General features: G+C 68.8%; 56 protein-coding genes (2 of these 56 only partly in view). 20 read left to right on the forward strand and 36 right to left on the reverse strand.

The window, feature by feature from the left end; genetic code table 11:
* Nucleotides 1-18 carry the start of a hypothetical protein gene (locus tag L3X23_RS00860; protein ID WP_237190084.1) on the reverse strand. Its footprint begins 801 nt before the window's first position, so only the first 18 of its 819 coding nucleotides appear in the window; its start codon is at nt 16-18; its stop codon lies off the left edge, out of view.
* A gap of 443 nt (nt 19-461) precedes the next feature.
* On the reverse strand, nt 462-740 hold the full coding sequence (locus L3X23_RS00865; RefSeq protein WP_237190085.1) for a hypothetical protein: 279 nt from the start codon (nt 738-740) through the stop codon (nt 462-464).
* Nucleotides 741-1017: 277 nt separating this feature from the next.
* On the opposite strand from L3X23_RS00865, the gene L3X23_RS00870 reads away from it, so the two are divergent.
* The gene (locus L3X23_RS00870; protein ID WP_237190086.1) at nt 1018-1578 is read left to right on the forward strand and encodes a translation initiation factor IF-2; all 561 of its coding nucleotides are present in this window, start codon (nt 1018-1020) and stop codon (nt 1576-1578) included.
* 142 nt (nt 1579-1720) lie between these two features.
* On the opposite strand, the gene L3X23_RS00875 is transcribed toward L3X23_RS00870, so the two are convergent.
* The 7 genes from L3X23_RS00875 to L3X23_RS00905 all read right to left on the reverse strand — a co-directional run bounded on the left by L3X23_RS00875 (nt 1721) and on the right by L3X23_RS00905 (nt 6286).
* Nucleotides 1721-1966, reverse strand: a complete 246-nt coding sequence (locus tag L3X23_RS00875) for a hypothetical protein (RefSeq protein WP_237190087.1) — start codon at nt 1964-1966, stop codon at nt 1721-1723.
* Between the two features lie 82 nt (nt 1967-2048).
* Nucleotides 2049-2204 (reverse strand): hypothetical protein, encoded by a 156-nt coding sequence (locus L3X23_RS00880; RefSeq protein ID WP_237190088.1) that lies wholly within the window; start codon nt 2202-2204, stop codon nt 2049-2051.
* A 420-nt stretch (nt 2205-2624) separates the two neighbouring features.
* Nucleotides 2625-3767, reverse strand: a complete 1143-nt coding sequence (locus L3X23_RS00885; RefSeq protein ID WP_237190089.1) for a hypothetical protein — start codon at nt 3765-3767, stop codon at nt 2625-2627.
* Nucleotides 3768-3866: 99 nt separating this feature from the next.
* Entirely contained in the window at nt 3867-4745 is an 879-nt protein-coding gene (locus tag L3X23_RS00890) for a bifunctional DNA primase/polymerase (RefSeq protein WP_237190090.1), read from the reverse strand.
* A 197-nt stretch (nt 4746-4942) separates the two neighbouring features.
* Nucleotides 4943-5707 carry a ParB/RepB/Spo0J family partition protein gene (locus L3X23_RS00895; RefSeq protein WP_237190091.1) on the reverse strand — a complete coding sequence of 255 codons (765 nt, stop codon included), beginning with the start codon at nt 5705-5707 and terminating at the stop codon, nt 4943-4945.
* Nucleotides 5708-5798: 91 nt separating this feature from the next.
* Nucleotides 5799-6056: a WhiB family transcriptional regulator gene (locus L3X23_RS00900; RefSeq protein WP_237190092.1), complete on the reverse strand. Its 258-nt coding sequence runs from the start codon at nt 6054-6056 to the stop codon at nt 5799-5801.
* A 53-nt stretch (nt 6057-6109) separates the two neighbouring features.
* On the reverse strand, nt 6110-6286 hold the full coding sequence (locus tag L3X23_RS00905) for a hypothetical protein (RefSeq protein WP_237190093.1): 177 nt from the start codon (nt 6284-6286) through the stop codon (nt 6110-6112).
* A 423-nt stretch (nt 6287-6709) separates the two neighbouring features.
* Between L3X23_RS00905 and L3X23_RS00910 the strand changes: the two genes are divergently transcribed.
* Nucleotides 6710-7498 carry a hypothetical protein gene (locus L3X23_RS00910; protein WP_237190094.1) on the forward strand — a complete coding sequence of 263 codons (789 nt, stop codon included), beginning with the start codon at nt 6710-6712 and terminating at the stop codon, nt 7496-7498.
* 95 nt (nt 7499-7593) lie between these two features.
* Here L3X23_RS00910 and L3X23_RS00915 read toward each other — a convergent pair whose 3' ends face one another.
* The 12 genes from L3X23_RS00915 to L3X23_RS00965 form a co-directional block, all read right to left on the reverse strand.
* Nucleotides 7594-8034 carry a single-stranded DNA-binding protein gene (locus tag L3X23_RS00915; protein WP_237190095.1) on the reverse strand — a complete coding sequence of 147 codons (441 nt, stop codon included), beginning with the start codon at nt 8032-8034 and terminating at the stop codon, nt 7594-7596.
* Nucleotides 8035-8444: 410 nt separating this feature from the next.
* Entirely contained in the window at nt 8445-8567 is a 123-nt protein-coding gene (locus L3X23_RS35025; protein ID WP_255733851.1) for a hypothetical protein, read from the reverse strand.
* Nucleotides 8568-8695: 128 nt separating this feature from the next.
* A complete protein-coding gene (locus L3X23_RS00920) occupies nt 8696-9019 on the reverse strand; it encodes an IS3 family transposase (RefSeq protein ID WP_237190096.1) in 324 nt (107 codons plus the stop codon).
* A complete protein-coding gene (locus tag L3X23_RS00925; protein ID WP_237190097.1) occupies nt 9003-10406 on the reverse strand; it encodes an IS30 family transposase in 1404 nt (467 codons plus the stop codon). Before L3X23_RS00925 ends, L3X23_RS00920 begins: the two co-directional genes overlap by 17 nt.
* Nucleotides 10292-11092, reverse strand: coding sequence for an IS3 family transposase (locus L3X23_RS00930; RefSeq protein ID WP_237190098.1), 801 nt, complete (start codon nt 11090-11092; stop codon nt 10292-10294). The genes L3X23_RS00925 and L3X23_RS00930 overlap by 115 nt, the downstream gene beginning before the upstream one ends.
* Nucleotides 11089-11400: a transposase gene (locus tag L3X23_RS00935; protein ID WP_237190099.1), complete on the reverse strand. Its 312-nt coding sequence runs from the start codon at nt 11398-11400 to the stop codon at nt 11089-11091. Before L3X23_RS00935 ends, L3X23_RS00930 begins: the two co-directional genes overlap by 4 nt.
* Before the next feature lie 440 nt (nt 11401-11840).
* Nucleotides 11841-12818: a DUF4192 domain-containing protein gene (locus L3X23_RS00940; RefSeq protein WP_237190100.1), complete on the reverse strand. Its 978-nt coding sequence runs from the start codon at nt 12816-12818 to the stop codon at nt 11841-11843.
* Between the two features lie 2 nt (nt 12819-12820).
* Nucleotides 12821-13003, reverse strand: a complete 183-nt coding sequence (locus L3X23_RS00945; protein ID WP_237190101.1) for a hypothetical protein — start codon at nt 13001-13003, stop codon at nt 12821-12823.
* Nucleotides 13004-13113: 110 nt separating this feature from the next.
* Nucleotides 13114-13620 carry a hypothetical protein gene (locus L3X23_RS00950; RefSeq protein ID WP_237190102.1) on the reverse strand — a complete coding sequence of 169 codons (507 nt, stop codon included), beginning with the start codon at nt 13618-13620 and terminating at the stop codon, nt 13114-13116.
* A gap of 60 nt (nt 13621-13680) precedes the next feature.
* On the reverse strand, nt 13681-13830 hold the full coding sequence (locus L3X23_RS00955) for a hypothetical protein (RefSeq protein WP_237190103.1): 150 nt from the start codon (nt 13828-13830) through the stop codon (nt 13681-13683).
* Nucleotides 13831-14256: 426 nt separating this feature from the next.
* Complete coding sequence (locus L3X23_RS00960; protein ID WP_237190104.1) at nt 14257-15966, reverse strand: ParB/RepB/Spo0J family partition protein; 1710 nt, start codon at nt 15964-15966, stop codon at nt 14257-14259.
* A gap of 337 nt (nt 15967-16303) precedes the next feature.
* A complete protein-coding gene (locus L3X23_RS00965) occupies nt 16304-17758 on the reverse strand; it encodes a DUF3560 domain-containing protein (protein ID WP_237190105.1) in 1455 nt (484 codons plus the stop codon).
* 124 nt (nt 17759-17882) lie between these two features.
* Between L3X23_RS00965 and L3X23_RS00970 the strand changes: the two genes are divergently transcribed.
* Nucleotides 17883-18224 carry a hypothetical protein gene (locus tag L3X23_RS00970; RefSeq protein ID WP_237190106.1) on the forward strand — a complete coding sequence of 114 codons (342 nt, stop codon included), beginning with the start codon at nt 17883-17885 and terminating at the stop codon, nt 18222-18224.
* Nucleotides 18225-18245: 21 nt separating this feature from the next.
* On the opposite strand, the gene L3X23_RS00975 is transcribed toward L3X23_RS00970, so the two are convergent.
* Nucleotides 18246-18962, reverse strand: coding sequence for a hypothetical protein (locus L3X23_RS00975; protein WP_237190107.1), 717 nt, complete (start codon nt 18960-18962; stop codon nt 18246-18248).
* A 77-nt stretch (nt 18963-19039) separates the two neighbouring features.
* Nucleotides 19040-19555 carry a hypothetical protein gene (locus L3X23_RS00980; RefSeq protein ID WP_237190108.1) on the reverse strand — a complete coding sequence of 172 codons (516 nt, stop codon included), beginning with the start codon at nt 19553-19555 and terminating at the stop codon, nt 19040-19042.
* Between the two features lie 117 nt (nt 19556-19672).
* Between L3X23_RS00980 and L3X23_RS00985 the strand changes: the two genes are divergently transcribed.
* From L3X23_RS00985 to L3X23_RS35035, 3 genes are read left to right on the forward strand one after another with little or no spacing between them, the layout of a single operon-like run.
* Nucleotides 19673-20782, forward strand: a complete 1110-nt coding sequence (locus L3X23_RS00985; protein ID WP_237190109.1) for a tyrosine-type recombinase/integrase — start codon at nt 19673-19675, stop codon at nt 20780-20782.
* Complete coding sequence (locus L3X23_RS35930) at nt 20779-23067, forward strand: site-specific integrase (RefSeq protein WP_237190110.1); 2289 nt, start codon at nt 20779-20781, stop codon at nt 23065-23067. Before L3X23_RS00985 ends, L3X23_RS35930 begins: the two co-directional genes overlap by 4 nt.
* On the forward strand, nt 23054-23497 hold the full coding sequence (locus L3X23_RS35035) for a DUF6262 family protein (RefSeq protein WP_255733852.1): 444 nt from the start codon (nt 23054-23056) through the stop codon (nt 23495-23497). Before L3X23_RS35930 ends, L3X23_RS35035 begins: the two co-directional genes overlap by 14 nt.
* Before the next feature lie 1775 nt (nt 23498-25272).
* On the opposite strand, the gene L3X23_RS01000 is transcribed toward L3X23_RS35035, so the two are convergent.
* Both L3X23_RS01000 and L3X23_RS01005 read right to left on the reverse strand, forming a co-directional pair.
* Entirely contained in the window at nt 25273-25479 is a 207-nt protein-coding gene (locus tag L3X23_RS01000; protein WP_237190112.1) for a hypothetical protein, read from the reverse strand.
* A 135-nt stretch (nt 25480-25614) separates the two neighbouring features.
* A complete protein-coding gene (locus tag L3X23_RS01005) occupies nt 25615-25845 on the reverse strand; it encodes a hypothetical protein (protein WP_237190113.1) in 231 nt (76 codons plus the stop codon).
* 401 nt (nt 25846-26246) lie between these two features.
* Here L3X23_RS01005 and L3X23_RS01010 point away from each other — a divergent pair, with 401 nt between their 5' ends.
* Nucleotides 26247-26507, forward strand: a complete 261-nt coding sequence (locus L3X23_RS01010) for a hypothetical protein (protein WP_237190114.1) — start codon at nt 26247-26249, stop codon at nt 26505-26507.
* 13 nt (nt 26508-26520) lie between these two features.
* Here the strand turns inward: L3X23_RS01010 and L3X23_RS01015 are convergent, their stop codons facing one another.
* On the reverse strand, nt 26521-27108 hold the full coding sequence (locus tag L3X23_RS01015) for an Rv3235 family protein (RefSeq protein WP_237190115.1): 588 nt from the start codon (nt 27106-27108) through the stop codon (nt 26521-26523).
* Between the two features lie 292 nt (nt 27109-27400).
* Here L3X23_RS01015 and L3X23_RS01020 point away from each other — a divergent pair, with 292 nt between their 5' ends.
* Both L3X23_RS01020 and L3X23_RS01025 read left to right on the forward strand, forming a co-directional pair.
* Nucleotides 27401-28009 (forward strand): hypothetical protein, encoded by a 609-nt coding sequence (locus L3X23_RS01020; protein ID WP_237190116.1) that lies wholly within the window; start codon nt 27401-27403, stop codon nt 28007-28009.
* 134 nt (nt 28010-28143) lie between these two features.
* Nucleotides 28144-28821, forward strand: coding sequence for a DUF4352 domain-containing protein (locus L3X23_RS01025; protein WP_237190117.1), 678 nt, complete (start codon nt 28144-28146; stop codon nt 28819-28821).
* 11 nt (nt 28822-28832) lie between these two features.
* On the opposite strand, the gene L3X23_RS01030 is transcribed toward L3X23_RS01025, so the two are convergent.
* The gene (locus L3X23_RS01030; protein WP_237190118.1) at nt 28833-29180 is read right to left on the reverse strand and encodes a hypothetical protein; all 348 of its coding nucleotides are present in this window, start codon (nt 29178-29180) and stop codon (nt 28833-28835) included.
* A gap of 48 nt (nt 29181-29228) precedes the next feature.
* On the reverse strand, nt 29229-30587 hold the full coding sequence (locus L3X23_RS01035) for a hypothetical protein (protein WP_237190119.1): 1359 nt from the start codon (nt 30585-30587) through the stop codon (nt 29229-29231).
* A gap of 418 nt (nt 30588-31005) precedes the next feature.
* On the opposite strand from L3X23_RS01035, the gene L3X23_RS01040 reads away from it, so the two are divergent.
* Nucleotides 31006-31344: a DUF6247 family protein gene (locus tag L3X23_RS01040; RefSeq protein ID WP_237190120.1), complete on the forward strand. Its 339-nt coding sequence runs from the start codon at nt 31006-31008 to the stop codon at nt 31342-31344.
* 11 nt (nt 31345-31355) lie between these two features.
* Nucleotides 31356-31610: a hypothetical protein gene (locus tag L3X23_RS01045; protein ID WP_237190121.1), complete on the forward strand. Its 255-nt coding sequence runs from the start codon at nt 31356-31358 to the stop codon at nt 31608-31610.
* Between the two features lie 304 nt (nt 31611-31914).
* Here the strand turns inward: L3X23_RS01045 and L3X23_RS01050 are convergent, their stop codons facing one another.
* A complete protein-coding gene (locus L3X23_RS01050; protein ID WP_237190122.1) occupies nt 31915-32442 on the reverse strand; it encodes a hypothetical protein in 528 nt (175 codons plus the stop codon).
* A 279-nt stretch (nt 32443-32721) separates the two neighbouring features.
* On the opposite strand from L3X23_RS01050, the gene L3X23_RS01055 reads away from it, so the two are divergent.
* Both L3X23_RS01055 and L3X23_RS01060 read left to right on the forward strand, forming a co-directional pair.
* Nucleotides 32722-36759 carry an Eco57I restriction-modification methylase domain-containing protein gene (locus L3X23_RS01055; protein WP_237190123.1) on the forward strand — a complete coding sequence of 1346 codons (4038 nt, stop codon included), beginning with the start codon at nt 32722-32724 and terminating at the stop codon, nt 36757-36759.
* A complete protein-coding gene (locus L3X23_RS01060) occupies nt 36756-40145 on the forward strand; it encodes an SNF2-related protein (RefSeq protein WP_237190124.1) in 3390 nt (1129 codons plus the stop codon). Before L3X23_RS01055 ends, L3X23_RS01060 begins: the two co-directional genes overlap by 4 nt.
* 201 nt (nt 40146-40346) lie before the next feature.
* On the opposite strand, the gene L3X23_RS01065 is transcribed toward L3X23_RS01060, so the two are convergent.
* Nucleotides 40347-41360: a tyrosine-type recombinase/integrase gene (locus L3X23_RS01065; protein ID WP_237190125.1), complete on the reverse strand. Its 1014-nt coding sequence runs from the start codon at nt 41358-41360 to the stop codon at nt 40347-40349.
* A gap of 11 nt (nt 41361-41371) precedes the next feature.
* Nucleotides 41372-42550, reverse strand: coding sequence for a hypothetical protein (locus tag L3X23_RS01070; protein WP_237190126.1), 1179 nt, complete (start codon nt 42548-42550; stop codon nt 41372-41374).
* A 610-nt stretch (nt 42551-43160) separates the two neighbouring features.
* Between L3X23_RS01070 and L3X23_RS01075 the strand changes: the two genes are divergently transcribed.
* From L3X23_RS01075 to L3X23_RS01085, 3 genes are all read left to right on the forward strand, one after another.
* Entirely contained in the window at nt 43161-44345 is a 1185-nt protein-coding gene (locus tag L3X23_RS01075) for a hypothetical protein (protein WP_237190127.1), read from the forward strand.
* A gap of 66 nt (nt 44346-44411) precedes the next feature.
* Nucleotides 44412-45725: an ISL3 family transposase gene (locus L3X23_RS01080; protein WP_237190128.1), complete on the forward strand. Its 1314-nt coding sequence runs from the start codon at nt 44412-44414 to the stop codon at nt 45723-45725.
* A gap of 329 nt (nt 45726-46054) precedes the next feature.
* Nucleotides 46055-46531, forward strand: a complete 477-nt coding sequence (locus L3X23_RS01085; RefSeq protein WP_237190129.1) for a hypothetical protein — start codon at nt 46055-46057, stop codon at nt 46529-46531.
* Nucleotides 46532-46762: 231 nt separating this feature from the next.
* Here L3X23_RS01085 and L3X23_RS01090 read toward each other — a convergent pair whose 3' ends face one another.
* The 4 genes from L3X23_RS01090 to L3X23_RS01105 form a co-directional block, all read right to left on the reverse strand.
* Nucleotides 46763-47752: an LLM class flavin-dependent oxidoreductase gene (locus tag L3X23_RS01090; RefSeq protein ID WP_237190130.1), complete on the reverse strand. Its 990-nt coding sequence runs from the start codon at nt 47750-47752 to the stop codon at nt 46763-46765.
* Complete coding sequence (locus tag L3X23_RS01095; RefSeq protein WP_237190131.1) at nt 47730-48956, reverse strand: MAB_1171c family putative transporter; 1227 nt, start codon at nt 48954-48956, stop codon at nt 47730-47732. The genes L3X23_RS01090 and L3X23_RS01095 overlap by 23 nt, the downstream gene beginning before the upstream one ends.
* The gene (locus L3X23_RS01100) at nt 48953-49471 is read right to left on the reverse strand and encodes a hypothetical protein (RefSeq protein ID WP_237190132.1); all 519 of its coding nucleotides are present in this window, start codon (nt 49469-49471) and stop codon (nt 48953-48955) included. Before L3X23_RS01100 ends, L3X23_RS01095 begins: the two co-directional genes overlap by 4 nt.
* 141 nt (nt 49472-49612) lie before the next feature.
* A complete protein-coding gene (locus L3X23_RS01105) occupies nt 49613-50197 on the reverse strand; it encodes a hypothetical protein (protein ID WP_237190133.1) in 585 nt (194 codons plus the stop codon).
* Nucleotides 50198-51068: 871 nt separating this feature from the next.
* Here L3X23_RS01105 and L3X23_RS01110 point away from each other — a divergent pair.
* From L3X23_RS01110 to L3X23_RS35825, 4 genes are all read left to right on the forward strand, one after another.
* Nucleotides 51069-51584 (forward strand): hypothetical protein, encoded by a 516-nt coding sequence (locus L3X23_RS01110; RefSeq protein ID WP_237190134.1) that lies wholly within the window; start codon nt 51069-51071, stop codon nt 51582-51584.
* A 467-nt stretch (nt 51585-52051) separates the two neighbouring features.
* The gene (locus tag L3X23_RS01115; protein ID WP_237190135.1) at nt 52052-52867 is read left to right on the forward strand and encodes a MinD/ParA family protein; all 816 of its coding nucleotides are present in this window, start codon (nt 52052-52054) and stop codon (nt 52865-52867) included.
* Between the two features lie 8 nt (nt 52868-52875).
* Complete coding sequence (locus L3X23_RS01120) at nt 52876-54114, forward strand: glycoside hydrolase family 16 protein (protein ID WP_237190141.1); 1239 nt, start codon at nt 52876-52878, stop codon at nt 54112-54114.
* 43 nt (nt 54115-54157) lie between these two features.
* Complete coding sequence (locus L3X23_RS35825) at nt 54158-56020, forward strand: transglycosylase family protein (protein WP_305080921.1); 1863 nt, start codon at nt 54158-54160, stop codon at nt 56018-56020.
* Between the two features lie 20 nt (nt 56021-56040).
* Here the strand turns inward: L3X23_RS35825 and L3X23_RS01130 are convergent, their stop codons facing one another.
* On the reverse strand, nt 56041-56653 hold the 3' portion of the coding sequence (locus tag L3X23_RS01130) for a site-specific integrase (RefSeq protein WP_237189972.1). It continues 1466 nt past the right edge of the window; only the last 613 of its 2079 coding nucleotides appear in the window; its start codon lies beyond the right edge, outside the window — the gene reads right to left on this strand; its stop codon occupies nt 56041-56043.

Genomic DNA, 56653 nt, shown 5'->3' on the forward strand with positions numbered 1-56653 from the left:
GGCGTTGAAGGCGCTCATCGGTGGTGACCTTTCGTCGCTGGTCGCGGGGGACGAGGCGGTGGGTCTGTCGGCCCGTCCTGGGTGGCGGGCGTCTGCCCCGCCACCGCGAAGCGGCGGTCGCTCGGCCTCGGAGGCTCGACGTCAAGGGCAGCCCGAAGGGCTGTCGCCGCAGGCGACGCGCAGCGAAGCGGAGCGCCCTTTACGTTGAGGGAGGCCGTGCTCAAGCTCTAGGGCCGGCAGGCCCACCGCCCCGCCGAAGGCGGGTCCATCTGCTCTTCTCGGCCTGCCGCGGCCTTGAGCGGCACCCGGTGACCGCCGCCCGGGCGGAACCGCCGACCCCGCGCGGTCGGCCCGGCCGTGCCCTTGATGGATCTGGTCTCTCCGCTGGTCGGAGGCCTCGGCGTCCCGCCTCGGGGCCGCTTGAATCGGCGACGGCCCGGCGGATCGGTCATCCGGCGCGTTCAGCACGGCTTGCTGGCGGCGTACACAGCGGTGAGAAAGGCGATCAGCTCGGGAAACTCCTCGCGGCGAAAGAACCCGTTGACCCGCGCGGTGTACCGGTCGTAGGGGTCGGGACTGCCGATACCGAGAACGTCGTGTCCGGGCGCCGGCGACCGGCGCACGTAACCCCACTCGCCGGGGTATTCGTTGAGGCGGTAGCGCTCCAACGCCCGGCTCGCGACCTCTGCAGAGGTCTCCGCGGCGGCCGAAGGGCTGGTCGTGATCGGGTGGTCGCTCATGAGCGCTCCTGGTTGACGTCGTCGGGGTGGACGCAGCTCCCGGCGACCCCGCCAGGGCACGCCTCACCCGTGTCGTGGGTACTGCCGGGTCCTTCGCGGGCGTGGCCCGCGCGGTCAGGCTGACCGTTCACGCGAGCACTCGACGGCGCCCACGCGCGAGCGTGTCCGTCCGATGTCGCTTGCGCTGCCGCGGTGTCGTTCGTGGTGGTGTCTGCGCTGGTCGCTGCCTACGCTCGGGCTGTCAGAGTCGATCAACACCAGCCTTGAAGGAGGACTGATGTCGACAACCACCAGCAGCCGGGGGCGGCCACGCCGAACCCGGCCACCCGCGGGCGCGGCCGCAGCGGCGGCCCGCCTCGAGGAGCTGACTGCCGCTCGCGAGCAGCTCGACGCCCGCCTGGCCGAGCGCCGCAGGCGCGAGGACGACGCCCTCGCCGCGTACGCGGCCACCGCCGGGGAGGCCGAGCAGATCGCGGTGAACCGCGACGCCGCGGTCGCCGAGGCGGAACGGGCTCGGCAGGCCGCAGTCGCCGACGCCGACGCACAGCTGGGCGACCTTGAAAGGCGGCAGACCGCCGTACTGGTCGAGCTCAACGAGCTCGGGCGCAGCGCGGACGAGCTGCACGCGTTGTTCGGGATCCCGGTCAAGAAGGTCCGGGCACTGCTTCGCGCCGGACGGGAACACCCCATCGGCCAGCAGACCGACACGACGGCCACTGCCGAACAGGCCGCGACCAGCGAGAACCCGTCGGCTCGGGACGGTCACGGGAACGACGCGGCGGTGGCGTCGGAGCCCACGACCTCCGATGAGGGCCAGGCCCCGGAAACGGCGGCCTGAACAGCCCGAACCGGGTGCGAGTGATGCGGTTCCGGTCGCGGCGGTGGTGCCCGGGCCGACCCACTCGACACCGGACATGACGAAGGGGCGGCGACCAGTTTGTGCTGGTCGCCGCCCCTTTCGTGGATACTCGGTCGCGGGGTCAGTGGATGGTGACGAATCGGCGCCCGTCCTCGTCCACGCGGAGCACGACGGTGCTCGGCGAGAGTGCCTTGAGCTCGTCGAAGCCGGCGTAGACGTCGATCCAGTGCCAGCGCTGCCGCACCAGATCGGCGGCCGCGCCCAGCTGCAGCGGCGTCCCGAGCGTGGTCATCTCCAGGTAGAGGTCGCGAGCCTCTCGCGGGCCGAAGGGCTCGCGCTCGTTGCTCTCGTCGCGGTGTGGACCCATTGCGGTCAGCCTCCCGTCTGGGATGTGGCAGGGGAAGTGCCTGGTCGGGCGGCCCACCCCCGGGGCGGGCCGCCGCCCGGGACTAGAACGGGGCCTCGAAGTCGTCGGGGAAGGTGACCTCGACCGGCTCGCGGCGGTAGACATCGCGCGACAGCCACCCGAGGTAGGCGTCGAACTCGCTGCTGCTCAGCTGCGTGATGTCGCGGTCGGTAGCGGTGGTGTTCTGGGTGACGCCCATCGTGTCCTCCGGTGGTCGGTGCGACTGGAACGCGGCATGCCTCAGCAGGGCGGGTCGGGGTCCCCGCAGGGGACGGGAGGGGGTTCTGGCTGGCCCATCCCGGTGTGACCGCTCGCCCCGACCGCAGGCCGAACTCGCCGACCGCCGGGGCGGTCTCAGCGGGATGGGTCGGCCAGGTTCATCTCCCGCTCGCCCCGGCCCGCCCTGCTGACCTCCGGGCGATCCAGCCGTGCCGACCACCGGAGGACACACCGCAGCGGACAGGACTCGGGCCCCTCCGCCGCCCGCACCCGGGCACAGCCGCAGCGGGACCGGCTCACCTCGCCCACCCGAGCTGCCTGGCCGCCCTGACGACCAACGCCGACCGGCACTGACGTGCCCCAACACGAACTCGCCGCTGTCGTGTCCGGCGACGTTCGGTCAGAGCACGATGGCGCTGAGGGGCACCGTTGCGCCGTCGCGGGTGGCCGTGGCGGCAGCCAGCGCGAGGAACTCCTCGCGCACCGCGGCGACCCCGGTGCCTCCGGTCTTCGGGTCGGCGAGCAGCTGCGCGGCGAGTTCGTCGACCGGCCAGCGCAGCAGCAACCCGTGCCGGGACAGATACAGCGCGACGGCCCGGATCCGGTAGTGATCGGCCCGGCTGTCGAGCCAGGCGTAGGCCAGGACCTGCCACAGCCACGGCCCGATCTTCGAGGCGTGCTCGACGCGCAGCACGGTCTTGACGTCGACGAGGGTGTCTCCGACCAGCAGGTCCCCGTCGGCCCAGTGCGGGACGAACACCGGCCCCGCGTACCCCATCCGGCCGTCCCTCGCGGGGCGGCCGGCGAACTCGTGGAGCGCGCCGAGGCTGCCGGAGGTCCGCAGCCGTTCGGAGAGTCGGGCGGTCTCCTCGACCACCGCGGGCGGGGCGAGCCCGCGTAGCAAGTCCGCGGTGGGCGGGTCCTGGCCGAGGAGGTCGTCGAGGTCGTCGAGGTCGACGCTGATGATCCCGGAGCGGTAGATGTCCTCAGCGGTCGACCACCAGCCGTATGAGCGGGCCAGGCCGCGTTCGGCGCCGATGCCAGCGATGGTGCCGGTCGGGGCGTGCTGGTCGTGGTAGCGGTGGGTGCGCTCGGCCAGTTCGGCGGCGGGCCGGTCGGCCCATCCCTCGCCGTCGGGTTCGGGCCATGCCTGGGCCTGCTCCAGCCAACCGCTCGGGGTCGGGCGTAGGTCCAGCGCGCGGGCCGCCCACCGTGGGGGAAGTCCGTGGTGCGACGGGTAGGCCGCGGCGATCCGGTGCGCGGCCTGCGGGGTGAGCAAACCAGCCGCGACGAGCCCGTAGAGCCCGTAGTAGGGCGGTGACTGTTCTACGGCCGCGGCCATCCGCATCCCGAAGACTCCGCCCACCTCGGCCCAGTGCCGTGCCCCGAGGCTCTGCCCCCGAGGCGGGCGCACGACCGGCGCCTGGGCGGCCGCGGCCGCCGCGGCGGCGCTGACCTCGCCGGCCACCTGGGCAGTGCCACGCATCCGCGCGGCGAACCACCGCCCCAGTTCGCCCCTGGTCAGCTCATGGACCAGCGCCACGGCACCTTCACCACCTTGTCGGGGGGCGCGGAAGCGCCCGCTGGGGGCGGCCGGGTGGTAGCGCTGCACCGGCCACGAGCAGCAGCCTCAGTCCGGTCCTCATCGCTGGTCTCCGTCGTGGCCGCCGCGGCGGCGCAGGTTCCTGGGCAGTCTCTTGCCGTACTCGAGACCGTCCTCCAGGTCCCTGGCCACTTCGGCCTCGCGAGTGTCGGCGCCGATGTGCCCGGCGGCGGCGTCCATGAGCAGGGCACGGGCGCTGTTCTCATCAAGCTCACCCCCTGCGACCAGGCGCCCGAGAGTGCGGGCGGCCTTGAGCCGGGTGTCGTGGCGGGTCCCGGGCTGAGCGCCGGTGAGCTCCTCGAGCTCGTCGTCGAGGATCTTCTGCAGGTAGGCGTCCGCGCGTCGCCGGCTCAGCGCGAGCGGCTCCGCCGGTGGCGGCGGAGGGGGCGGTGTCAGCGCCGCGGCCAGCCAACTCGGAAGCGGCGCGACGGCGCCGGGCCGCGACACCCGGTAGAGCCCGTCCTCGCGGACCGACCCGGCGCCGACGACAAACCCGCCATGCCCCCTCGTGTCGATCTTCCACCCAAGTCGCGATTGCGTGTTTCTGAGCTCCAGCCCTTCGGGCATGAGGAAGTACCTGTGCTCGCCGGAAGAAGGTGTGGTCACGGTGTAGGTGTCGACCGGGTCCGGCTCGCCGGCCTGTGCGGCCAGGCGGGCCAGCACGTCGGCCCCACCGCGGGCATCGGGGAACTCGGCGGGCGGCTGGCTGCCGCGGTGCGGGTCCAGGTCGACGACCAGCACCCTGGCCTTTCCCACTGCCAGCCCCAGATTCCAGGGCCTGGCCGTCCACCACTCCTCGATCACCTGAGGGTCGCGGGTGGCCGCGGTCTCCCAGTCCTTCACCGCGGGCAGCTTGCCCCTGGGCCAGACCGGGAACACGTGAAGCCCGGCGGCCGCGGCGTCGAGCGCGGCCTGCATCAACCTCGTCGGGCGCGGGGCGCGCACCGGGCGGGCCCGGCGCGGCGCTCGCGCGGGCTCATACGGTGGTCCCGGCTCCGTCATGACGCCTCCCGGACGGTGATCGTCGCCAGACTGCCAGGTCGCCCCGACAGAACCGAGCAGCGCACGGCCCTGCCCGGGCCGTCTTGCGGCCGCGGTGCTGGTCGTCGGGGTGGTCATGACGGCACCTCCGTGCTGGTCGCGGTAGGGATCGGGGTGGCGGTCTGGGTGGGCTTCTCGTTGTGCACCGTGGTGCCCAGGGCGGGGTGCCAGCCACCGAGCAGGTCGCGTAGCTGGGCGATGACCTCGTCCGCGGTGAGCTCGTGGCGGTCGAACCGCGCGCACATCTCGTGCACCGCCGAGGGCTTGATCCGTGGTGCGCGTGCCCCGGCGTTGCTGCGCCCCGGACCGGTCTTCGCGGCGCGCGGTCGGGCGCGGCCCTGCCTCCAGCCCTGAACGGTGGTCAGCGGCAGCTTCAGGCGGGTGGCGATCTCGGTCCAGGTGTAGTCGAACTCCTCATTCAGCGAGGTCACCGCCTTGGCCTTGTCCCGGTCGGTGACGTCGGCCTTCAGCGCTGCGGCGAGCATCGCGAACAGGGCGTCGTCATCGGTGAGCTGCGGGCGCACGATGACCGGAACCCGGAGCAGTCCGGCGATCTCCGCCGCGGCGAGGCGCCGGTGGCCGTCGATGACCTCGAGGTCGGCCACGCCGTCGGCACGTTCGAACCGCGAGTGTGCCAGCAGCGGCTGCAGCACACCTTCCGCGCGGATCGACGCGGCGAGCTCGTCGAGATCGGTCAGCGTCGTGCGGATGTTGCGCGGGTGCATCGCCAGGCGCCCGCAGGAGACCAGCGCGGTCTTGCGGGGAAAGTCCCGCGGCTCAGCGACCGGTGCGGCCGGCCTGGTGTCGGCGGCGGTCGTGTTCGTGCGTGTCGTACTCACGGGCGTTCTCCCTGGTCAAGGTACGGTGCCGGTGAGACGGGCCAGTACAGACCGCCTGGCTCGTCTCACCAGCCTCGTGGGTGGATGCGGGTCATGCGGCCGGTCGGAACGATCGGCGGCTGCGGCGGTCCTGCCCGCGGGCGGTGCGGCGCTCGTACTCGTCCTCACCGCCCCACACGCCGCTGTCCTCGTGTGCGCGGCCCCAGTCCCGGCACTGCCGCACGACCGGGCATCGGGCGCACACCGCCTTGGCCTGCTCGGTCTGCTCCAGCGCGGGCCCGGCGTTGCCGACGGGAAAGAACAGCTCGGGTGACTCACCGCGGCACGCGGCCTTGTGTCGCCAGTCCATCTCGGTCTCCTCACAGGTCGTTCGGGCGGATACGGCTGGGCGCGCCGGCCCGGTCAGGCGAGGCGCTTCTCCATGCGGGCCAGGACGATCCCGTGGCACTCAGGCTTGGAGCAGACCTCCTGGTAGCCCCACCTGGTCCCGGAGAGGTGCTTGCCGCAGCCGCGGCACGAGCGCGGCTGCTCCCCGCCGGCGTTGTTGTTCTGGCGCCTGCTGTACCTGCTGAGCTTCATCCGGGTCTCCTTCTCTTCGCTGGTCGCCGCAGGTGTGCGGCTCATCCCGTGCTCTCCGAGCGAGGCCGGGTCCGGGCAGCGCCCGCCCCCCGAAGGGACCTGCTCTTGCTGGTCGCCCCGTCCGTCGGACGGGCTGGCCAGCCGCTCCGCTGGCTGCGTGTCGGCAGCCCTCGGGGCGGGGTGTGGTCTCTCCTCGCTTCGGCGCGAACCGGATGGCCCGGGTCCCGCCGACTAGGGCCGGGCTCGCCGCAGGCGACCGCGCGCGGCCGGAGCGCAGCGCAGGGCCTGGACCGGGGCGAGCGGGTCTCGGGCAGGATCGCGACGTCGACCAGCGAGGACGGCACCCCACCGCCAGCCGCTCCGCAGCTCACCGACATCTAAAGCACTGGCACACACCGGCGAGAGTCGGTGATCATGGCCGGTATGGGACGTCCGCAATGGCTCCCGGACGTCGTGGCCGGGCTCTGGATCGCCGAACAGCTGACGCGGCTCGACGGCACCGTCGGCCAGCACGTCCCCGCGGTCTTCGAGGCCTATGCGCGGGTCCTGCACCCGCCACACACCATGACCGGAGAGCCCGGCACCTGGGCGCAGGTCTGCGCCCGCACCGACACGATCGCTCACCCGCTGATGCAGTGGCCGACGATCTCCCGCACCCACGACGTGCCCGCCGTCGGTGGAGGGGTCACCCGCCGGTCCGCCTGGTTCGGGTCACCTCCGGAGCCGGGGAACCTCCCCGCGGCCGCTCTGGCCGCGCTGCTCGACGTGCTCTCCGAGTCGACCGGTGACCAGCAATGTGTGTTCGCGCTCTGGGAGGGTCTGGGGTGGGTCGACGGCCGCGGTGCCTGGTACCAGCGGCGCGACGCCGACGGGACCGTGATCGAGGAGGGCGAGCCGCCCTCGGCGTTCCCGCTCGAGGTCCTCGACGGGCCGCGTCTTCGGCTTCCCGGCCGCGACTACTTGCTGTTCGCTGGCCCGCTGGCCGACGCGACCGGCCTGGGTGACCCGCGAGGTGTCTGGCCGCAGTCCCCGAACCTGTTCTGGCCACAGGACCGGGCATGGTGTGTCGCCACCGAGATCGACTTCGATTCGACCCTGATCGGCGGGTCCCAAGCGCTGATCGACTCGGTACTGACCCATCCCGGGCTGGAGGCGTGGCCGGTCTCACCCGAGGACTCGCTGGCCTGGGACGCAGACCTGATCAACGGCTGAACGGTCTCGAGCGGCACCAGCGAAGGCTGGCGCGTGGTACGGAGCATGCAGACCCTCGGGCGGCCCGCGCGTGCGGGCCGCCCGAGGCGTGGAGGTCAGCCGACCGGCTGCGGCGCGGTGCTCGACGTGCTGCGCTGCTCGGTGCTCTGCTCGCGGTTGCGCTGCACCTTCTCGACCGTCGCCGTCTGGAACCGCAGGCTCACCGCGACCTCGCGGGCCTCGATCTTGGTGCGGCGGATGACCGTGTCCTCGCCGCCGGGCTCGCGGGACTCCTTGGTGAAGGAGTCGTCGACCTCCTCGCCGGTGACCACGACGTGCATGCCGGTGGCGAGGGTGTCGTAGACGTTGGCGGCGAGCAGCCCGAACACCACCACGTCCTTCCAGACCGTGGGGCGGTCCACCCACTGGCCGCTCGCCTGGTCGCGGCGCCGGGAGTTGATGGCGATGGAGAAGTTGACCACCGCGTTCCCGGTGCGCTGGCTGTGGTTGATCCGGATCTCGCGGCCGACGGTGCCGTGGAAGGTGTTCTCGTTCATGGTGGTGCTCCTGTCCGGTGGTCGGTGTGTTGGGGTGACGCGGCTTGCCTCAGCGCGCAGCTCGGGTCTGGGGCGGGGGTTCCGGCTCGTCCATCCCGGTCGTGACCGCCTCCACTCCTCCCGGCGGCCGAGCTCATCGACGGGTTGCGGCGGTCTCACCGGGATGGATGGGTGCGGGTTCATCGCCTCATGGCCCGGGGGGTGTGCTGACCTCCGGGCGTCTCCATCAACCACATCGACCCGTCCGGCCAGGAGCTGGCCGCGGGCGCGCACCGATCCGCTGCCCCGTAGTTGCGCCCGGATCAGCCACGGTCGCCCGTTGGGGCACCGGCCCGTGGGGGCTGTTCCTGACAGACGCCGGATGATGCGGCCAGGCAGTCTCAGGTCCTGGCCTGAGTTCCCGAGGGTCTCTAGAAGAGCTGGTGCTGGATCGGTCCTTCTGCAGGGGTGGACTCCCACCGACCGCCGCGGCCGTGCGCGCGGTCCCGGTCGGTGACGACCAGTTCCACCTGCTCGACCCGCGGACCAGGCACGTCACCTCCAGCTCGTGCGTGGGCGTGGTCGTCTTCGGCCTCGCTGAGCAGGGTCGGGAAATGCTCATGGCAGCCTTGCCAGGTCATCGTGCGGGAACTGAGCTTCCCCCGGTTTCCCGGAGTGCGAGTTACCTGTCGGCGTCGCGCTGGGCGCGACGATAGTTGTCCTCGTACTCGTCCGGGGAGAGGCCGCCGAGGCGGGCCTGGATCCGGCGCGGGTTGTACCAGCCGTCCAGGTAGCGGATCAGCGCGTGCTCGGCCTCGCGGCGGGTCGCGAACGTCGTACCCGGCCAGTACAGCAGCTCGATCTTGATCGTGGCCCACAGGTTCTCGGCGAGGGCGTTGTCGTAGCTGTCGCCTGTGGACCCGGTCGACGGGGCGACACCGGCGTCGACCAGGCGCTGGGTGAACCGCAACGCCGTGTACTGGGCGGGTTCAACCGGTCGATGCAACACCGGGCTGCGGGAGCGAGCGTAGTTGCTCTTCGAAGACCTCGGCAGGGGTCTTCCATCCGAGGACCTTGCGGGGTCGGTTGTTCAGTGCGTGAGCGACGGCCTCGAGTTCCTCGGCGGACCAGCGCGATAGGTCGGTTCCTTTGGGGAAGTATTGGCGCAGTAGGCCGTTGGTGTTCTCGTTCGTCGGGCGTTGCCATGGTGAGTGGGGGTCGGCGAAGAAGACCCGCGTCCCGGTCTCGACTGCGAACAGCGCGTGCCCCGAGAGCTCCTTGCCGCGATCCCAGGTCAGCGTCTTGCGTAGCTGTTCGGGCAGCTTCGTCATCGACGCGGTCAGCGCGGCGTTCATCGCGACGGCCCCGTAGCCGCCCAGCGACGGCCCGTTCTTGACATACGGCTTCTCGCCCCAGCCTTGCTCCCGCGGCAGGTGCACCAACAGCGTCGAGCGGCTACTGCGCTCGACGAGCGTGCCGATCGCCGACCTCCCGGTGCCGATGATCAGGTCGCCCTCCCAGTGCCCGGGAACGGCGCGATCCTCGGCTTCAGCGGGACGCTCGCGCAGGACGACATCGGCGGTCACGTGACCCTGCGCCTTGTTCCGGGATCGCGCCCGCGGCTCCCGCAGCGCACGCCCTGTCCGCAGGCACGCGACCAGCTCACGCTTGAGCGCACCGCGGCCCTCGATGAACAGCGATTGGTAGATCGCCTCGTGGCTGATGCGCATGGACTCATCATCGGGGAAGTCCACCTTCAGGCGCTGCGCGATCTGTTCGGGGCTCCACGCCAGCGACCATCTACGGTCTGCCCGGTGCGGCTTGTTGAGCCCCTTCCAGACCGGCGGTGTCGGACCCGCGACGATCGTGCCGTCAGGTCTACGGACGTTGCCCGCGAGCCGGTCTTGGACGTACTCGCGCAGCCGCGGGTTCTCGACCAGCTTCGCGGTCTTCGGGCGTTTCGCAGCCTGCTGGGCCTTCCACTGCGCCACCCCGGCGCGGTACTCCACCTTCCCGCTACGGGTGGCGGCGTTGCGGCGTAGTTCGCGTGAGACCGTCCCGGGGTCCCGCCCGATCGCCCTGCCGATCTCACGGACTCCCTTGCCCTTGGCGCGCAAGATCGCGATCTCCTCGCGTTCGTCGAAACTCAGGCAGCGACCCGACGGCTCGGTCAGCAAGATCGGCGGCATGCCGCCAGCGTGGCGAAACCAGCGGGCACCGACCGGCCACGACACGCCGACAGCCAACGACGCCTCCACCGTCGTGACACCCGTGGCGATCAGCCGCCAGAACTGTCGCTGCACCACCCGCGACGGCTCTGGCCGCCCAGGGGAACGCATCGGCGGCCGCAGCGCCCGATCAGCACGCCACTGCCGGCGAAGCCCCTCGGGCATATCGCCGGTCCTCCTGCTCCAGTCCTTCGTCGCCATCCCTGGACTCCTCCGTGATCAGGGTGTTGCGACGACCGTTTGAATCCGCCCTGGGATCCCTTATCGCTGTGAAAGATCAACTGCCCGGGTCGCAGGTCCCGGGAGCGCAGGGCGTGGTTGAGCGCGGTCAGCACCAGCGCCGTGGTCGCGCGCGGGTCGGTGGCCCATCCGACGACCCGGTTGGAGAAGGTGTCGCGCACCGAGGCGAGCCAGAGCACGCCCTCGCCGGTGACGATCCGGGTCAGGTCAGCCACCCACACCCGATTCGGCGCTGTCGCGGTGAAGTCGCGTTCGAGGAGGTCCGGCGCCGGCCGGTGGGCCGGGTTCTGCCGGGTGGAGCCGTGCTTCCAGCCGCGGCGCAGGTGCGCGCCCTGCAGTCCGTGCTCGCGCATGATCCGCTCGACCCGCTTGCGGCCCACGTGCACGCCCTGGCGGCGCAGCTCCAGCCACACCCGCGGCGAGCCGTAGGCGGCGGCGAACTCGCTCACCGACCGGATCTTCACGATCTGCTCGAGCAACACGGCATCGTCGAGCTGCCGCTGCGACGGAGCGGCTCGCCGGGCGCGCCAGTCGTAGTAGGTCGAGGACGCGATACCGAGGACCCGTAGTACGAGACCGGCGGGGAAGTCATGGGCATCGACGAAGCTCATGACCACCTCCGGGTCGGGCCGATCTCGCTGGCGAAATAGGCGCTCGCCGCGCGCAGGACCTCGTTGACCCGCCGCAGCTCGGTGTTCTCCTTCGCGAGCCTGCGGTTCTCGGCCGCCATGTCGGTCGTCGGCCGATCATCACGTTCGCCCTTGTCGGCCTCGGCCTGGCGCACCCAGTTGCGCAGGGCCTCGTGATGCACGCCGAGCTGCCCGGCGAGCCCACGGAACGTCGGACGAGGGTCGGACTCCCGATACAGCCGAACCGCTCGTTCACGCAGCTCATCGGGGTACTTCTTCGGTGCAGCCACCAGTGCCTTCCTTTCTGGCCCTCAAGATCGAACCAGCCTTCAGACACTCCGGCAAAGCGGGGGAACCTCAGAACGACGGCCGAGCGGATGCCAGGTCACTCGACGCACCGGCCTTCGCGGACACTGGATCGGGGGCCGGTCCGGCCCATCGACCGACATCTGGCCGTCGCAGCGCGGGCCCGTGAACCGGCGCGCCCATTGCAGATCGAGCCGATGCTCGGCCCCTGCCCGACCTCCTGTTGCCCGGACCGTGGTGGGTGCTGCCGGGCAGTGGAGCTGGTCGGGTGCGTCCCTGGGCACCCAGGCGCCCTTCAAGCGAGGGTTGGCCGGGGCGAGGGCGGTGTTGATGTAGAGCTGCGCGTGGCACCACTCGCACCGATCCCACGTCGGCCACAGCACCCGCTCCGCCCCGAGGAGCGGAGCCGGGTGCCGAGACTCTGTCATCGCGAGCCATCGCGGATCAGGGCACGCAGCATGCCCGGTTCGATCCCGGCCGCGGTGAGCTGGGTGGCCAGCCTGGTCAGGGGTAGGCCGGGGTGGGTCCGCTCGGCCACTTCGAGGGCGACGTTTGCGGTGGCGCCGTCGCCGTCGAGCAGCGCGGCGAGCGCGCACACCGTGGCGGCCTGCGCGCGGGAGCGGCCGGGCAGCTGCTGCACCATCCGCAGCCACGCGGCCCGCATCACCCCGTGCTCGGTGACCTCAGCGGTCCACCCGACCAGCGCGTCACGGCGAGCCGGGGTGCCGAGGGCGGCACCGATCCCGACGATGACGTCCTCATCGATCTCGTCGAGCCGTCCGTCCAGTACCTGCGACCCGAACTCCAGGACCGCGGCCGCCACCTCGGGGCCCTCGCCGTCGAGCATCCTGATCTGTTCGGCGCGCCGGCGGGCGGTGGCTGCGTCGATGCGGCTGTCGAGCTCGGCGGCGAGCTCGGCGCGGGAGCGGTAGTTGACCCGGCCGGTGGTCGCGACCGCGGTCACGGCAAGCACCGAGGAACCCGGGTCGTCGAGGATTCCCGCGTTCCCGCAGTCACACAGGCACTTCCACGGCATGCCCGCCGCGATCTGCGGAGTGTGCAGGGCCTGCTGGACCCGGACCCCGACACCGGCGAGCTGCTCGGTGACGGCGTCGACCAGGTCGGCCCGGTCGTCGTCACCCACGAGCACCAACAACGCGGTGAGTGGCTCGTCCGGCTGGTGCTGGTCGATCACCGCGGCGGCGTGCGCGGCCACCGCGGCGGTCTGGTCGCCGGCGGGTGGGAGGTCGACGCGCAGGGTGAGCCCGACGCGGCGCCCGGCGAGGGTGAGGATCACCAGCGAGTCTGCGGGGGTGAACCCGACCAGCGTCGGGACCGAGGCGATGATGCCGTCGCCGCTGTTCAGACGGACCGGGCGGGCAGGCTGAGGTGTCGTGGTCATGGTCAGGCTCCGTTCCGGGCCGGGGTGTTCTCGCCGGTGCAGCGCCGCGTCCGCAACGCCGTGTTCTGCGCGCTGTAGTGGTTGTGCGGGTGCGGGTGCCCGCGGTGGTCGAGAGACTTGAGCTGGTCGCAGCCGGTGCAGCGGCCGTAACGGCCGCTCGCGGGCGTGCGGGTGGTCTCGGACATGACGGAACTCCTCAGGACGAGGTCGGCAGGACAAGAGCGGGCGAGGGTGCGGGCCCCGGGGAAGCGGGGCCCGCACCACGACGTGCGCGGTCGACCCGGTGCGCTCAAGGTCAGCGGCTGGGTGTGCGCATCCGGGCTTCGAGGGCGGCGTGGTGGTGCCAGGCCACCAGCGCGCCGGTGTAGCGCGGGCTGGGGGAGTAAGTGCGGTTCTCCTCGCCGATCGGCTCGCCGTCGATGGCCAGCCTCCAGCCCATGTGGTGGTCGTGGGCGGTGCGGAACCAGCTGACCGCGACGCGGACCGTGGTGAACGGGATCGCGAGGTCCAGCGTCACCGAGCAAAGGCTGATCGGCCCGGCATCGCAGCTGCGCGGCTGCGGGCAGATGTCCCAACGCTCGGTGCACGACCACTCGTGGTCGGAGTAGCGCAACCGCTCCGGGCGCGCCTGCAACCGGATGGCGGTCTCGACGAGCAGCCCACGGGCGTACTCGTGGGCGCCGTAGCCGCCCGGGCGACTGCGGTCACGCGGGATGTTGGTCTCGACAGTGTCGGGCAGCACGTAGCTGCGCATGTAGTCGAAACGGTCGAAGCTGTTGATCTTTCCGGTGGGGTCGAGCACGTCCGGTGGCCTCCTTCTGAGGAGAGGGGCGGGCCCTGTCTGGGCCCGCCCGCGGGCGGGTCAGAAGCCGGGCTCGTTGAGCGCGCCGCCCAGGTCGGCGCCGATGCGGTCCTGGTTCGCCTCGCGGTCACCGAACTCGCGCCACGCGCCCTCGGAGTCGAAGCCGACGGTCGTAGCGGTGGTGGGGGTGGTGGTCGCGGTGCGGAACATCAGGGCCTCCTGCGGGTCGGTGCGGCTGGAACGCGGCTCTGCCTCAGCGCGGGCGGTCGGGGTCCCCGCAGGGGACGGGCAGGGGGTTCCGGCTGGCCCATCCCGGGTGTGACCGCCTCACCCCGACCGGCGGCCGCGCGCGCTAACCGGCACGCGGTCTCACCGGAATGGGTCGGCCGGGTTCATCTGCACGCTCGCCCCGCCCGTCTGTGCTGACCTCCGGGCGATCCAGTCGTGCCGACCCACAGGTGGCCGCGACCCGCGTCGCAGCCACCGCCCCCACACTGACCCACCTGCACCGAGCAGCCCGGCAGCCGACCCTTTCCGTCCCGAACGGGAGGACCCTGCGGGCTCGACGGATCTCGTCCTGCCAGGGCGAGCGGGAGCTGGAGCGCGGGGGCCGAGATCGGCCCGCCGCGCTCCAGCTCAAGCGGGCGGCTCTGTGACCGCCCCGGCGTTGGTCCCCTCCGGACCGATGCCCGTGTCCGAGGCGCCCTCGGCATCCGAGGGGTTCTCGACTTCGCCGGGGGCCGGGGTCTCGGGGTCGATGACGAGTTCCTCGACGTGGGTGGGGGTGTAGCCCCAGCCCTTGAGCGCCCTCATGTAGGCCGCGGCGCGGGTGTTGGGCAGGGCGTGGCCCGTGCGCCAGCTGGAGCGGTGCAGGCTGTCCTCTTCGGCCGCGAGCGCGACCGCGAGCATGACCTGGGTGGACTTGCCGGCCCTCGCCCCATCGAGCAACGCCAGCAGCGGGTTGGGCTTGCCCGAGTACCAGCCCTGCGGCACCTCGACGCCGAGCAGTGCGCAGGCGAGCTGGTTGCCGCTCTCGAAGGCCTTGCGCAGCTCGTGTCCGCCGGTGGCCATCGCCGTGGCGACGAACAGCGCGGCGTTGTTCGGCGCGGACTTCCGCGCGAGCAGGGCCTTGACGAACTCACGGCGTACCGCGACCGCGGCGTCCCAGGCCTTGTTGCCCTCCACGACCCGCTTGCGTTCGACCCGGGCGACCTCCTTCTCCGCAGCGAGCTCGTCCTCCGACTTCGACTCGTCGGCTTCAGCGGTGCTCACGCGGCGCTCGTAGTAGGGGGCGTGGCCGTGACGGTCGGGGTCCAGACAGTAGGCGATGGGTTCGACGGACGGCTCGTTCGACGACCAGTGCCGCGTGACCTCGAACGCGATCGCGTGGCCCGGGCAGTCCTGGTGGTCCTCGGCGCTCAGCCGGGTGTACTGCGGGTCCTCGACGCGCGGGCGCAGCTCGGTCAGCGCCCGCGCGGCCGGGTGCGCCTGGGTGTCCGCATCACCTGCCTCGTCGGTGCGCAGCACCGTCGAGCCCTGCTCGACGGCCTGCTCGACGGCCTCGGCCAGCAGCCGACGGTCCTCACGGTCGTTGCGGGCGCGCTGCGCGGTGTGGGCGAAGCGCCCCGGCTCGCTGGCCGCGCACACCGTGAGCGCCTTGACCGCCTCGATCCCCTCGGAGGTGCCGTCGTCGAACTCGGAGATCACCGCGGCCTGGTCGAGGGTCAGCTCGTACCGGGCCATCGCCTTGGCCGCGATCTCGCTGGCCGCGACCCGCGTGGTCTGGCGGATCCGCGCCGCCGGGGTGCGGGTCTGACGGGCGATCTGCGCCGCGCTCAGCCCGAGATCGAGCAACTCCTGATGAGCGGCGACCTCTTCGCAGTCGCTGATCCCAGAGCGATGATGATTCTCACCGAGCTGGTCGACGATGCGGGCGATCTGTCCCTGCGGGTCGGCTTCCGTCGGGTCGTCGTCAGGCTCGAGGAACACCCGCACCCGCGGCAGACCTACCTTGAGCGCGGCCAGGGTGCGGCGCTGGCCCTTGCGCACCACCAGGGCCCCGTCCTCGCGGCGGCGCACCGTGATGGGCTCGCGCACTCCGCGGTCGCGGACGTCGGCGACGAAGTGCGCGTCCAGCCGCACCTCGGTGCGGGTATTGATCCCGACGACCAACTCGCCCGGGTCCATCCACATCAGGACGCCGAGATCTTCCGCTTCGGCATCCGGAGTCGTGAGTGGGTCGTTGTCGCTGCTCGCGGCTGGGGCGACGGTCTCCGCCGCGGTCTCGGCGGCGGAGCCGCCATCGTTGCTGCCGTCGACGGTGCCGGTGAGTTCGGTTGTGCTCACGCGAACCTCCACGAGGTGAGTCGGGCCCCGCGACCCGGAAGGGTCGTGGGGTGCGTCCCGGGGTGGGACGCACTCGCCCGGGGCGCCCCTGCGTCCCGGGGTGGCGGGGGTTCGCGCTGGCCCGGGCGGTGTGGACCCGCTGCCTCTCGCGCGGGTGGCTTCTTGCCCCGATGGGTTGGGCGTCGAGGCGGGTTCATCCGTGCCGGAGCCGGCGGGGTTCATCGCCGGGCCCGGCCGCAGGGATGCCAGAGTGCGAGTCCCACAACGCGGGCCGCCGCCCTCGCGGCCCGCCGCTCGATCCCTTCCGCAGTCCGGCGCGGGACCACCCACCCAGCTGTCACGCGTCTCCGGTGTCTCTGGTCTCCGCGGGTTCGGCGAGCTCCGTGAGCTGGTTGTGGACGCTGGCCTCGACCCTCTTCCATTCCGGGCTGGTGAGCTCTCCGCGGTTGGCCATGAGCCGAGCGCTGAGCACGGCCTCCACCGCGATCGCCGCCCAGCGGGGCGAGTCCGGCGTGATGTGGTCACGCAGGTGCTCGTAGCGAACGGTGTGCGTGGCGCCGCCACCCATGATCGGGGAGGGCACCGACACGCTCTTGGCGTTCGCGCGGACCACGACATACCAGCCCGACTGGTAGCGGATCAGGTCTCCACGGCTGATGTCGTCGCGGCGGTAGTCGGTGGCCTGCCCATTGGTGATCTGCTCAGCGCGCACCTGCTGCCAGTGGGCCAGTTGAGAGCGGGTGTGCTCCTCGCGTTCGGCGAGTTCGGCGTCGCGCCGGGCCCGGACCTCGTCGGTGATCCGGGTGTCGGTGGGCAGCTCGGCGCGTTCGCGCATGTACCGGTTCAGCTCTGCGGTCAGAGTGCGGATTCGATTGGCGACGGTCTCCGGGTTGTGCCGGTGCCGCATGTGCGCGGCCGCGGTGGCCGCTGCCTCGGCGGTCTGCCCGGCCTCGCGGTCGAGCTCCACCGACCGTGCCATATTCGCGCGCGCCCGCTCCCGCCGCCGCGAGTCGCGCCCGTAAGAGTGGTGGTCGGTCAGGAGCGGCTGGCCGAGCGGTATGTGGTCGAACACCCGGTTCGCTGCCTCTTCCCGGCCGGCGGCCTCGGTGGCGAGGCGGTCGGAGCGGGCGGTGAGCCGATCCGCACGCTGCTCGGCGCGCACGGACCGTTCCGTTTCGGCCTTGGCCATCGAGCGAGCGGTGGTGTCGATGCGGACCTCGACGGAGAACCCGGCCGATTCCAAGGCCTGCACGGTGCGGTCGATCGCGCCGAGCTTGGCGGGGCGGTCCTGGCTGTGCTGCAGCCGGTAGTCCCCGACGGAGCGGCGAGCCAGCCAGCCCAGTGACCGCAACGTCCGGTAGAGGTCATCGGCTCGCTCCACACCCTCGAGGCAGGTGCCCTCGGCGTAGGTGTGCTCGATGAGCAGCTGCCGCCGCGGCTGCGCCGGCCCGAACGTGGGTTCGGGCTCGTGATCGGGGTCCCCGACGATCCGGAACGCGGTCTGGGTAGCGGTGACGCCGGGATGAAACTCCGGGCGCACCGCACGGACGACGATCTGGGCGGGGTCGTGCGAGCCCGCGCGCAGAACTCCCGCGCGAGTCTGGGCGTCGGGCAGGTCCCGGTAGACCCAGTTGCGGTGCGCCGATCCGATCACGGTCAGGAACTCACCACCGGAGAGGGTGCCCGCGGCGTAGCCCTGGGCCGGCGCCACCGGCGGCGGTGTCGGCGAGGCCTTCGGCGGCGCCCCGCGAAGAGCCGAGTTGGGCTGCTGGGCGTGGGGGTCTGGGGTCATGATCGAAGTAGTCCTTCTGTGAGGTCGTGTCCCGCTCGGATGATCGGGACCGGATCTGTTGGGGCCTCGTGGGTGGTGGCGGCCGCGGCGCACACCAGGTCGTTTCTGGGGCAGGATGCGGGGCATGAGTGATCGCGGTAGGTCTGATGGCCCGTCGGAGAGCGCCGGTGCGGCCGCGGAGGGCCTGCTCGACCAGGTCCTCACTCAGGCCGGGATCGATGCCGTGCGCGCGGCCCTGCGCCCGGCGGAGACTCCGGAGCAGATCGCCGAGAGCACCGAGGCCGTACGGGCGGTGATCGGCTGGGTCGAGGCCGAGCACGGCCTCGATGCCGTCCGGGACCTGCTGCTGCTCGCCTACTTCGACCAGGCCGAGCTGCTGTCGATGCTGGCTCAGCTCGATCAGCGGGACGCCGAGACGCTCCTCGACGACCTGACCCACGACATCCCCCGCCCCCGCGGGCTCTGAACCGAGTCCGGGGGAGCGGCGTCAGCGTGGCTTCGAGGTAGGTCGATCTGAGGTCTGGTCGTTGAGCAGCCCCAGCGCGCGCTCCACCAGGTCGCCGGGTTCGAGTCCGCCCTGCCGGGCCAGGTCGAAGACGTCGCCGAGTAGGTCAGCGGCGACCTCGGTGAGCACGTCTGGGTCGCTGGTCTCAGCGGGTTCACCTCCGCATCGGTCCGCGTAGAGGGTCAAGGCGACGGGCACTCCCTCCGTGTCGTCCCGCTCCTCTCCCTGGCCGTCGAGCGTGCCGGACGCCGAGGCTGTCGAGCCGGGGTGGCGGTAGGCGTCCGGGAGTTCAGGGCCTTGGTCGCAGCAGTTCTCGCCGTAGCATTCCTGCCCGTAGCAGCTCTGCGCTTCGGCCAGGCGCAGCCCGGGGTCACGTCGACCACGGACCAGCCCGAGTACCAGCGAGGTTGCGGACTCGTCGAGCCCGAGGCCGATCCGGGTGAACCACGCCTCGACGACGTCCTGCAGGTCGAGCCGGCGGTCGCCGGAGTCGTGACCGGTGGTCCACGGGGCCTCGGCGGTCTTGATGTCCAGGAAGAGCCGGATGATCGCCCGCACCGCGGGGATGCTGACGTCCAGCGCCACCGGAGCGGGTCCGGGCGGAGGCGAGAAGATCGCGTCGAGGTGACGCTGTCGGGCGTCGTCTCCGGTGGTCTGTCGCGGGATCGCGGTCGTGCGGGTGTCGTCGGTGCTGGTCAAGGTGTGTCAGGTCCTCTCGAGCGCAGGGGGACGGGCGGCCCCGCGTACTGCGGGACCGCCCGTCGGGGGCGTAGGGGTCAGCGGGTGGTGGCGTGGGCTGCGGCGAGGCTCATCGCTCGCAGACCGAGGCGCTCCATCTCGTAGGCGACGTCGGCGTTGTCGACCCGCTGCGCTGCGGAGGTGACCGCGTGCAGGACACCGCCGGAGGTGCAGTCGCCACCGGCGATGAAGTCGCGCAGGATCGCCTCCTGCTGCTCGCCGGTGAAGTTGAGCTTTTTCGAGACGTGCTCGATGGCCTCGGTCGGCTGCCCGATCGGGACCCCGGCCTCCGCGGTGATCGCGTGCAACTGGACACGGACGAAGTCGGGGTCCAGGAACGCCGAGACGGCGTCGCGGGCCTTCTTCCCGATCAGCTCCAGCGCGGTGGCCTGGGTGTCGGCGCTCCACCGGATCTGGCCCTCGTCGAGCTTGCCGCCCAGGTGCACCTCGGACAAGGCGTGCTTGTTGATGGTCATACCGTTGTTGCAGACCTGCACCACCAGCTGCGGCGTGATCTTGAACCGGCCGTGGCCGGTCTCGGAGTTCGACACCATTATCTTGAGCCGGCAGCCGGGCATCCTTGTCGTGCACGACGGGATCTCCGCATCCCCCAGCTCGCGTCGTGGATGCGGTTACCTTCTGCCGTCCATCACGGACGAGCGGGAGGTTCGATGCGCGTGCAGCGTGTGCTCATGCAGGACTCGGGCGCGGAGTCGTGGACGGTGCTCGGGGAGGATCTGAACCCGGTCGGGCCGGTGGAGCAGTTCCTCGCTTACCTGGCGGCCATCGAGCGGTCGCCGAACACGATCAAGGCCTACGCCCATGACTTGAAGGACTGGCTGCTCTATCTGACTGGCGGTGGATGGGACTGGCGGACGGTGACGGTCGAGCAGCTCGCGGGGTTCATCTCGTGGCTGCGGCTTCCGCCAGCGGCCCGCGCCGGAGAGGTTGCGGTCCTCCCCTCGGCTGAGGCCTACTGCGCGCCGTCGAGCGTGCAGCGCAAGCTCTCCGCGGTGACAGCGTTCTACGAGTTCCATGCCCGTCACGGGGTCGAGGTCGCGGGCCTGCTGGTGCAGCTACGCCCTGCCGGTCGCCCGCAGGGTTCCTATCGTCCGTTTCTGCAGCACGTGGCCAAGCAGCGTCCGCAGCGCCGACGGACGATCACGGTGAAGAACATGCGCCGGAAACCGAGGGTGCTCACCGCCGAGCAGGCTCAAGCGATCTTGGACGGATGCGAGCACCTGCGCGACAGGCTGCTGTTCGCCGTGATGCTCGATACCGGGGTCCGCATCGGTGAGGCTCTGGGCCTGCGCCACTCAGATCTAGAAGTCGCCGAGCGGACCGTGACGGTGCGTCCCCGCGCCAACGACAACCGGGCCCGCGCCAAGGGCGAGAGGTCGCGGACCATCCCGACGAGCCCTGGGCTGATGCGTCTCTACGCCGACTACCTCAACCGCGAGTACGGGTCGCTGGACTCCGACTACGTGTTCGTCAACCTCTGGGCCGAGCCGTTCGGGCGTCCCTGGACCTACCGAGCTGTCTACGACCTGGTGCAGCGGCTACGGGTGCGGACCGGGAGCGACTTCGAACCGCACCAGTTCCGTCACACGTACGCGACATGGCTGCTGCGCCGGGGTGCGGGCATCGAGGCGGTCAAGGAGCTCCTCGGACACCGATCGATCAGCACCACGATCGACACCTACTCCCATCTGACCGTGGAGGACGCACGCAGAACCCTGCAGGACGCGGGATGGTTCACCGGCCGGGAGGTGCGTCTGTGAACCGCGCACCGACGCCGTCGGAGACCACCAGGGCGGAGAAGACGTCGTCGGGGCTGCTGGAGAAGCTGCTCGCCGAGCTGCGGCCGGAGTTCCGGGTCGAGGTGTTGCTCCCCGACCCTCAGGACCCCGTTCTCGGCTACGCCTGGTGCGAGGTTCCCGGCTGCGACCGCCCGGCGCACGGCCAAGGTCTGTGCAGCGGCCACCGCACGCGATGGCGCCAGCGGCGCCGGCCGCCACGACAGGAGTTCCTCGACAATCCCGGCCCGCCACTGGTCGGGCGCAGAGAGCTGGAGCCATGCGGTGTCGAGAGCTGCGGATACGCCCGCGCCTCCCACGGTCTGTGTCGCCGCCACGCTCTGCAGTGGCAACGCGCTGAACGGCCACCAGTGGACGAGTGGGCGGCCACCGCGGCGGCCGTCCCCGACTGCGGGCGCCGAGCCTGCCGGCTGTCGTTCTGCAACCTGTGGGTCGACACCGCCACCGGGACCTTCTGCCATCCCCACACTGCGCGCTGGCGCGGTTACCGGGATTCGACGACGGTCGAGGAGTTCGTTCGACTCTGCGACGAGCACGGCGCCGCCCGAATCGACTTCAGTCGCCTGGCAAGACAAATCCGTCTGGAAATCCAGTACGCCACCCAGTATCGCCACGACGAAGCCCGCCGCCCGACTCCCCACCACGTCATCAACACCGCGATCACGATCGTCGTCGACAGCCGCGCCGACTCGCTCTTGGATCTCTCCATCCCGCAATGGCGCCGATTGTTCCTCGACCGCCGGACCAGCACTTCTCGAGGTCGAATGACCGCGCCGGAGTCGTTCATCCTCGGCGCCCGCGAAGCCGTCGAGAAATTGCGCGACGGCAGCGGCTGGGACAGCGAGTTCCACCGCGACGTCTGGCGGCTGTCGGCACTACCCGGCATCACCCACAACGCGACCCGGTCACGAGCCGGCAGCCGTCTTCGGTTCGACCGGATCACCCAGCCCTGGCTCCGCGAGCTCACCAAGCGGTGGATCCGGTGGCGCCTGGCCTCCGGACGGGCCGCGACCACGGTGATCGTGGAGATGTACTCTCTCACCGCCTTCAGCGAGTTCCTCGCCGAGACACAACCGTCGAGCACCGGACTCGGTGACATCGACCGCGCCACGCTCGAACGCTACCTGGTCTGGCTGACCGGACAGCCCGGAGCGGTGCGCACCCACGCCGGCCACGTGCTCGCGGTTCAGCGGTTCTTCCTCGACATCCGCCGCCACAACTGGGACGACCGACTCCCGGCCTCGGCAGCCTTCTACAGCGAGGACATCCCCCGGACAGAACAACGCATCACACGTTTCCTCGTCGAGCACGTCATGGCCCAGATCGAGCAGCCGGCCAACCTGAAACGGTGGAGTTCACCAGAAGGAAGACTCATCACCATCATCTTGATCCGGTGCGGTCTACGCATAGCCGACGCATGCACCCTTCCTTTCGACTGCGTGAAACGCGACGGCCAGCAAGCACCCTATCTCCTTTATCGCAACAACAAGATGAGGCGAGAAGCCGCGGTTCCCATCGACGAGGAACTGGAGGCCGAGATCCGGGACCAGCAGCAACGAGTACTGCAACGATGGCCCGGCGGCGGCCCGCACCTGCTACCGCGACTCACCGCGAACGCCGACGGGGCACGCCCCTACTCGCCGGGAACCTACGTCAGCCAACTGAACCGCTGGGTTGCCGAGAGCTCCATCCGCGACGAGCACGGCCGAGCCGTCCACCTGACCCCACACCAGTGGCGACACACCTTCGCCACCCGGCTGATCAACCGGGACGTCCCCCAGGAGGTCGTCCGCGTCCTGCTCGACCACGAGTCGACACAGATGACCTCCCACTACGCGAAGATCACCGACCAGACCGTCCGTCGCCACTGGCAGGCAGCCACGAAGGTCGACATCAACGGCCGCCGAGTAGCCCTGGAACCGGACGGGCCGCTGGCCCAGGCACAGTGGGCGAAAACCCGCTACGGGCTCGCCACCCAGACCCTCCCCAACGGCTACTGCGGGCTCCCGCTGCAGCGCACCTGCCCGCACGCCAACGCCTGCCTCACCTGCCCGGTGTTCCTGACCGGACCCGAGTTCCTGCCCGAGCTCCGCGAACAACGCGAGCGCACGCTCACCCTCATCGACATCTCCCAGCGCAGCGGCCACAGCCGCGTCATCGAGATGAATCGCCAGGTCCTGCACAACCTCGACCGCATGATCGACGGAGTCCAGAACGACCCGCAGGACGCCGACGATGCGAGCCGATAACAGCGGCCACATCACCGCCCATGCCCGCCGCCGCGCGGCCGCAACCCGCAAACGCGCCGTCGCCGCACTGCGCCGCATGGACAACACCGGCGCGAGCATCAGCATGAACGCCGTCGCCCGCGAAGCAGGGGTCTCCCGCTCCTGGCTCTACCAACAACCCGACCTCCGAGCCGAGATCGAACGTCTCCGCAGGAGGCGAGGCGCTCCACCCCCGCGGCGATCGGTCCCCGACAGGCAACGAGCCACCGAGGCCTCCCTGCTCCAGCGCCTCGAGTGCGCGACAGACAGGCTCAAGCAGCTCGAGAAGGAGAACCGCGAGCTTCGTCAAGCACTCGCCCTGGCCCTCGGAGAACGCCGCACCCGGGCCTACGTCGGCAGCCGACACGACACGCCGACCAAGAAGTCTGCACCGATCATCGGGCCCTGCTGACCACGCGTCAACCACACCGTCCAAAAGACGTCGTCGCAGCTCAGAGGCATGGTCAACACTGCAGCTCAAGATAAACAGCACGAACCCGGCGAAGACCAGCGGGTTGTCCGCTCCGCGGGCCCCGGTGAACGGGCTGCGGTAGCCGGCCAGCAGCTCCGGGGCCATCTCGGCGACCTCGGCCGAGCGGACCTTCACATACATGTGGGTCTCGGTGAGGTCGGCCTGGGTGATCTCGACCTGTGCTCCTGCTCGGCGGATGCCCTCGAGCACCGACATCAGGATGTCGAGGTTGTCGACGATCTTGTAGGAGTCCGAGAGCATCGCCCGCAGCACACCCGGCTCCGCCGACGCGGTGTCGCGCAGGCCGCGGACCAGGAATCGGCGGTCGGGCTTGTCTGCCAGCCAGGCGTTGACGTTGGTGCCGTACAGGTCGGTCTTCGCCGCGCGCATCCGCCGCAGGTAGGGCAGCGGGATATCGAGCTTGGCGGCCAGGTCCGCGTCCGCCGACGCGGTCGGGTTCAGTACCGCATCGCAGGTCGTGACCCCGTCCACGGTCAGCTGGTGGTCCGCGCCCGCGACTCGCAGGGCGCCGTCGACCACCCGCAGGTTCCGGGCCGAGGAGACGACGTCGAGCTTGGCGTCCTGCTGGGCGCGCAGGACATCGACGATCTCGGGCAGGGCTGCGTTGCGGCGGGTCAGCAGCTCGGTGGCGTTCATGGCGACTCCCGATGGAGCGAAGGACGCCCCGGGAACCCGGCGAGGGGGGCCGTCGGGCCCGGGGCGGCCTCACCGCGGTGGTGAGGCGTGACTCGCCCGCGCCCCGGACGTGGCGCGGGCGGGGGCCCCGCGCTCGCCCGACCGGCGTGAGATCACCACCTCGACCCGGTAGCCGAGCTCCACGACTGCAGCGGTGATCTCACCCGCGTCGGGCCGGGCAGGCGGGGCATCGGCCGGGCAAGCCACGGCCGGGGCGCAGAGTCACCACGTCCTCACCCCCGCGGCGAGACTGCTGCGGCAGCGGCTCGACCTGCGGAGACAGTCCACGTCGCACCACCACCGGGATTCCCGGACTTACCGAGGACTATCGATTCGCCCGAACTTCCAGACGGGAAGAGATATCTCTCTAGGTATCCAGACAAGAGCTTTGACTTCCATACAGCCCAGCAGAGACGGAATCGAAGTCCGCACGCAAATTCCAGATGGTTCACCGCTGACACAGATACTCTCTAGATTGCCGCACAGTCGGAAACTGTTCGACTCAGCCGACTTCGACGCACGTACCGAATTCCCTGCGTACTACTCCAGGTGGGCATTAGGTCGATGAAACCAGAATACTCAGAGTTCCCTGACCCATCCGATCATGCCGTTGACCAGCGGTTTTGCACATCGACAGAGCAGCAAGCGAGGACGTCCGGGAGACGTCGAACCACCCCGGAAACAGACTATTGACAGCCTCGCATAATTGGGCGCCGATTCCTCATGTCAGACGGAGCGACGCTCCCGCCCGGCCGCGACAGTCGGCACGGACACCATTTCTCACGGAAGGCGGGCTCGATCCCGCCCTACAACAGCTGCAACTCAAAAGGCCCCGGGCGTGGACGTGGGGTGCGCCCGGTGTGCCGGTTGGTGCGCCGGGTCGGGTCGGGAGGGCTGGTCCACCGCGACGCCCGGGCGGGATGGAGCGGTCTGCACGGGTAGCTACCAAGCTGCTGCACGTTCCCCGGACGCGACGAACGGACCCGGTCGGACCCGCCGTCGCGCTCGGCGGGTTGACCTCAGGTGTTCTCGGTGATGGGCGGCGGCTTGATCACGTACTTGGGGAGGACGGCGTCAGGATCGGTGATGATCTCGTCGCCGTGGCGAACCCACTGGTTCCGTAGGTATTCGCGGGCGCGTTCCTCGCTGATCTTTGCCGCGAGCATCCTCTCCAGCACCGTCGCCGGCGGGGCGGTCTCGGTGCCGGGGGAGTCGGTGTCTGCCACGTCCCGCACGCTACGTCGCAGGGCCGACAGCTCCGGGTCGCCACGCGGCCTCGCTCGGGTGCCGACGCTCACGGGCGCGCGGGCATACGTCGAGGGGCCCCCGGTTCGGGGGCCCCTCGACGCGGTGGAGGTGGATCAGGCCTTGATGATGCGGACGTTGTGGGCGATGTCGATCGGCGTCGCCGCGACGATCTGGTGCTCCTGCCCGCAGTCCGGGCAGGCGATCAACTCGCCCACGTCCCAGCGCCCCCGCCGCATGTCGGCGGTGAAGCCCTGGTCGCACGCGTCGCCGAGGTCGATGATCGTGCCCGGGCTCAGGTCGAGACCGGACTCGTCGAGGCTCGCTGCGGTGGTCTTCTCGGCCATCGGATGCTCCTTCGCTGTGGAGTTGTGCTGGAACCGCGGCTCGTCCCAGCACGGCTCGTTCGGGGTCCCGCAGGGACCGGCGGGGGTTCCGGCTCGCCGGACCGGGTGTGATCGCGTCAGCGACCCCGCCAGGGGCTTGTCTCACCCGCGTCGGGGTCGGGTCGGGTCCATCGACGGCTCGCCTCGGGCGGGGTGTGCTGCCTTCGGGCGGTTCTTCCTGCCGCGACTCCGCTGTGAAGGCGCGTCCGGTCGAGTGACATCGCACCGAGAATCGAACATACGTTCGCGTCGGGCGGTAATGTGCTCGTCGGTCGTGGGCCGGGATGGGGAAGATCCCGGCCTCACGACCAGCGGTGTTTTGGACGTGGGACGGTCGAGCTGGTCGGGGAGGGTGGTGGCGTATGGGTGGGTCGAGCCGGTACGACCGCAGGATCGATGTGGACGCCGAGCACCTCGCCGAGGCCCGGGACTTCCGGGAGCTCGCCGCGGCGTTGCGCGATCAGCACGACGGAACGATCCCGGACCGACAGCTGGCCTGGCAGGTGGCCGGGGTGCTCTCCGCGGCCGCGGGCGAACTCGCCAACGGTCGAGCGTTGCCGCTGGAGCTGCGCCGCAGCGTCCGCGGCGTCGCCGGAGCCCTGCGCGACGCCCTGGGCGCCTGACGCGGGCGGCCGGTCAGGCCTCGGGGGAGCGGGCGCCGCCGCGGAGGATCCGGAACACGGTGCAGACCCAGTTCCCGAGAGGGTCGGGCTCGAACCGTGCGACGACCGCTTGCGGGTGGTGGCCCAGGATGATCAGTGCGTTGGCCTCGATCACCCACCGCTGCGGCTGTGCGGCGTGCCAGCTGCGCAGCCGCAGCGCGGGCAGGTCCTTCAGACTCGGCTGCAGCAGCTTGAGGTAGTGCACCACCTCTGGTGTCGCATGCCGCGACGCTGCCGCGAGCGGTCGACGGCCGCTCGCAACCTCGAGCAGGACCCGCACGGCCGTCTGCGCGACTCCCAGGGCCGCGGCGTCGGGCTCGACGTCGGGCACGAGCGGCCCGTCGTAGACCGAGTTGGCGATAGCAGGGTCCAGGTCTGGGACGTGCCCGCAGGTCGGGCACTGGTGGAGCTTGCCGGGTTCCAGAGCGGAGAGTCGCTGCCAGGGCCTGTCGACGGGGATGAAGCTGTAGCCGGTGGAGCTGTCGTGGGAGACGCGATAGGTCATCAACATGGGCCGGGCTTCCTCGTAGGACGCCTGCACCGACACGGAGATCGGGTGCACCGGCGGAGGGGCGTCGATCGGTGGCCGCCGGCGGGGACGTGCAGGCCCGCCGACCGTGGGCTGGGGGCAGGGCTCGCCGAAGGTGACCGCGCAGCGGCCGGAGCGCAGCGGAGGGCCTTGACCACGCTGGCCCGCGGGCGCGGGAACGTCCCACTGCCGGTGGCGGCGATCCCGTACTCCACCTTCATCTCCCCCCGGGGACCTCCCTGCTTAGCCCATCGACGGTGGCGAAGTTGTCCACAGATCGGCCATTGACGGCCGCGGCACACCGGGGTGCGTCATGGTCGGGCTCATGCAGTTCACCGCGCCTGTTATGGCGCCTCTCACTGACCGCTCCACGGCGGGTGTGGCGTTCGCCGAGTCCGCGAGGCTGGTGTCGGACTTCGCCCGCTATCTGGTCCCCGGCGCTGCGGCCGCGCCCCCGGGTGTTCTGGTCGGCGACGCACTCAGGCTGCTGGAGCTCGCGCAGCGGACGCTTCAGCGTGCGGTCGAGGTCGAGCTCGCCGCGGGTCGCTCGTGGGAGCTTGTCGCTGCAGAGCTCTGCGACCGGCCGGCCGCCTCACCGCGCTCTGGGCCGGCCGCCGGGTCTTCGGTGGGGAGCAGCGAGGCCGGAGTGCGGGCGCTCGTCGTCGCGGCGGATCCAGCCGCGGAGGTTCTTGCCCAGGCCGAGCAGCTCGATGAGTGGAGCTGCCGCCACCGAGAGGAGGACGAGCTCGACGACGGTGCATGCCCGGTGTCATCGGCGCTGGAACGGATGGATCCGCCGGCCGAGCTGGCCCACTTGGAACGGCTCGAGGGCTGGTTACTCCACAGCGAAGAGTTCTCAGCGCAGCAGCGACGACAGGCGCTGCATCGGCTCCGGGCTCGCCGGCAGCACCTGGAACTGCTCAGCGGGGCCTGAGCGGGCCCGGATCCCCGAACCCCGGGGGTTGTGCCGCGATCCGATGCGGGCTGGCGCGCGCCGATCTACGCTTCTCGTTGTCGTTGCGCGCCCCCGCCACGTCAGCACTGCTTGCTCGTCGATCGGGGGGGATCATGAGTACACGTTCCGACCAGCGCGACCCGCGCGAGCAGAAGCGGATCTGGCCGTGGGTGACCGCGCTCCTGGGCGTCGCCGGGGCATTGGTCATCACGGTCGTCGTCCTGACCCTCAGCTGGGGGCCCGGCAGCCCGGATCGAGATTCCGCGGCAGGTGGCCCCGAGGGGGAGACGGTGGAGTCCGACGTCGGGCCCAGTGCCGGGGTCGGTGCGGAGCTGTCCGAGCGCGGAGCCTGGAGGATGAGCGTCGGCCAGCCGATCCAGCAGTCCGGCCAGGTAGTCACCGTGACGGCGATCCGTGACGTCCCGCTGTCCACGACGTGCCGGGACCGCTACACCGGTACCACCGAGCAGCCGCAGTCCGCCAACGGCCGCATCCTGGCCCTCGACATGACCATCGTGAACGGCGTCGACTACGACGACACCACACGCAACACCCTCAACACCGCACCGAGGCGAGAGTGGGTCGGCACCGACGGGCGTGCGGTGTCGAGCGTCGACGCCGACATCGCCGCGTCCAGCTGCCTGGACACCGAGTCGGTCGGCCCGTATGGCAAGGGTCGTACCTACGACGCGACGATCTACGTCGACGTCCCCACTACCAGCGGCTATCTGCTCCTCGGGTCGGCCTGGGACACCAGCAACCAGTACGAGTTCGAGGTGCCCGCCGCCTGAGCCGGGGTCCGCTATCCGGCCTGTGGGTGCTCGGCGAGGTCACCGACCTCGCGGCGCAGCAGGGCGTAGGAGGCCAGGGCTTCGTCGAGCTCCTCACGACCGGAGACGGGGGAGTCCTGCTGGGGGCTGGTCAGCACCGCGACCAGTGCGGCTCCGGCTTCGGCCTCTCGAACGAGCTGGGCGGCCAGCTCGGTGCTTCCGCGTTCGCGCAGCCGGGCCTCGATCGCGGCCAGGTGCATCCGCGCCTGCGTCAGCTCACGATCGTTCTCCGCGGCGATCGCGGAGCACTGGTCCGCTTGAACGTTGCGGTGCGCTCGCACGAGCGCGCGGTACTCGGGCTGCCCCGGCTGCATGACCATCACCGATCACCTTCCGTCCGTCACCTGAACCCCGAGGACCCGGCTGAGCTAGTCGCTCGCCTCAGCCTGATCGGTGCTCGATTCGCCGGTCTGACGGGATGAGCTGCGCGGGCGGCGTGCCTTGCCACCGCCTCGACGGCGGGTCCCGCCCTCCGCAGGCTCGTCGCCCGCCCCCGTGTTCTCGTCGCGTCCCTCTAGCTGCCTGCGCAGTTCGGCGATGTCGGCGTCGGCTCGGGCGCGCTGATCAACGAGCTGCTCCTGCACCCCGGCAAGGTCTGCCTCGTAGCGAGCACGCAGGTCCGTGAGCTGCTCAGCGGAGCGGGCGACGGCGTCGTCGAGACGCTGTTGGCCATGGGTGCGTTCGCTTTCGACCTGCGTCTGCAGTCCCTCCACTCGTGCGGTCGCGCTGGCCAGCTCGGCGCGCAGCTCGGCGACGGCGTCGCGCTGGGCGCGGGCCTCGTCGCGGGCGGCGTCGAGCTGGGTGTTCAGCGACCGGTTGGTGGCGTCGGCGCGGTCGGCGCGCTGCTCGGCCAGATCGGTGCGCCGCGCGAGTTCCTCCTGGCGGCGGCGCTCCTCGGTGAGCATCTGCTTGTCGTGCGCAGCCTCGGCCTGGGCGGTCTCCAGCGAATACTGCAGCGACCCGAGCTCCCGGCGTGCCTCGGCCAGGTCGGTGCGCTCGCGCTCGAGATCGGTCTCCTGCGCGGCGAGCCGGCTGCGGGCGGCCTCCAGCTCTTCGGTGACCGCGGCGAGGTCGGTGCGCGCCTGGTCGCGTTCAGTCTCGACGTCCTCGACCGAGGCGAGCGCCTCCTCGGCGACCTCTTCGGCCTGCTGCCGCGCGGCGCGGGCGGCCGCGGTCTCCGACGCGGCGGTCCGGGCCGCGGTGGTCGCCTTGTCCCGGGCCGCTTCGGCCTCGTCGACCTGGGCGCGGGCCTCGCGGTGAGCAGCGGTGACCTCCGCGTGCGCGGCGTCGGGGTCGGTGGCCGCGGCGAGGGTCTCCTCGAACCGAGTGAGCAGCCCGGTCATGCGCTCCTCATGCTCGGCGACGGTGCTGGCGACCTCGTCGCGCAGCGCCTCCATCGTCATCCGCGCCAGCGACACCGGCCGCGCGGTCGCCGCGGCGGGGTCGATACCTCCACGAGAGCCGGGCGCGGGCAGCGTCAGCTGCCCGGTGGCGAGCCGGTGCGCGGTCAGGCGGTTGTGGGGGATCCCGTCGACGACCTGGCCGCAGTACTTGGGCTTACGCCCGACCCCGGCGTACTCGATGACGTTCGGACAACCGGGCAGCTCGCACGTCAGCTGCTGCGTCACCACGCCAGACCCCGGGCTCTCGCTCATGCCGACCACCTTACCGTTTACGTTTCGTTTCGTCAATTCGTTGTGTTTTGTTTCGTTTCGTATCAGTTCCAAGAACTGTCGGTGGGGCGTGGCATCGTCCGCGCCATGAGCGACGGAGAGACGCGCATACCTGAGGTGGAGTGTGTTCCCCGCGGCGGAGTGCCGGTCGGAACGCAGAGCCGTTCCCGCAGCGGCCATCACTCGGTGCTGCAGGCGTTGGGCGTGCATCTGTACCTCGGCCTCGAGCAACGTGGGTGTCGGTTCGCCGACGCGGAAATCGACGGGAGCTTCACTCGCAGAGCCCAGAGATGAGTGCTCGCCGGTACCACGCGATCACCTGCACCGATGAGGCCTGCGACCCGAGCTGCCAAGTTGAGCCGAGCTCGACATCCGGTGCTCGCCACGAGGCGGACATCCCCCCCTGCCGCGGCGGTCTACCGTCCGCCGCGGCGAACCGGCGTCGTGCGCGGGCAGCGATAGGATGCGGGTCATGAGTGCTGAGGTGGCAGACGGTGCGGGGGCCAGTGGGCCGCCGTTCGCGCACGCCTCGCCCGCCCAGGTCCGAGCCGCGCTGACCAGCGAAGACGCGGCGGCGTTCGACGAGCACTGGCGCGCAGTCATGCAGCGGGCCACCGAGAGCCTCGACCTCACCGAACTCTTCGAGGCCCTCGAGGCCTGGCGGCGGACCGCCTGGCGGACGTCTGCATACGGCCATGACGGCTACCGCCGGATGCTGGGCCGGACCGAGGAGACCCTGCGCACCCGGCGAGGGCCTGCGGGGACCGTCCCGTGGAGCCAGTTCAAGGCCGAACTCGGGCTCGCGGAGTAACGCCCCACTCAGTGACCTACACGATCGACGTTCACCCTGAGGCGCAAGCCGAGATCGAGGCGCTCCCACCGCACGCCCTGCGCACCCTCACCGAGGTGTTCGCACTGCTTGAGCTCGCCCCGTGGAGTGGCCCGTCGGTCAACGCCGCCAACCCCGACGCCCCGCTGCGCAACCTGGCATTCGGGGCCGGCGCCGGGATCCTCACTTACCTCATCATGGAGCGCGAGCAGGAGGTCCACCTCGTCTCGCTGCTCTGGGCGGGTTGAGCACGCCGCCCGCCCAAACCTGTACTTCTCGGCCTCCCGGTCGAGACTCGCTACTCTCTCGGGCGCCCGATGTTGGCTTGCCCGGATATGTGAGTGTGGGGAGATGAATGACAGCGTGCGAGCATCGGGACGCCGTCGGGCTCTACACGCGGTTTCAGGCCGGAGGCGGTCAGTCGCGCGGAGATGCTCGCCGAGCTTCCTTCACTGTGGCGGCTGCGTCCGGACTCGGATCCCGCTAGTGCGTTGACGACGAACGTTCACCAGGGTGGCGACACGCCGGGGGCCGGATCCGGCGACACCCGCTTCAGACAGGGACCGCTCCGTTGGCCTTGTACAGGGCTCGATCGACCGCTCTTAGGGACTTCCCGGTCTTGTTCGCGAGCTCGAGGCAGGTCTGCAGGTAGAGCGGCCAACGGATGGCCGTCGCTTGATCGCCATGCTGCCTTGAGTCCCATAGCCCGAGGGCTTCGAGGCTGGCGAGGGCCCGGACGTCCATAACGGTGTAGCGGTCCGGGGCCTGGGCGGCTAGGACGGCACTCGCCCCGGCCGCCTGCAACCCGGGGATGAGACACAGGATCAGGAGAGCTCCCAACGGGTCGTCACAGATAAAGGAGCGCCTGGTCAGGTCCCAGATGTCGCGTTCAGGGAACGCACGCATGGCCCGGATCTTCTTGGCTGGCCAGAGCCGGGTGAACTTCCAGTTGTAGAGGACCTCGAGGTCGTCCGGGCCGTAGGCTTCGCGGCCGGCGTAGGTCGCGAACTTCGCGTCGTAGTCCGCCGGGTACCTACTGCTCCAGCTGTCCAACCATGCGGCCAGCTGCAAGGAGTCCATCCCACACCTCCACCTTGTCAAGCGGAACGGTCAGTGCCGCAACAACCCCTCCGCCCTGGGCATCTACGAGTCTTCCCAGACAGCTTCATGGCCTACGCAGCCGCAGTTCGGGGCACATGAGCCTTGGGCACGCGACTGCTCCTACCGTCACTACGACGCACATGGGTGTAGAAACCATAGGTCATTAGCAGTAAGCCGCGCGGCTTAATGACGAGCCCAGATGCGCTGCACTAGCGTGATCGAGCAGTAAGCGTTGTCCGGACAGTGGGGGCTTTGCAGGTGACCGTCGGCGAACGCACCATCGAGGACTTCCTCGACGACGCCCCACTCGCGAGCGAGATCGACTGGTCACGGCCTAGTGGTGCCCCTCTCGCGATCGATCCGCTCCGGGTCGCCTTCGGACACGGCCCGAACCCCCTTGAGGTTGCTATCGCTGCAGCCGACGTCGCTCCGAGGATGGACGATGTCAGACGGCTGTGGTCCTTGCGCTGGGGACGACGGGCCAGCCCGGTCCTGCTTGTCGTCGGTTACCCGACGCCCGCGGGCTGGCGCGCCACGGTCTGTGGCCCTGACGAGGACAGTGCGGCGGTTACGGGACTTGACCTTTACCAGTGCGAGCGGGCGACGGCGGCCGCGCTAGCCGAGTCGAATCCGACTGCGGCGAAGCGGACGCTCGGCGAACTCCTAGCGTCCACGCAAGACCAGCTCGTGGCCGGGCTCACCAACCAAGGTCTCTTCGCGTCTCATGAGCTCCGGTACGGCGTACCGACCCGGCAGGACTGGCAACGCGCTGGGCTCGACGGACAGAAGCTTCTCGGCAAAGCCGGGTCTGAGCTCATCTCGGCCCTGGGCTACACCACTACAGCGTTGGGGTCGGTCGCGCAGCTGCTCTCGGTTGAGGGTCGTCAACGCGCGATCGCGGTACTTCTGACCGAGACAGAGCTCTTCGATCGCCCTGGACAGCGGTTCGGGGCTGCGTCGCCGGCGGGGGTCGGCCTCGCCCTCGCCCAGGAGCACAACCTCCCCTGGCTGATCCTTGTGAAGGGCAAGAAGATCCGCCTTTATCCAGCCCGGCCCGACGTCGGAGTCGGCCGCAAAGGGCAGTCGGAAACCTATGTTGAGATCAATCTTACCCACCTCGCCAGTGATGACGCCGCTTATCTGAGTCTCCTTTTCGGAGCGACAGCCCTTTGCGAGGGCGGGACCGTCGCGGAGATTCTCAACGCGTCCATCGACCACGCCACCGGTCTCGGCGAGCGCCTTCGCGAACGTGTTTACGTCGATGTGGTGCCTTCTCTCGCCGTCGCAGTGGCCAACTCGATGCGGGAGGCGAAGGGCGCAGAACTCGATGACGCGGACCTTCATGAGGCATATCATCGTACCCTGATCATTCTGTTCCGCCTTCTCTTCGTGGCTTACGCCGAGGATCGCGGCCTTCTTCCGTACAATCGGAACCCTCGGTACACAAAGAAGGCACTCAAGACCGTCGCGCGCGAATTTGCTAATGATGCGGCACTGAAATTCGACTCTTCTTCGTCCGACCGCTGGGTGGATCTTCAGGCGATCTGGAGAGCGGTCGACGACGGCAATCGCGAGTGGGGTGTGCCCGCCTACAACGGTGGCCTGTTCAACAGTGACGCCCATACACATCCGTCCGGTCACGCTATTAGTCAGATGCGTCTGACCAACGATCAGATCGGCCCTGCGCTTCGGTCCCTGCTGATCGACACCTCTGCTGACGGCGGTGAAGGGCCGGTCGACTTCCGCGCCCTCTCCGTTCGGGAGTTCGGCACGATCTACGAAGGCCTCCTGGAGTCGTCGCTCTCTATAGCGCCGCAGGACCTCGCCGTCGACCCCAATAGCTTGGCGTTCGTGCCCGCCTCACCGCATGACGAGGTTGCTGTCGCAGCTGGCAGTGTCTACTTTCACAATTCGTCCGGCGAGCGGAAATCCACAGGCTCTTACTTCACCAAGGCCTTCGCCGTCGAGCATCTCCTCGACTCCAGTCTCGAACCCGCGCTGTACAGGCACCTTCAGAGGGTAGAACGACTCATCCACGCAGGCGACGAAGCCACTGCTAGCGAAGCATTCTTCGACTTTCGTGCAATTGACTTGGCGATGGGGTCGGGGCACTTCTTGGTCGCAGCAATCGACCGCATCGAGGTAGCGCTATCTAAGTTCCTCGCGGACCATCCGATTCCGGCCGTAGTCGACGAGCTTTCCCGTCTGGCCGCCACGGCCGAAGCCGCTCTCGGCGAGAATGCTGCACATGTCGAGATCGAGCCTTCAATGCTCCTGCGCCGACAGGTAGCTCGCCGTTGCATCTACGGCTTGGACTTGAATCGAATGGCAGTCGAACTTGCTCGCCTAGCCATCTGGATTCACACATTCGTCCCCGGTCTACCTATGTCCTCACTTGACCACGGACTGCGGATCGGCAACAGTCTCACCGGCATCGGAACTGTAGACGAAGCTCTCGCCGTCTTCGAACCGCGATCAACTGAAGGCCAGTACAGCCTTTTTGGAGAGCAGATTGAAACTGCTCTAAGTAATGCCCGAGGCCGTCTGCTGCGAGTGGCACGCACCGCCGAAGCCACTAAGGCCGAGGTCCGCGAGGCTGCGCGGGAGCACACGAAGGCGATGAGCGAAGCCGCTGAAGCCAAGCTCCTGTTGGACGCCGCGGTCGCTATCCGATTGGGCCAGACAGGGCCTCCGCCTGGCGTCGGGGAGGCTCTGGCGCTGGGCCGCTCGCCATCAACTATTGATGCAGTGGACCGGCTGCAGGCCGTTCACCTGCCCTACCTGTTCCCGGAAGTCTTTGCGCGCGATGATCCCGGGTTTGACGTCATCCTCGGGAACCCCCCATGGGAGAAGGTTCGTTGGGAGCCCACCCCGTACTGGGTCGGCGTCAGCCCGGGCCTAAACGCCCTACGGGACCGGGACCGCGCGGCGGCGATCGAGGAGCTCCGGCGAAGCCGTCCGACGGAGCACGCCCATGAGCTGGTCGAGCAGAGTCGACGCCTGGAGCTTCAGGACTACTTCAAGACCGTCTACACGCTACGAGGAGGCACGCATCTGGAGCTTGCTCAGCTCATGCTGGAGCGAGCCCTCCGGGTCCTACGTCGAAACGGCAGCCTTGGTCTCGTTCTACCCCGTCAGAGCATGGTCCTCGCGGGCTGGAAGAACCTACGCAAGGCAATTGTCGGAAACTATGACCTCGACATCGTGCAGGGACGTAATCAGGGTGAGTGGATATTTGAAGATGTGCACGCCTCCTACGCGGTGGTGCTCCTCTCCGCTGGCCCCTCCTCCGGGGCTCCGATCAATGTGTGGGTGGCGACCTCCCCCGCAGAGATCAGCGCCATAAGCCAGGAAACCGCCATCCGTCTCTCCGTCGAGGACCTCGACTCGTACTCCGAGAACAAAGTCATTCCCTGGTTCGCCTCAGCCGACGATCGAACGATTTTCGACACGATGCGCAGCTATCCCCGTGTCGCCCAGGCCAGCGGCTGGTTCAGCGGCCGCCACGACGCTCGCTGGGACTTCCGCGGTACGGGCCCTGATCGAGACCTAGCTGAGCGAGTGGACAGCGACGGTGCCTGGCGAGTCCTCATGACCGCACACGTCGACGCATACGCTTTCGACGACTCCGTCGCCTACAAGCAGTACGTCGGTGACCTCCACGCCCTCACCGCTCGTGGACGAGGCATCCTCAGAAGCGATGCCGGACAGGTGCTCGCTGACTCGACGCATCCGGTCCTCCTGGTGCGCCATCCCAGCCGGAGCGACGACACTCGCACTCTGATCGCGACGGCGCTTCCTGAGACAGGAATCCTTCACAACAAGGGGTACGTCCACGCCATCGCCCACGCGGACGGCACCGGAGTCGCGGAGCGGCTAGCCATGCTGGGCCTGCTCAACTCGCATGTGCTGGACTGGTGGGCTCGGCGTTTCGTCGATCGTCACGTCACCGCGCCAGTGATCAACCAGCTCGTCCTGCCGAACTGGTCACCGGCTGACATCGAGCGTGTAGCAGGGGCGGTGTGTCTCATCCTCGCCACCCATGGCTCCCGCCGTCTCGCTGGCGGCATCGACGTCATTGAGCGTTCCCGGGCCGCACCGGCTGACCTGAAGACCATGTCCACCTTCCAACTCGAGGTCGAGATCGAGGCGCTCGCCCTCAGCGGCTTCGGCCTGGGCGCGGAGCAAATGATAACGATCTCCAACGACTTCAGTCCCCGAGGCCTTTCACCCGACTTCCTCGAAGCTGTCAGCAAGCGCCTGAGCGAGCGCACGATCTCGGGGCCAGTCGTATGAACGGCGAGGCGGTGAATCACAAGCCGGAGTTCGCCACCAACGACCCGGAGAACGGGGCCACAGTTGCTTCCTCGCTCAACGGCCTCCTCTCCGGGGCGCGGACTCATTACGTTGACGCCCCCCGTATCGCGATCGCGACCGCGTACTTCAACCCTGGAGGGTTTCTCCTTCTCGCACCGGAACTCGAGCAAGCCGGTGGTGTCCGCTTGCTGCTCGGGGCAGATCCCACCGACGTCGTCGACGGCGCGCCTCGACGACGGCTCTCCGACGGACGGCCTCGCCGACGCGGCCCGCGCCCGGAGGTGCGTCGCGCTCTTGACCGCCACGAACGCTCCCTCGAGGACGACCGCAACCTCCTCGGCTTCACCAGGGAGGCGGACTCGTCGGCGCGCCGACTTGTCGCCTGGCTTGAGAACCACCCCGATGTCGAAGTCCGACGTTATGAGGAGGGTTTCCTACACGGCAAAGCCTTCATCGTGGAGACGGCGAAACACGGCGTGTTGGCCGGCTCCTCGAACTTCACTTATGCGGGCCTCGCTAAGAATAATGAGCTGAACCTCGCCCGTTACGACCCGACACCAGTCACGAACGTCATGGATTGGTTCGACGCTCAATGGGACAAGGCGAGACCGTACGATTTGGCCGCGCTCTATAAAGAACGATGGCAAGCCCATCAGCCTTGGGATATCTTTTTGCGGATGCTCCATGAGAACTACGGTGACGATTTAGCCGAGGCTACGAGAGGATCCAACCTCGGCCTCACCGGGTTTCAGGCTGATGGGGTCTGGCGAGCTAAGCGGATTCTGGACCGCAGACGGGGAGTTCTTATTGCGGACGAGGTCGGACTCGGGAAGACCTTCATCGCTGGCGAGCTGATTTATGAAGCCTCCGTCGAGCGCCGCCAGAAGGTGCTCGTCGTGTGCCCGGCCACTCTTCGCGACTCGACCTGGATCCCTTTTTTGCGGGCCGTCAATCTTAGAGCCGACGTGGTGTCTTTCGAGCAGTTGGTAGCCGACATATCGGATGCTGGGAAACAGAACTCCACCTTACAGCGTCTAGATGAGTACGCGATGGTGGTTATCGACGAAGCGCACGGATTCCGTAATAACGCGACGCTCCGCGCTGAAGCCCTTCATCGGCTAGTGGACGCCAAACACCCTAAAGACCTGGTGCTGCTTACCGCCACCCCGGTCAACAACAGCCTTGAAGACCTCTACACGCTGATTATGTATTTTGCACGTAACGATCACGCCTTTGCTGACGTTAACATCCCCTCCCTCCGCGCATACTTCAATGACGCGCTAGCGACTGACCCCGACGACCTGACAGCCCTCCAACTCTTCGACGTTCTTGACGCTACCACCGTCCGACGCACTCGACGGTTCGTCAAGAATCACTACCAGGGCGATAAGGTCCACATCAATGATGTCGAGCAAACCATTAGGTTCCCACAATGCGATGTTCGACGGATTGATTACCACTTCACCGGTGTTCTTCCAAGCATCTTTGACGATCTCGCAACGGCGCTGGGCGCGAATCTTCAAGACGATTCAGTCGACGGCGTTGTCCTAGCCGAACCGGGCGAGATTCTGAGTATGGCACGGTACGTACCATCGCGCTTCCTCCTCGATGGCGGGACCGAGCAGTATCAGACACAAAACGCTGGCTTACTCCGATCGGCGCTACTCAAGCGATTTGAGTCATCCGCCCACGCATTCCGGCTGACCGTCGAACGGATGATCAGGTCTCACGAAGCGTTCCTTGACGGTGTGGCTAATGGCTACGTTCTCAAAGGCGACGAGCTCAAGGACTTCCAAGCCGCGGGCGTCGACGGAGCCGAAGAATTCTTCGACAACCTGGACGACCCCGACGGCGACATGCTCGCATCGGCGTACGACATCGGGGGCCTCACGAACGCCGTCTCTGCAGATTTGGAGATCCTGCAGCGCCTTCGCGAGGAGGTCGTCGAGGTCACTGCCGCGAAGGACCCCAAGATCGCAGCACTGGTGGATGAGCTGGCCGCGATCGCTGCGCACGCGACGTCCGACGGCATCGGTGCCCAAGACGTACGCAACAAGCTTAAGGTTCTTGTCTTCACGTACTACGCCGATACCGCGAACTATCTCGCCCAAGCATTGGCTGCGCGAATCACGACAGACCCGCGGCTCGCCGCATACCGCGAGCGCTGGGCAAACGTGAGCGGCACCGATGAGCGATTTCGGGCCAGGCTAATAACCGGTTTCGCCCCTGAAACAGCGGGGACCGGCAGCGAGGACGATGAGTACGACCTGCTCATCACGACGGACGTCCTTGCCGAAGGCGTGAACCTTCAACAGGCAGCCAACATCGTAAACTACGACCTACCGTGGAATCCCATGAAGCTGACACAGCGGCACGGGCGTATCGACCGAATCGGGTCCCCACATCAGCGGGTCTTCATGCGCTGCTTCTTCCCTGACACCGACCTCGACCGCTTTCTCGGCCTAGAAGAGCGACTGCAACGCAAGCTCAAGCAGGCCGCTGCAGCAGTCGGCGTCGGTCACGTCCTTCCCGGCATCGATCCCGTCGAACGGTCGATTACGGAGAACCGCGAGCTTATAGATCAACTGCGTGCAGAGGAAGCGAGCCTCTTTGACGAGGCGGGTTCCGCCGCGCTGTCCGGTGAGGAATACCGTCGGCGCCTCGCGGACGCCTTTAGCAATCCGGAGACCAAGCGCCGCGTCCTCCACCTGCCGTGGGGATCGGGCACTGGCTTGTCCCGGCCTGGCAGCGACCCTGGCTTTGTCTTTTGCGCTAGAGTCGCCGACTGGCCGAAGCCCATTTACCGCTACATCTCGCTGAACCCAGATCTAACCCCCCGGGCGACGCTCGGTGAAGAATGCTCTGAATCGGAGCCCTACCCGGACTTCGTTCGAGACACGCTCTCAGCTCTTTCGGCTGCCGACCCTGGCGACCCCGCGACTCCACCTGTCGATGTTCCCCAGGAGATGTTCGACGCGGCATTCGAGGCGTGGTCTGCTGCTCGGCAGGATATCTTGCGAGGCTGGCAGTTCCGCACCGATCCTGCGAATCTCGCACCAGGATTGCCGAAGATTATGCGAGATGCGGCGACGTACGTAGAGCGTTACGGCGACTTTCTCGGCGAGCAGCAGGACTCTCTCACTGCCCGACTGCGTGGCCAATACCCGGTAAGGATTCTGCGCGCCGTCAGAGAGGCTCTGCGCACATCTGGAGAAATGAGCCCCATGGACGTTGTTCGCCGCCTCAGCGATGTGGCTGATAGGTTTGGGCTCACAATCCCAGAGCCACCCAAACCTCTTCCGTACGCCGAGCTGGAGGACATCGACCTAGTTTGCTGGGTCGCAATCAACCCTCCGTCACAGTAGTCACTGGAGAAAGCAGTAGCGCTTGCGCACGGATACCTCGACGTTCAGTATCGCGTGAATGGCGGACCGAACTCGGTCATTGCCGGACGGAGTTCGGAGTCTGTTTCAGCGTCCTCGGCCGTGCCCGCGGCGATCGAGGCCGTCACGGGTGGAACTCCTCCGAAATTTCGCGTCGGACTGCACCCCTCGTAGTTTCTAGCACTACAGCCCCAGCTGGGTGGCGGCGTTGTCTTCCCAGGCGGTCTCGACCCGGACGTAGGCACCGAGGGTGGCTAGCGAGCGGTGCCGGGTCTGGTGGGCGATCGCCCGGTCGGAGGCCCCACGCAGATGGGAGTAGGTCACAAAGCCGGCGCGCAGCGAGTGCGCGGAGTACGGCCCGCCGGCCAGCTCAGCCCGCGCGGCGGCGGCGTGCACCAGGTCGTTGATCGACTCGGGGTGCAGGGCGCGGTCGAGCACCCGGTTGCCCCGGCTGACTTTGCGCAGCACCGGGCCGCTGGTGATCGCGGCGGCGTCGAGCCAGGCCCCCAGCGCGGTGACCGGGCATCGGGTGCGCCGGTTGGCGTAGGGCAGCACGACGAGCTCGGTCTGCTCGCCGCGCTGGTTGGTCTTCGACCGGGGCAGGGCCAGGACCATGCCGCGGCGGTGCTCGGTGAGTTGGTCGACGGTGAGCGCGGCGAGCTCGGAGCGGCGCAGTGCTCCCCAGAAGCCGACGAGCAGCAGCGCGCGGTCGCGCAAGCCCGCGACGTCGGGTTCCGGGGGGCGGGTCTTCCAGGTGCGGGTCTGTCCGCAGCGGTCGAGAACGTCGTCGAGCTCGGGGAACATCAGCGGGGCGGCCTGCTCCGGCGGGGCGCCGTGGGTGCGCCGGATCCCCTCCCACACCGCCACCACCCGGGCGCCAGTCGTCGGGTCGGGCAGGTCGCGCAGCTGGTGGGCGAACTTGATCGACGACAGCCGCCGGCTCATCGTGCCGACCTTCGCCCCGTGCCGAGCCAACTCGGTGAGGTACATCGAGATCGTGTCGCCGGCCGCGGGCAGCGCCGACCGCCCGGCGCGCTCGCACCAGGTGGTGAACTCGGCCCAGTCCGAGCGATAGCCGCGCAGCGTGTTCGGTGCCCGGGCGGCCTCGACGTAAGCGGCCTCGTCCGCGGACAACGGCAGCTCGGCGGCGAGGTCCAGGGGATCACGGTGCAGCCGCTCGACCTCGTGCGGCTGCACCGGGCCGAGGTTCAAGCGGTCCGCTCGCCTTCGGCCCGACGCTGTCGAGTCAGGATCGCCTCGGTGAGCTCGACAGTGCCGAGGTACCACCAGAAGATCCAGTCCAGGAAGGCCGGGTCGTAGTCGCCCTGCTGGCCGCGACGCTGATGGCGGATGGCGAACTCGTTGGCCAGGGCGAACAGAGCGCCCTCGTCCTTGCGGCCGAGCTCGGCGCGGATCAGGTCCCGGCGTTCCTCGAGGATCCCGGCCAAGGCGATCACCGCGGACCGCTTGTCGTGCTCGGTGGTGTCGCGGCGCCGGAACAGCGAGATGGCGTGCCGGACCCGCGCGGTCACGCCGGTGTCGTCGTCGATGCGTTCCCGGGTGAGAGCGCGGTCGAGCAGTTCGGCCCGTCCGGGGTCGGTGACATGGACCAGCCGGCCGATGTCCTCGCCGGACTCCGCCAGGCGCAGCGGCAGGCCGGCCCGCTCGAGGAGGCGGTTGATCTGCCAGCGGTAGAGCGCGCGCCCGGTGTCGGTGTTGAAGACGCTGTAGTGCCAGCCGCAGCCGTTGTAGCTGTGGAACCAACGCTCGCGGGGTCGGACGGCGAGGTCGTGGAAGACCTCGATCAGCCCGTAGAAGGTGTCGGCGTCCCAGTTCTCCGGCTGCAGTGGCCACAGTCCGGGCATCCCGAGCCGGGCCTCCAGGACGTCGGCCTCGTCGACCGGGTCGGCGTCGACGCAGTCCGGCGGCAGCTCGCGGCCGAAGAGCCCACCCTCGCGCAGCTCCTCGATCAGCCGGGCGAATCGCCGGCGCACCGAGGTCTCGTCCCCCGGTGCGTCCTGGGCGCGGCGGGCCCGTTGCCGGTCGGGCCAGTACGGGCGTGGCTCGTGGTGCTCGCGCAGCTGGGGTAGCCGCTCGAGGAGGGCGTCACGGTAGCCCTCGGCGTCGAGCTCCTGCACGCCGAAGGGATCGGGGTCGGTACCCCACGGGTCGCCGAAGGCGCGGCGGGTCTTGGTCGCCTGGCGGTAGTCGTCGGACGGGGTCTGGCCGAGGAAGGCCTCGTCGAGCAGGAACACGATCCGCTCATCCTCGGCCGCGACCTGCTGACCGCTCGGGCGGGTCCGGCGCAGCGCGGCGAGCTCACGGGCGAACAGCTCGCGGGGCCAGCGCAGCTCGTAGTCCGCGGAGCCGAAGTCGGGGTCAGGCACGCGGGCGACCCTACCGCCTATTACCCGGGATTCCGTGCATTATCCCGGGTAATAAGTGCGGGCGGGCGGACTCGCACACCCCCGCCACACGGCGCTCGCGAGACAACGTCACTCCAACCAGCTCGCGGCCCTTACCTCTCCGAGTGAACACCCCGGACCTGAGCACAGGTGATCGAAGACACCGGCGCCAGGACGTCCGGCCCTTGACCTCAGCGCCTGATGGACCTTAAGGCGTCGTCAAGGAGCACTAATGTTTTGGCAAATACTCTGTCACTCTCAGTATCCATCCGATTGCCGCACGAGACTTCGATGGGCCCCCTTGACGGCGGATTGACAACACTGCACGAAACGGTGCGCTCCGCCACCCGATTCAGATCATGTGCCATGAATATTGTTTGCGCACACAAAGGTAACAGAGTCTCCGCGACTCGGCGATACTAGCGCCCGCTTCCTGCATTGCCACACTGAGTAAGTTCCGCTTCACGATTGACCGTTGACACAATCGAGGCTTGTGTAATGAGATCTGTGCTCGGCGACGCCACACTGATCGAAGCCAAGAAGTCCTGGACGCCGGAAACCATCTCGACTCCAAGTAAGGAACAAGAGAAACGTGCACGCATACGGACGAAAGGGGCGGCGAGCCGCTTGGCTCGTTGCCGCGTTGGCGGTTACGGCCGCAATCTCACTGGTCGGGTCGCCGCTTGCTTCGGCGCAGCCCACCGGCGATGCCGACCAGGTCCAGCTCGATCCCATGGTCGAGGTGTCGACTGACACGACGCCTGACAAAGCGCCGGCCGAAGCCCAGGCTCGCCGTGCTCCCGAGGCCGACTGCCCCATCCCCGCCGAGGGCCAGCGTGCGGCCTGCGGTGGATTCGAGCCGCTCCAGCCTGACCAGCGCAGGTCGGACGGCCTAGCTGGACGGTCCTCCGTCGCTCCCCAGGCCATCCAACCCGTCCCGGATTGGTGTTTCGACGATCCGTACACCGGGTTCTGGGGGGTCCGGGACCGCGCATGCGAGATCGGCTACATGTGGTACGAGGAGTACGAGACCGTTAACGGTGTCACCTCCACGGTCGGACACATGGACATGAACGTCATCAGCACGGCGTTCCTGAGCACCGGTCAAGGGACCTGGAGCCACCAGTTCCAGGTGTCGCCGTACAACTCCTGGGGCACGGTCACGACCGCCCGCATCGAGGCGAATGCCATTGCATCAGGACAGTGTCTGACATCCTCAGTTTCCTTCCCTAACGCTCCACTGACACTCAATTCAACCCCCGGGGGTGAGGCATTCTTCAACTCCACGTCGACCAACCCTGGGAACGTCGGCGAGTGCATCACGAAGTGGCAACCGGGAATCACGAATCCATCTCAGGGGTTCACGACACCTCACCTCTACAACTACTTCGAGATGACGCCGGTCCGATGCGACACGGCTACGGTCGGGCGTCCCGGAACCGGTTGTGTGATTCCGTGGTATGCAGCCGGTCTCATCTACAGCGCCAGTTCGTACAACACCTTGGCGGACCACGTCACGAAGGCTCAGCAGTCTGGCCTGCCCGGCGCCACCTTCGACCGTCCTCTCACCCGTACTGAGAACCAGGCGATCATCGACCAGAATCGTAATCTGGCCTGTGGCGGACATTGGGGCCCTACAAGCACAACCTGCGATGAGTACCCCGTCGCCACATCCTACGAGGGGCTCAGCCAGGGCGGCACGAAGCGGCTCTTCCGGAAATGGAGTGCAGGTGAGGGCGTGACCGGCCGCGGGAGTGGGCTCGTGTCGCTGCGCTGAGGTGGGCCCCGGGAAGTTGATGATGCAGGTTCCTACGCCAGCAGCCGCAGCCATCCCGGGGACCCGATGTCGCAGCCTACGTGCCCGCCCGCCCAGATCGTGGCCGACACGATCGTCCGCACCGTCGAGTTGGGGGTGCGGATCACCGACGCCGCCGTTGCGGGCGAGACCACGGTGCTGTGGTGCGACCTGCTCACCGACGGCCCCGACAGGTGTCCGGAGTGCGGGCTGGTCGGGGTCTACCGAGACAGCGTCGAACGCCGTGTCACCGACGTCCCGGTGGTCGGTCACCCGCTGCAGCTACGCGTGCGGGTCCCGCGCTACCGCTGCGTCCACGACGGCTGCGCGCGGGAGATCTTCGCCCACGACAGCAGCCGCCTGGCCCGCCGCGGCGCGTCGACCACGCGGCGCTGCGCCGGGTATGTGTTGCGGCGCTTGGCGATCGACAAGGCCACCGTGGCCGCGGTCGCCCGCGAGCTGGGCCGCTCCTGGGACACCGTCAACACCGTGGCGGTCGCCGCCACCGAAGCCCTGCTGCTGTCCGCAGGACCGGCCCGGCTCGACGGCGTCGCCGTGATCGGGGTCGACGAGCACCGCTGGGCGCACGTGTTCGGCGCCGAGGGCGACGGGTTCGTCACCGTGATCACCGACCTGACAGCGGTCGTGGCCGGTCGGGGCCGAGCCAGGCTGCTCGACCTGGTCGCGGGACGCTCCGCAGAAGCCCTCAAGACCTGGCTCGACGCCCGTGAGCAGGGGTTCCGTGACCGGGTCGAGGTGGTGGCGATGGACGGGTTCGGCGGCTACAAGAACGCCGCCACCGAGGCCCTCCCGGACGCGGTCACGGTGATGGACCCGTTCCACGTCGTCGCGCTGGCCGGGCAGAAGCTCGACCTGTGTCGCCAACGCGTCCAGCAGGACACCCGCGGGCACCGCGGACGAGCCGGGGACCCGCTCTACGGGGTGCGGCGCACGCTGCGGACCCGGCTGGGGCTGCTCACCGACAAGCAACGGGCCCGGATCGAGGCGGTGTTCGCGAGCGAGGAGCATGTCGCGGTCGAGGTCACCTGGTGGGCGTATCAGCAGATCATCGCCGCCTACGGCACCGAGGACCGCCGACGCGGCAAGACCGCACTCACCGCGGTGATCGACCGGCTCCGCACCGGGCTACCGGCCGGGCTCGACGAGCTCGCCACGCTCGGCCGCACGCTGCACCGGCGCCGAGACGACGTTCTGGCCTACTTCGACCACCGGGCATCCAACGGCCCGACCGAGGCCATCAACGGTCGACTCGAAGCACTACGCCGCAACGCCCTCGGCTTCCGCAACCTGATCAACTACCGCATCCGGTCGCTCTTGCACTGCGGAGCCCTCGCACTCTGAATTCGGAAGAGCCCACGAAGCGCACGCAGACAGGCTGCAACGTCTTCCCTGCTGGTAGCACCCCGACAGGAGTCACCGATCCGAACGGCGCCAGCATCTGCTTCATCGCCGCCACTCAAAACCAGGCACAGGGTGGCCTGAACACGCAGTTCTACAGGGCGAATCGGGTACTCGACGGAGACCCCTTCCGGATTCTCGTCGGGGCGTAGAACGCTGCACTCACGTTGACCCATTATGCTGATGCAGTGGTGGGCGACACCCGTCGCCCACCACTGCATTGTGCGACCCGTCCTCTTGGAGGATCTGCTTTGACACCAACCCGAGTCCACGTGGACAGCCACTCGCTGGCGCTGTTCGACGGGACCGACTTCCCGGACCTGCAAGCCGGGTCGTGGGCTAACGGACTGATCAGGGTGCTCGACCGTGGCGCCGTGATCTACACCGGGATCGACCGTGGCTACGTCTCGGTCACGGTGGAGGCTGTGGCGGCCGAACCACACACGCCCACGGACCTTTCGGCCTGGGAGGAAGTAGTCGAAGTAGACGTACTCTCCCCAGAGGGGCAGCTGCACGTGGAGTCGTACGAACAGGGATGGTGCGACGAACTGCCTATCCTCAGTGTCGGTGGACCTGGACGCTATAGGATCCGCATACTCTGTAGCGGGCGCGACCGCAGCTTTGATCAGGTTGACAATGATTCCGAAGAATCTTACTTGATTCAGGCGTGGCCCACGCTCACCTCGTCGCCCGAGACCATAATCCAGCAAAGCGACTCGGTCGGCCACAGTATTCGACGCGCCCTTTAACCCGCGGATGGCTTAGCTCATGCGGACAAGGAGTTATTCAATCGGTCCATGATCGATCGGGTCGAGATTACCTTGATCGACCGGGACACTTTCTGCTTCAGCGTGCGGGTTCGCAACGGCGCCAACGAACTCATTCCGAGCGCCACGTGCGTTATGGAGATGACCGGCCCGACCGAATGCCCTCCAACGACGATCACGTCGGGGCCTGGATGAAGTTGCCTCTGTGACATGTCAGCCGCTTGACACAAGCAGTTCGTAGGAGCGGCATCGTGCACGGTGGTCGTGGATCGGGGTCGTGACCATCAGCTCGGCGCAGCCTGTCGCTGCAGAGAGGCTGCAAAGGGCCGCGCGAGCGGTATCGCCTGAGCCGATGATGTAGCCCCGCATCGCATCCTCCACGGCCCGCTCCTCTTCCGGACCGAACCTGTACTTGGCCGCCTCCTCAGCTGTGGGTAGCAGTCCGCGGATCTTCCGGCTCCGTCGTAGCAGCCGGAGTTTGATCGAGCCGGCGAGCCAGTCAGCCTGTTCATCGGTGTCGGCGGCTATGACGGGCACGGTGAGGATGGTCCGGCCCTGCTCTGCCTGGCCGAGCGGTGTGGGGCGGTACTCGGCGAGAACGCTGCCGATGCCTGAGGGGTTGAGGTGCCCCGCGAAGGCATAGGGAAGGCCGAGCTTGCTCGCGAGTCGCGCACTGAAGTCGCTGGAACCGAGGAGCCACAGCTGCGGCTCGTTGCCCGATGCGGGTACGGCCAGGATGGGTGCTGCACCAGGCGAGAAGTGGGAGATCAGCTCGGCGAGCTGCTCTTCGTAGGTTCTCGCGGTGCGAAGGGTCTCGGGTCGTACGGACTCGACGACGGGCTTCCGGCCGCCGAGTGCGCGGCCGATGCCGAGGTCGATCCGTCCCGGATGGAAGGCCTCGAGCGTGCCGAACTGTTCGGCGAGGACCAGCGGGGAGTGGTTGGGGAGCAGCACTCCCCCGGATCCGACTCGGATTCGTTCGGTGGCCGAGGCGAGGTGTTCGATGATGACGCTGGTGGCGGCACCGGCGACACCAGGCATGCCGTGATGCTCGGGCACCCAGTAGCGCCGGAAGCCCAGCAGGTCGGCCTGCCGCGCGAGGTCGGCGGTGTTGGCGAGTGCCTCTCGGGCGGTAGAGCCTTCGACGATGGGGACGGTGTCGAGGATGGACAGATGGAGCTCAGGTGGCTGCGGGGAGTTCATCGAGCCCTGCTCCCACCTTTCCGGCTCGGAGAGTGTCCAGCTCGCGGCTGAGCTCGGCCATCCATCTCGCTCTGTCGCGCCATCGCCCGTCGAACTCGGGCTCGATCTTCGGGTAGGGCGCCGGCGGTAGCCGGTAGTCGCCTCCGGCCCAGCGCACTCGGCGACTCGAGTCCAAGGCATGGAGCGCCGCTGCGACTGTCGCTGCCGCTCGGCTCGGGTCGGACAGGTCCTGAGTGGGATCAGGGTGATGGCCTACTGAGTAGGGCGCCAGGTAGGCGAGGCCGTCTGTGATCTCGCTGGTCATCTGCTCGAAGCGCGCCGCCGTCGTCCCCTCGTTCGCGGGGCGACCGTGAGGGACGGGGGGCAGCACGATGTAGGGAAACTCGTCCGTCAGTCGCCGCCACAGGGGCTCGAGTTGCCTTACGAGGCGGCGCTGACGATGCACATCGAGCCGGTCTTGCACACCGGCCACCAGGGATGCCAGCGGTGCGGCGGCGAGCCCGATGGCGAGGATGATCTGGCCGCCGAGCCGGCCGATGTTGTAGAGCGTGCTGAGCAGAGGCCATTTCGATCCGGGGAAGGCGATGTAGAGCCCTTGCCGGACGAGTGCGACACCGTCGACTCCGATCTCCATCGCGGAGACTCCGATGATCACGACGATGACTGCGCGACGCGCCCATCGGTGCTCGAGGGATCGGAGGTAGCGGACCGCTCGCACCGTTCCGATAGCCCACAGTCCGAGGGTGGCACCACAGCTGCTGAGGTAGAACACGATGTTCTGCCAGGTGCGGTAGTCCTCGGGGATCCGCGGGTTGTGCCATGTCCCCGCTGGGGCGGTGGCCCACACGACATACATGACGACCATCGCAATGAGGACCACCGCCAGTTCGACGAGGGCTCTGCGCGTCCGCCTGCGGCCGTCGTCGGGCGAGGGGGCGGCGAGCAGGAAGAACGCGGCGAAGCTCCAGATCATCACCGCCCACGCGAAGTTGCTGAAGTGCACCTGGTCGAGGAACTCGTGCAGTGGCTCGAAGAAGGCGAAGGGGAGGCCCACGGTGACGACGAACGCGATGCTCGTGACGCCGATGACCAGAACGCGCAACGGCAAATCTCTGGGGTAGCGCACCAACTGGCGCCACTGCCACAGTGCGACGACTACCAGGATGACGGCGGTGCTGATGGAGAAGGTGAGCTTGATGTTCATCGCCAGTCACTCCTCCTGAGACCGAAGGCCGCTGCCATCCCGTGCTCCGGTCGCTCCGGAGGCAGGCTGAGGCTGCTTGGGCGGGACCGGCGGCGCGCGAGCTGGGTGAGCAGCCGGGCACCTGCCTCGGCCTCCGACTCCTGCCAATCCTCGTAGAGACTTGCTCCTGTCCCGGGCTCTTCAACCTCGGTGTCCAGGCTTCCGCAGGTCAGCGCGTCCTGACCTGCGAGGTGGTCGCGCACGAGGTGAATGACCTCGTGGTAGATGACGGTTGCCTGGTGCGCGGTCGGCGCGCTCTGCTCGTACAGGATCCGGTCGCGGTTCGGTTGCACTACGAGGTGTCCGATGGACGCAGTCGCCCCGAGGTCAGCTGCTTGAAGACGGATCGGCCGACCCCGTTCGTCTGCGAGACGCCGGCAGAGCTCCTGCGGGGTGAAGGGCGGCCGAAGCTCAAGCCGAAGAAGAAGATCAAGGCAGAGGTCCTCGAGCGCCTTGAGGCTGAGCTGGTCGGACACGCGGATATCCCTGATGTCGGCCGGGCGTCTGAGCCGAAGACGACCGAGGCCCCATCGGCAGGTCTTGATCATCGTAGGTGCGTCCTCGACGAGTTGACCTTCAAGACCACCGATAGGTTGACGACGGTGACGAGTGTCGAGTCAGCGGCCGACATCAGCCGCTCCCTCGTCGTCGTCAAGCAGAGCTCGAGCGAGTGCCCGCATCATCGACGCTCGCTCTCGGCTGTCGGCCCCTCCCCCGGATGCGCCTCGATGAGCGGCCTTCGTGACACCTGACGCCCGTAGAGCCTTCTGAAGCTCTAGCGCTGCGGCCCGTTCCTCCTCCTGTGCAGCACGCTCAGCGGCGATGTGGCTCTCGAGTTGAGCCGCCCTCTCGTCGAGTTCCCGGTCGACCTGCTCTGCGACGTCCGGGTCGACGAAGTAGCCGATCCGAACGTCGAAGAACCAGGACAGCGCCTCCAGAGTCCTCATCGTGGGGTTTCGCTTCACCCCACGCCGGAGCTCACTCAGATGCGACTCGGAGATCTCCCGGCCTTCTGCCCGACAAGCCGCCACCACCTCGTTGTTGCGCCACGGCCGCTGAGGGGCGTGCGGCGGCCGGTTGACGTCGAACAATCGCTCGAGACGTTGCGCAAGCGTTCGGTGCTCGCGGTTCGTCTCATCGCCTGCTCCCACGGTTCGCCCCCTAGACACCATCAGCCCTGCCCGTTCAGCGTACTCGATCACCTTTCTCTGGTTCGACTTCTACGCTCAAACGTAGGGCGAGTGGGTTGCCCACGCGACACCTCACTCTTTAGTGGCAACTCAGTATCAGTCGGCGGAACTGTCTCACTCTTTGCGCTCCCGTCGTCCGCCAACTGGGCGCCTCTCGGCCAGACGCCGCGCTGCTTCGAAGCGTCCGCCGCGGACCATCGTGCCTCCGAGTGAGTTGATCGAGCGCGCCAGCGAAGCGGTACCCGCAGTTGATCTAGACAGATCGCCACACCTCAGCGTAGAAATCTCGCCAGAAGATCGCGTCTGGCATCGCCGGGTAGCGAGCTGATCGGAACGGGGGGTGCAAGCGATGCGTGGTGGTCGACGTGGAGTAGTCGAGCAGCCTGCTTGGCGAGTGGCGCCCGGGTTCGTCTCCGGGCCGGAGGAGTCGACACCGGCTGCTGGGCCCGACCCCCTCCAGAGCATGGCGCCACCGAATGAACCGCCAACTCCTCGCCCCTCCTCCCATCAGCACTCGGTCGACTCCCGTCAGGCCCCCGCGAGCGACTCCACCTGCTCAGAGGACGACGCTTCTCCAGGACCGCCACCGGCAGCACCGCCGTTGTTCACCCAGGCCATTCTGTCGGGGCCGGAGATCGACGAGTCGGCTCCGGCCGCGAGTCGGTGGGAGTTCCTCGCGCCGCCGTCTCCTCACGCTGCGATGAACGTCGGGCGAAGCTCAACGGTCGCCCCGCCGGCGACGTCACCTGGGTTGGAGCAACCGATGCTGTGGCCCCCTCATTCGGCTGCTCGTGAGGGCCGCCAGCCATCGCCCGCACCACAGGTTGGGCCAAAGCCGCAGGCAGAAGCTTCGCCGGGTCCTCAAAGGCCTTCGCGGTCGCTCGTGGCAGTGCCCCGCGGCGGAAGTTGGCAGATCGAGCGTCCCTTCGAGTCGCACCAGCCGATCGACGACGCCGAGGCGAAGACACTCGCGGCGAGGTTCGCGGCCGACTACTTGTCGTGGGACGAGGAGGACCCCCACCGTCGTGCTGAGGTACTACGCGACTACCTCAGCGATCCCGGGGCGGCCACCCTGGGCTGGGATGGGACGGGTAGGCAGCGAGCGGAGTTGGTTCTGCCCGGCCGCACCCTCTACCTCGACGACGGTCGAGTCGTCGTCGAGGTGACGGTGCGGGTCGCCGCTTACGAGCGCGCCTACCCGTCCCCCCATGCAGCGACCGGAGCTCCGCAGGCCGCCGCTCCTGTGAGTTCGATGGGCCCGTCGAGTGCTCCTGATGCCGGGGACCCGTCGTGGCGACTGCGCTGCAGCCACTGGGTGAGCCTGGCCCCGCCGATCGCGCACGACCGCCGCAGTCGACGACTCGTCGTCGACATCTCCCCGACCGCTGACCCCGAATGAGGACTTCAATGCCCGCTGATCCGCACAGCACATGGGCCGACGACCCGGCTCTCACCCCGTGGGCCAGCGCCGTGGCACCGCCGCAGACGGGCCCCGGTTCGTCGGGCGACCCGAGTAGCGATGGTGAGGACGGGCAACGCCAGGCCGAACCGGTCAAGGCGCCTGTTCCGCGCCCCGCCCCGTCGCCCTCACCGCGGTCGGCGGTCCTCCCCGGGCCGTGGCAGCTAGGGCCGCCGGCGCAGGTCGTCGCTGATCAGTACCAGACGGGCCGACAGGATCGACCGAGCTCTCCGAGCCCGCCGCGTGCTGAGGGCACCGCAGACGCGCTGTCCTATCAGCAGCTCGTTCGGACGCGTCGGGACCGGCCGCAGGAAGGGTGGCGCGGTGCCGTCTACACGATGACGCGGGGCCGGCTGAATCCCGGCCTCTCCCCCACTGAGGCCGACCGACGGCAGAAGATCGCGCGGATGCAGACCCAGCTCGCGGGCTGGCACACCGTGACTGTGGCCTCGATGAAGGGGGGCATCGGCAAGACCACGGTCTCGGCCCTCCTGGGCCTGGTGCTGGCCGAATACCGCGGCGACCGAGTCGTCGCGCTCGACGCGAATCCCGACGCGGGCACCCTCGCCGACCGTCTGCTCGGGCAGGCGGTGCCCTACACCGTGCGGGACCTGCTCAAGAACCTCGACACCATCCACTCGCTGACCGACGTGGCCACCTACACAAGCCTCGCCGGTCGCCTGCAGGTGTTGGCCTCCGAGCAGGACCCGGCGATGAGTGAGTCCTTCAACCGCGACGAGTACGTGGCGGTCACCAAGGTCCTCAAGCGCTTCTACAACATCATCATCACCGATTCGGGCACCGGGCTGCTGCACTCGGCGATGCACGGGGCGCTGGAGAACACCGGCACGCTGGTCATCGCCGGGGCGCCGACGGTGGACGGCGGATCGCGCGCCGCGAAGACACTGGACTGGCTTAAGGAGCACGGCTTCGAAGATCTGGTCAGCAACGCCGTGGTGGTCATCTCGCTGCACCAGATCAGCGACAACATCGACCGTGGCGCGGTGGTCGACCACTTCCAGCAGCGTTGCCGCGCGGTGGTGGAGATCCCCGGGGATCCGCACTTGGCGACCGGCGGGCTCATTCAGCTCGAACAGCTGCGACCGCGAACCCGCGACGCCGCGATCAGCCTCGGCGCGCTGGTCGCCGACGCCTTCCACTACTCGCGCAACCACCTGCGCCCGCCCGAGGTCCCTCATCCGGCACAAGCCGAGGTGGACTGATCGTGGGGATGCTCGGATCGGTCGTCGCGGTGTTGACCCTGACGGCGGCCACGGGTCTTGCTCCGGCGGCCGCGCCGGTGGACTCGAAGGCGTCCTGCAACTGGCGGCTGACCGCGAAAGTTCTCTACCAGGAGGTCCGACTCGAGTCGACGGCGCGAGCGGTCAAGCTGCGCAACATTCTCGAGGACGCTGGGGTGAGCGCCCCGGACTTCCTGCCCGCTTCCTGCACCGACGGCTCAGCCGGAGGTACAGGTGGCCGGGGAACAGGGTCTTCGGGCTCGTCGGTGGGTTCAGGCGGTGGATCCATCGGCGGAGGCTCGGGGAACTCCGGATCCGGGCAGACCGGAGCTGGGGGCTCGTCCGGGGCGGGCGGCGGTGGCTCGCCCCGGACGGGCTCCGGTGGCGCTGCCGGTGGCGGGGCGACGGGCACCTCTGGGCCCGATGGGAATGGGAACTGCCCGACCACGGCTGCCGACGCTCTGGGGTGGGGGACCCCGAACCGGGAGGACGATTTCGAGGGCGGCGTCGACGGCTGGGGCATCTACGACGGTGCCGGACATGCCGGCAACGGGACCCGCTCGCCGGCCGCGATCACCACCGCCGACGGGATCCTGACCATCACCGGGACCCCGGACGGCCAGAGCGGTGGCATGGCCTGGAACCCGGGTCAGATGTACGGGCGCTGGGAAGGCTGTGCGCAGTCCCCTCCGGGTGACCCGGACCTGCACTCGCTGTTCCTACTGTGGCCGGACGCTGAGAACTGGCCCGAAGGCGGCGAGACCGACTTCATGGAGATCTCCGACCCGACCCGCCAGACCGTCGAGGGCTTCTTCCACTACGGAGCGGACAACCAGCAGGAACACGCGTCAGTCGACATCGACGCCACCCAGTGGCACGCCTTCGCCGTGGAGTGGACTCCGCAAGGCGCTACCTACTTCGTCGACGGCGAGGAGTGGTGGAACACCACCGACACCTCGATCCTCCCGCCCGGCCCGCAGCACCTGACCATCCAGCTCGACAACTTCGGCAACCCGCAGGAAGAGACCCAGATGCACGTCGACTGGGTCCGCCAGTACTCCCTCGACGGCACCGCCGGCAGCAGCTCCAGCGAGACGAGCGGGACCGGCCAGTCCGGAACCGGCAGCCAGGCGTCCGGGTCCGGCGATCAGGACCGGCCGGGCGGCGACAACAGCAGCGGCGACAGCGATGAGGACGAACCCGGTGAGCGCTCCGAGTCGGGTGACTGATCGTGCGCGCACCCCGCTCCCCACGCCGTCTGGAGACACCGAGATGAACATGTCGAACACCCGCAAGGCCGCCGCGGTCCTGCTCACCACCGCGGCACTGACCGTCGGCCCGGTGGCCGGGGTGGCGTGGGCCGCGCCGGCGCCAGCCGACGGCAGGACCTGCACACAGACTGAGAACAACACCGGCTCGTCCCCGTCGTCGGCCGGTGGGGCGGGGCTGGACCCCCAGGTCCTCCAGCAGGCACAGGACCTCGTCGACCAGACACGTGCCCTGCTCGCGACCCTGATCGCCTCCGACGACCCGCGCGCCGGAGCTCTCGTCGAACAGCTTCGCGGCATGGGAGTCACCCCGGCGGTCGCGACCGGTTGGCGCCAGCGCGCCCACGACGTCGCCGACTCCCTGCTCACCCAGAAGGCACCCGCAGCACAGCAGGCAGCGGTGATCCTCGCCCGCGCCGGGTTCTCCCCCACCCCCGCCGACCTGCGTGCCCCGAACGCCCAGGCCGCGCTGAAGCGGGATCCGTTGCCATCACCGGTATCCCGGTCCAACGCCTTGCCCGCCGTGGCTACCCCCGCACCTGCGGCGGCATCCGCTGGCGCCGCACGGTCAAGCGCCATGAGTGCGGTGCTCGCCGAAGCCATCACCACAGCAGCCGCGGCCGCCGACTCCGCTGAGGACGGCGGCTCCGGATCGGTGCAGGTCTGTGGCGAGAGTTCCTCCCAGGACCCCACCGAACCCCCCGACTCACCGGGCAGCGGGGCGTCAGCGGGGAAGGCAGACTCCGGTGGCACCGGTGAGGTAGGCGGCGCCGTGGGTGCGCCCTCGCCCACCTCATCCGGATCGGGCGCGGGCGCGGGGGCTGACGATACTTCGCCGAGCACTGCCGCTCCGGATTCCGACGATGGGTCCGCTACCGGAAGCGCCACCGACGGCTCCTGGGACGTGGATCTCCGGGCCTTGGCCGATGACCTGGCCGCGCAGGCGGACGACCCTGATGCCCAGGCGCTGGCCGAAAAGCTGCGCGCGGAGGGGTTCGGCGGCTCGACAGCAGGTGACGTCGCACCGACCGCACCCGAGTCCTCGACAGGAAGCCGCGTGCCCGGTAACGGATCTTCTACACCCGGCTCCGAAACCGAGACAGTCACCGCGCCGGAGAGCGGTTCGGGGTCGGAGAGCGGCTCAGGGTCGACTGCTCAAGACTCGGGCGACACGACGTCAGACTCGGACGGCGCCGCGGCGTCACAGGACCGAGACGACGATGAGCAGGGTCTGGACGGCGAGGTCGGGCGGCTCGCGCAGCAGCTGCAGCAGGTCCCCAACGACCCGACCGCTCAGCAGATCGCCGAGGCGCTGAGCTCCGCAGGTTTCGCGGGCGTCCGCGCCGGATCCGCGCGGGACTCCGATTCGGGGTCCTCTGCGACTCCGCCGAGGAGCTTGAGCGGTGAGAGCGGCGGGTCTGGGTCCAATCCCAGCAGGGACGAATCGGGGTCGGCCGAGTCCGGATCGAGCAGCTCTGCTGATGGCCCGCGGGGCTCCGACGACTCGGGCACCGATGACTCGGGCACCGGCGGCTCAGCGTCCGGCGGCTCAGGCGAGTCTGGTGATGGCCCGGGCGCCCCGTCAACCGGCGATTCTGAGGAGCCGCAGGAGGCTGCTCCGGCGCAGAGCCCGAGCGACAGTGGGGACAGCGGCGCGGGCAACGCGGCCGGCGCAGTCTGGGACAAGCTCGCCCAATGTGAGAGCAGCGGTGACTGGGCCATCGACACCGGCAACGGCTACAGCGGCGTTATCCGAACAGCTGAGGTCGGCAGTGATGCAGATCACTGCGGCCCAGGGGAGCCGGCGGCTCTCCCGAGCAGCTGGTGGGCCAGCTTGAGCGCCCTTGCAAGCTGGTGGTCGAGATGACCCGCTCCCCCGGGCCGATGTCACTCAGCCTGAGCAGGGCGGGTGCCCTCGAGTTCATCGAGCAGCGTTTGGACGCGACTTGCTGTTCGTCGGTGCCGTTCGGCCTCACGATCCCATCCACGTGCTTCTGCGTCGCAGACGAGCTGCTGTTCGGTGTCGAGCCGGATGCGGAGTCTCGGGGTGTAGTCGGGGGTGGTGACGAACTTCGAGCAGGTCAGGTAGAGGTCGCACTCGCATGGCCCTTCCTGGGGCAGGCGCAGGCAGCGGCCGAGCTCGAGCTCGGTCTTGAAGAAGTTCGTCGACAGCCAGTTGACGGCCTCTGTGGTGAGGTCGCCGTTGCGGATGGCCTCGGCCTGCGGCCCGGCCAGGATTGCGCCGGGGGCGAGGACGGCCTGGTAGTCGGCGAGGACGACGGGGTCGGACAGGCTGGTGTAGGTCATCGACATACCCGCGGAGCGGTGCCCGAGGACCTTCATGATGGTCTGGATCTTCGCGCCGCGTTCGCCGAGCTGGGTGCCCATGGTGTGCCGGAAGCGGTGCGGGTGGACCAACGCCTTGCCGTCGTCGTCGACCAGGCCCAGCGCGCGGCAGACCTCGGTCAGGCCGGCTTTGAACAGGTAGTCCGGGCTGGCC

Origin of the sequence: Pseudonocardia sp. WMMC193 (genome assembly GCF_021728735.1) — a bacterium.
GTDB lineage: Bacteria > Actinomycetota > Actinomycetes > Mycobacteriales > Pseudonocardiaceae > Pseudonocardia > Pseudonocardia oroxyli.

Bases quoted from the DNA above. Each gene is read 5' to 3' on its own strand.
- L3X23_RS00865 (WP_237190085.1), bottom strand. From the start codon at position 740: ATGAGCGACCACCCGATCACGACCAGCCCTTCGGCCGCCGCGGAGACC.
- L3X23_RS00870 (WP_237190086.1), top strand. From the start codon at position 1,018: ATGTCGACAACCACCAGCAGCCGGGGGCGGCCACGCCGAACCCGGCCA.
- L3X23_RS00875 (WP_237190087.1), bottom strand. From the start codon at position 1,966: ATGGGTCCACACCGCGACGAGAGCAACGAGCGCGAGCCCTTCGGCCCG.
- L3X23_RS00880 (WP_237190088.1), bottom strand. From the start codon at position 2,204: ATGGGCGTCACCCAGAACACCACCGCTACCGACCGCGACATCACGCAG.
- L3X23_RS00890 (WP_237190090.1), bottom strand. From the start codon at position 4,745: ATGCAGGCCGCGCTCGACGCCGCGGCCGCCGGGCTTCACGTGTTCCCG.
- L3X23_RS00900 (WP_237190092.1), bottom strand. From the start codon at position 6,056: ATGGACTGGCGACACAAGGCCGCGTGCCGCGGTGAGTCACCCGAGCTG.
- L3X23_RS00905 (WP_237190093.1), bottom strand. From the start codon at position 6,286: ATGAAGCTCAGCAGGTACAGCAGGCGCCAGAACAACAACGCCGGCGGG.
- L3X23_RS00910 (WP_237190094.1), top strand. From the start codon at position 6,710: ATGGGACGTCCGCAATGGCTCCCGGACGTCGTGGCCGGGCTCTGGATC.
- L3X23_RS00915 (WP_237190095.1), bottom strand. From the start codon at position 8,034: ATGAACGAGAACACCTTCCACGGCACCGTCGGCCGCGAGATCCGGATC.
- L3X23_RS00925 (WP_237190097.1), bottom strand. From the start codon at position 10,406: ATGCCCGAGGGGCTTCGCCGGCAGTGGCGTGCTGATCGGGCGCTGCGG.
- L3X23_RS00930 (WP_237190098.1), bottom strand. From the start codon at position 11,092: ATGAGCTTCGTCGATGCCCATGACTTCCCCGCCGGTCTCGTACTACGG.
- L3X23_RS00940 (WP_237190100.1), bottom strand. From the start codon at position 12,818: ATGACCACGACACCTCAGCCTGCCCGCCCGGTCCGTCTGAACAGCGGC.
- L3X23_RS00945 (WP_237190101.1), bottom strand. From the start codon at position 13,003: ATGTCCGAGACCACCCGCACGCCCGCGAGCGGCCGTTACGGCCGCTGC.
- L3X23_RS00955 (WP_237190103.1), bottom strand. From the start codon at position 13,830: ATGTTCCGCACCGCGACCACCACCCCCACCACCGCTACGACCGTCGGC.
- L3X23_RS00965 (WP_237190105.1), bottom strand. From the start codon at position 17,758: ATGACCCCAGACCCCCACGCCCAGCAGCCCAACTCGGCTCTTCGCGGG.
- L3X23_RS00970 (WP_237190106.1), top strand. From the start codon at position 17,883: ATGAGTGATCGCGGTAGGTCTGATGGCCCGTCGGAGAGCGCCGGTGCG.
- L3X23_RS00980 (WP_237190108.1), bottom strand. From the start codon at position 19,555: ATGGTGTCGAACTCCGAGACCGGCCACGGCCGGTTCAAGATCACGCCG.
- L3X23_RS00985 (WP_237190109.1), top strand. From the start codon at position 19,673: ATGCGCGTGCAGCGTGTGCTCATGCAGGACTCGGGCGCGGAGTCGTGG.
- L3X23_RS35035 (WP_255733852.1), top strand. From the start codon at position 23,054: ATGCGAGCCGATAACAGCGGCCACATCACCGCCCATGCCCGCCGCCGC.
- L3X23_RS01005 (WP_237190113.1), bottom strand. From the start codon at position 25,845: ATGGCCGAGAAGACCACCGCAGCGAGCCTCGACGAGTCCGGTCTCGAC.
- L3X23_RS01010 (WP_237190114.1), top strand. From the start codon at position 26,247: ATGGGTGGGTCGAGCCGGTACGACCGCAGGATCGATGTGGACGCCGAG.
- L3X23_RS01020 (WP_237190116.1), top strand. From the start codon at position 27,401: ATGCAGTTCACCGCGCCTGTTATGGCGCCTCTCACTGACCGCTCCACG.
- L3X23_RS01025 (WP_237190117.1), top strand. From the start codon at position 28,144: ATGAGTACACGTTCCGACCAGCGCGACCCGCGCGAGCAGAAGCGGATC.
- L3X23_RS01030 (WP_237190118.1), bottom strand. From the start codon at position 29,180: ATGGTCATGCAGCCGGGGCAGCCCGAGTACCGCGCGCTCGTGCGAGCG.
- L3X23_RS01040 (WP_237190120.1), top strand. From the start codon at position 31,006: ATGAGTGCTGAGGTGGCAGACGGTGCGGGGGCCAGTGGGCCGCCGTTC.
- L3X23_RS01050 (WP_237190122.1), bottom strand. From the start codon at position 32,442: ATGGACTCCTTGCAGCTGGCCGCATGGTTGGACAGCTGGAGCAGTAGG.
- L3X23_RS01060 (WP_237190124.1), top strand. From the start codon at position 36,756: ATGAACGGCGAGGCGGTGAATCACAAGCCGGAGTTCGCCACCAACGAC.
- L3X23_RS01080 (WP_237190128.1), top strand. From the start codon at position 44,412: ATGTCGCAGCCTACGTGCCCGCCCGCCCAGATCGTGGCCGACACGATC.
- L3X23_RS01090 (WP_237190130.1), bottom strand. From the start codon at position 47,752: ATGAACTCCCCGCAGCCACCTGAGCTCCATCTGTCCATCCTCGACACC.
- L3X23_RS01095 (WP_237190131.1), bottom strand. From the start codon at position 48,956: ATGAACATCAAGCTCACCTTCTCCATCAGCACCGCCGTCATCCTGGTA.
- L3X23_RS01115 (WP_237190135.1), top strand. From the start codon at position 52,052: ATGCAGACCCAGCTCGCGGGCTGGCACACCGTGACTGTGGCCTCGATG.
- L3X23_RS01120 (WP_237190141.1), top strand. From the start codon at position 52,876: ATGCTCGGATCGGTCGTCGCGGTGTTGACCCTGACGGCGGCCACGGGT.
- L3X23_RS35825 (WP_305080921.1), top strand. From the start codon at position 54,158: ATGAACATGTCGAACACCCGCAAGGCCGCCGCGGTCCTGCTCACCACC.